Source organism: Globicatella sulfidifaciens DSM 15739, from assembly GCF_900167405.1.
Taxonomy (GTDB): Bacteria; Bacillota; Bacilli; order Lactobacillales; family Aerococcaceae; genus Globicatella; species Globicatella sulfidifaciens.
On sequence record NZ_FUWO01000013.1, the window covers coordinates 1 to 57,671 of the forward strand.

At 36.9% G+C, this 57,671-nt stretch carries 54 protein-coding genes, 3 tRNA genes and 5 pseudogenes (1 of these 62 running past the window's edge); 51 read left to right on the top strand and 11 right to left on the bottom strand.

Going from position 1 to position 57,671, the window contains the following annotated elements:
• Positions 1-48: 48 nt before the first annotated feature.
• The 8 genes and pseudogenes from B5D12_RS07220 (at position 49) to B5D12_RS07255 (ending at position 6,499) form a co-directional block, all read left to right on the top strand.
• Positions 49-120, top strand: a tRNA-Gln gene (locus tag B5D12_RS07220).
• A 39-nt stretch (positions 121-159) separates the two neighbouring features.
• Positions 160-230: transfer RNA gene (locus B5D12_RS07225), tRNA-Cys, on the top strand.
• Between the two features lie 9 nt (positions 231-239).
• Positions 240-323 (top strand) — tRNA-Leu (locus B5D12_RS07230).
• A gap of 465 nt (positions 324-788) precedes the next feature.
• Positions 789-1,448: a hypothetical protein gene (locus B5D12_RS07235; RefSeq protein WP_078756190.1), complete on the top strand. Its 660-nt coding sequence runs from the start codon at positions 789-791 to the stop codon at positions 1,446-1,448.
• Positions 1,449-1,533: 85 nt separating this feature from the next.
• Positions 1,534-3,666, top strand: coding sequence for an anaerobic ribonucleoside-triphosphate reductase (nrdD, locus tag B5D12_RS07240; RefSeq protein ID WP_078756191.1), 2,133 nt, complete (start codon positions 1,534-1,536; stop codon positions 3,664-3,666).
• A complete protein-coding gene (gene nrdG / locus B5D12_RS07245; protein WP_078756192.1) occupies positions 3,666-4,250 on the top strand; it encodes an anaerobic ribonucleoside-triphosphate reductase activating protein in 585 nt (194 codons plus the stop codon). Before nrdD ends, nrdG begins: the two co-directional genes overlap by 1 nt.
• A gap of 442 nt (positions 4,251-4,692) precedes the next feature.
• Positions 4,693-4,953, top strand: a pseudogene (locus B5D12_RS07250) (CopY/TcrY family copper transport repressor); the annotation flags it as partial.
• Positions 4,954-5,119: 166 nt separating this feature from the next.
• On the top strand, positions 5,120-6,499 hold the full coding sequence (locus B5D12_RS07255; RefSeq protein ID WP_078756194.1) for a L,D-transpeptidase family protein: 1,380 nt from the start codon (positions 5,120-5,122) through the stop codon (positions 6,497-6,499).
• A 39-nt stretch (positions 6,500-6,538) separates the two neighbouring features.
• Here the strand turns inward: B5D12_RS07255 and B5D12_RS07260 are convergent.
• Positions 6,539-6,955, bottom strand: a pseudogene (locus tag B5D12_RS07260) (transposase); the annotation flags it as partial.
• Positions 6,956-7,109: 154 nt separating this feature from the next.
• Here B5D12_RS07260 and B5D12_RS07265 point away from each other — a divergent pair.
• The 15 genes and pseudogenes from B5D12_RS07265 to B5D12_RS07325 all read left to right on the top strand — a co-directional run bounded on the left by B5D12_RS07265 (position 7,110) and on the right by B5D12_RS07325 (position 21,633).
• Positions 7,110-7,700 (top strand): YdhK family protein, encoded by a 591-nt coding sequence (locus B5D12_RS07265; RefSeq protein ID WP_078756196.1) that lies wholly within the window; start codon positions 7,110-7,112, stop codon positions 7,698-7,700.
• A 182-nt stretch (positions 7,701-7,882) separates the two neighbouring features.
• A pseudogene (locus B5D12_RS10730) lies at positions 7,883-8,821 on the top strand (DDE-type integrase/transposase/recombinase).
• Between the two features lie 249 nt (positions 8,822-9,070).
• Positions 9,071-9,526, top strand: coding sequence for a CopY/TcrY family copper transport repressor (locus tag B5D12_RS07275; RefSeq protein WP_078756197.1), 456 nt, complete (start codon positions 9,071-9,073; stop codon positions 9,524-9,526).
• A 12-nt stretch (positions 9,527-9,538) separates the two neighbouring features.
• On the top strand, positions 9,539-12,004 hold the full coding sequence (locus tag B5D12_RS07280; protein ID WP_078756198.1) for a heavy metal translocating P-type ATPase: 2,466 nt from the start codon (positions 9,539-9,541) through the stop codon (positions 12,002-12,004).
• Between the two features lie 84 nt (positions 12,005-12,088).
• The gene (tcrZ, locus tag B5D12_RS07285; protein ID WP_078756199.1) at positions 12,089-12,295 is read left to right on the top strand and encodes a copper chaperone TcrZ; all 207 of its coding nucleotides are present in this window, start codon (positions 12,089-12,091) and stop codon (positions 12,293-12,295) included.
• A 138-nt stretch (positions 12,296-12,433) separates the two neighbouring features.
• On the top strand, positions 12,434-14,656 hold the full coding sequence (locus B5D12_RS07290) for a heavy metal translocating P-type ATPase (protein ID WP_078756200.1): 2,223 nt from the start codon (positions 12,434-12,436) through the stop codon (positions 14,654-14,656).
• A gap of 285 nt (positions 14,657-14,941) precedes the next feature.
• Complete coding sequence (locus tag B5D12_RS07295; RefSeq protein ID WP_234982938.1) at positions 14,942-15,406, top strand: adenylate kinase family protein; 465 nt, start codon at positions 14,942-14,944, stop codon at positions 15,404-15,406.
• Between the two features lie 72 nt (positions 15,407-15,478).
• Positions 15,479-16,312: a prolipoprotein diacylglyceryl transferase gene (gene lgt / locus B5D12_RS07300; RefSeq protein WP_078756201.1), complete on the top strand. Its 834-nt coding sequence runs from the start codon at positions 15,479-15,481 to the stop codon at positions 16,310-16,312.
• A gap of 269 nt (positions 16,313-16,581) precedes the next feature.
• Complete coding sequence (tnpB, locus tag B5D12_RS07305; protein WP_078756202.1) at positions 16,582-16,932, top strand: IS66 family insertion sequence element accessory protein TnpB; 351 nt, start codon at positions 16,582-16,584, stop codon at positions 16,930-16,932.
• A 418-nt stretch (positions 16,933-17,350) separates the two neighbouring features.
• Entirely contained in the window at positions 17,351-17,623 is a 273-nt protein-coding gene (locus tag B5D12_RS10445; RefSeq protein WP_143412062.1) for an IS66 family transposase zinc-finger binding domain-containing protein, read from the top strand.
• Positions 17,605-18,381, top strand: a pseudogene (gene tnpC / locus B5D12_RS10450) (IS66 family transposase); the annotation flags it as partial. The gene B5D12_RS10445 and the pseudogene tnpC, both read left to right, overlap by 19 nt.
• 21 nt (positions 18,382-18,402) lie before the next feature.
• Positions 18,403-18,534, top strand: a complete 132-nt coding sequence (locus B5D12_RS10455; protein ID WP_234982942.1) for a hypothetical protein — start codon at positions 18,403-18,405, stop codon at positions 18,532-18,534.
• Between the two features lie 235 nt (positions 18,535-18,769).
• A complete protein-coding gene (locus B5D12_RS07315; protein ID WP_078756203.1) occupies positions 18,770-19,852 on the top strand; it encodes a M42 family metallopeptidase in 1,083 nt (360 codons plus the stop codon).
• A 14-nt stretch (positions 19,853-19,866) separates the two neighbouring features.
• Positions 19,867-20,610 (top strand): MBL fold metallo-hydrolase, encoded by a 744-nt coding sequence (locus tag B5D12_RS07320; RefSeq protein WP_078756204.1) that lies wholly within the window; start codon positions 19,867-19,869, stop codon positions 20,608-20,610.
• A gap of 15 nt (positions 20,611-20,625) precedes the next feature.
• A complete protein-coding gene (locus B5D12_RS07325) occupies positions 20,626-21,633 on the top strand; it encodes a lipoate--protein ligase (protein WP_078756205.1) in 1,008 nt (335 codons plus the stop codon).
• 319 nt (positions 21,634-21,952) lie between these two features.
• Here B5D12_RS07325 and B5D12_RS07330 read toward each other — a convergent pair whose 3' ends face one another.
• The 5 genes from B5D12_RS07330 to B5D12_RS07350 form a co-directional block, all read right to left on the bottom strand.
• A complete protein-coding gene (locus B5D12_RS07330) occupies positions 21,953-22,924 on the bottom strand; it encodes a helix-turn-helix domain-containing protein (protein WP_078756206.1) in 972 nt (323 codons plus the stop codon).
• Positions 22,925-23,342: 418 nt separating this feature from the next.
• The gene (locus B5D12_RS07335) at positions 23,343-23,999 is read right to left on the bottom strand and encodes a type 1 glutamine amidotransferase (protein ID WP_066126531.1); all 657 of its coding nucleotides are present in this window, start codon (positions 23,997-23,999) and stop codon (positions 23,343-23,345) included.
• Between the two features lie 4 nt (positions 24,000-24,003).
• Positions 24,004-25,356: a Mur ligase family protein gene (locus B5D12_RS07340; protein WP_078756207.1), complete on the bottom strand. Its 1,353-nt coding sequence runs from the start codon at positions 25,354-25,356 to the stop codon at positions 24,004-24,006.
• A gap of 126 nt (positions 25,357-25,482) precedes the next feature.
• Positions 25,483-26,250, bottom strand: a complete 768-nt coding sequence (locus B5D12_RS10460; RefSeq protein ID WP_078756208.1) for a thermonuclease family protein — start codon at positions 26,248-26,250, stop codon at positions 25,483-25,485.
• Positions 26,251-26,362: 112 nt separating this feature from the next.
• Complete coding sequence (locus B5D12_RS07350; protein WP_078756209.1) at positions 26,363-27,028, bottom strand: HD domain-containing protein; 666 nt, start codon at positions 27,026-27,028, stop codon at positions 26,363-26,365.
• Between the two features lie 694 nt (positions 27,029-27,722).
• Here B5D12_RS07350 and B5D12_RS07355 point away from each other — a divergent pair.
• The 5 genes from B5D12_RS07355 to rlmD all read left to right on the top strand — a co-directional run bounded on the left by B5D12_RS07355 (position 27,723) and on the right by rlmD (position 34,589).
• Entirely contained in the window at positions 27,723-28,397 is a 675-nt protein-coding gene (locus tag B5D12_RS07355; RefSeq protein WP_078756210.1) for a response regulator transcription factor, read from the top strand.
• Positions 28,398-28,762: 365 nt separating this feature from the next.
• Positions 28,763-30,094, top strand: coding sequence for a sensor histidine kinase (locus B5D12_RS07360; protein WP_078756211.1), 1,332 nt, complete (start codon positions 28,763-28,765; stop codon positions 30,092-30,094).
• A 938-nt stretch (positions 30,095-31,032) separates the two neighbouring features.
• Entirely contained in the window at positions 31,033-31,398 is a 366-nt protein-coding gene (locus B5D12_RS07365) for a TIGR02328 family protein (RefSeq protein ID WP_078756212.1), read from the top strand.
• 519 nt (positions 31,399-31,917) lie between these two features.
• Positions 31,918-32,703 (top strand): tryptophan-rich sensory protein, encoded by a 786-nt coding sequence (locus tag B5D12_RS07370; RefSeq protein ID WP_159443893.1) that lies wholly within the window; start codon positions 31,918-31,920, stop codon positions 32,701-32,703.
• 509 nt (positions 32,704-33,212) lie between these two features.
• On the top strand, positions 33,213-34,589 hold the full coding sequence (gene rlmD, locus B5D12_RS07375) for a 23S rRNA (uracil(1939)-C(5))-methyltransferase RlmD (protein ID WP_078756214.1): 1,377 nt from the start codon (positions 33,213-33,215) through the stop codon (positions 34,587-34,589).
• A gap of 229 nt (positions 34,590-34,818) precedes the next feature.
• On the opposite strand, the gene B5D12_RS07380 is transcribed toward rlmD, so the two are convergent.
• Entirely contained in the window at positions 34,819-35,433 is a 615-nt protein-coding gene (locus B5D12_RS07380; protein ID WP_268762618.1) for a nuclease domain-containing protein, read from the bottom strand.
• Between the two features lie 368 nt (positions 35,434-35,801).
• Here B5D12_RS07380 and B5D12_RS07390 point away from each other — a divergent pair, with 368 nt between their 5' ends.
• The 3 genes from B5D12_RS07390 to B5D12_RS07400 all read left to right on the top strand — a co-directional run bounded on the left by B5D12_RS07390 (position 35,802) and on the right by B5D12_RS07400 (position 37,560).
• Positions 35,802-36,029, top strand: coding sequence for a DUF4314 domain-containing protein (locus B5D12_RS07390; RefSeq protein WP_078756217.1), 228 nt, complete (start codon positions 35,802-35,804; stop codon positions 36,027-36,029).
• A 103-nt stretch (positions 36,030-36,132) separates the two neighbouring features.
• Positions 36,133-37,032, top strand: a complete 900-nt coding sequence (locus B5D12_RS07395) for an amidoligase family protein (RefSeq protein WP_078756218.1) — start codon at positions 36,133-36,135, stop codon at positions 37,030-37,032.
• A gap of 45 nt (positions 37,033-37,077) precedes the next feature.
• Entirely contained in the window at positions 37,078-37,560 is a 483-nt protein-coding gene (locus tag B5D12_RS07400; RefSeq protein ID WP_234982939.1) for a gamma-glutamylcyclotransferase family protein, read from the top strand.
• 115 nt (positions 37,561-37,675) lie between these two features.
• Here B5D12_RS07400 and erm read toward each other — a convergent pair whose 3' ends face one another.
• The 3 genes and pseudogenes from erm to ermCL all read right to left on the bottom strand — a co-directional run bounded on the left by erm (position 37,676) and on the right by ermCL (position 38,779).
• Entirely contained in the window at positions 37,676-38,410 is a 735-nt protein-coding gene (gene erm, locus B5D12_RS07405; protein ID WP_078756220.1) for a 23S ribosomal RNA methyltransferase Erm, read from the bottom strand.
• A 57-nt stretch (positions 38,411-38,467) separates the two neighbouring features.
• A pseudogene (locus tag B5D12_RS07410) lies at positions 38,468-38,659 on the bottom strand (rRNA adenine N-6-methyltransferase family protein); the annotation flags it as partial.
• 60 nt (positions 38,660-38,719) lie between these two features.
• Positions 38,720-38,779 (bottom strand): 23S rRNA methylase leader peptide ErmCL, encoded by a 60-nt coding sequence (gene ermCL, locus B5D12_RS10090; RefSeq protein WP_123317386.1) that lies wholly within the window; start codon positions 38,777-38,779, stop codon positions 38,720-38,722.
• Positions 38,780-39,060: 281 nt separating this feature from the next.
• Here ermCL and B5D12_RS07420 point away from each other — a divergent pair, with 281 nt between their 5' ends.
• From B5D12_RS07420 to B5D12_RS07515, 20 genes are all read left to right on the top strand, one after another.
• On the top strand, positions 39,061-40,659 hold the full coding sequence (locus B5D12_RS07420; RefSeq protein WP_078756245.1) for a terminase large subunit: 1,599 nt from the start codon (positions 39,061-39,063) through the stop codon (positions 40,657-40,659).
• Between the two features lie 21 nt (positions 40,660-40,680).
• Complete coding sequence (locus tag B5D12_RS07425; RefSeq protein WP_078756222.1) at positions 40,681-41,964, top strand: phage portal protein; 1,284 nt, start codon at positions 40,681-40,683, stop codon at positions 41,962-41,964.
• A complete protein-coding gene (locus tag B5D12_RS07430) occupies positions 41,933-42,619 on the top strand; it encodes a head maturation protease, ClpP-related (RefSeq protein ID WP_078756223.1) in 687 nt (228 codons plus the stop codon). The genes B5D12_RS07425 and B5D12_RS07430 overlap by 32 nt, the downstream gene beginning before the upstream one ends.
• Positions 42,620-42,631: 12 nt before the next feature.
• Positions 42,632-43,828 (top strand): phage major capsid protein, encoded by a 1,197-nt coding sequence (locus B5D12_RS07435; protein WP_078756224.1) that lies wholly within the window; start codon positions 42,632-42,634, stop codon positions 43,826-43,828.
• Between the two features lie 18 nt (positions 43,829-43,846).
• A complete protein-coding gene (locus B5D12_RS07440) occupies positions 43,847-44,074 on the top strand; it encodes a hypothetical protein (RefSeq protein ID WP_061114370.1) in 228 nt (75 codons plus the stop codon).
• A gap of 14 nt (positions 44,075-44,088) precedes the next feature.
• Positions 44,089-44,397 carry a head-tail connector protein gene (locus tag B5D12_RS07445; protein WP_061114369.1) on the top strand — a complete coding sequence of 103 codons (309 nt, stop codon included), beginning with the start codon at positions 44,089-44,091 and terminating at the stop codon, positions 44,395-44,397.
• Between the two features lie 3 nt (positions 44,398-44,400).
• Complete coding sequence (locus B5D12_RS07450; RefSeq protein WP_078756225.1) at positions 44,401-44,736, top strand: head-tail adaptor protein; 336 nt, start codon at positions 44,401-44,403, stop codon at positions 44,734-44,736.
• Positions 44,729-45,160: an HK97 gp10 family phage protein gene (locus B5D12_RS07455; RefSeq protein ID WP_078756226.1), complete on the top strand. Its 432-nt coding sequence runs from the start codon at positions 44,729-44,731 to the stop codon at positions 45,158-45,160. Before B5D12_RS07450 ends, B5D12_RS07455 begins: the two co-directional genes overlap by 8 nt.
• Positions 45,157-45,504, top strand: coding sequence for a hypothetical protein (locus B5D12_RS07460; RefSeq protein ID WP_078756227.1), 348 nt, complete (start codon positions 45,157-45,159; stop codon positions 45,502-45,504). The genes B5D12_RS07455 and B5D12_RS07460 overlap by 4 nt, the downstream gene beginning before the upstream one ends.
• A gap of 3 nt (positions 45,505-45,507) precedes the next feature.
• Positions 45,508-46,104, top strand: a complete 597-nt coding sequence (locus B5D12_RS07465; RefSeq protein WP_078756228.1) for a major tail protein — start codon at positions 45,508-45,510, stop codon at positions 46,102-46,104.
• 15 nt (positions 46,105-46,119) lie between these two features.
• Positions 46,120-46,503 carry a hypothetical protein gene (locus B5D12_RS07470; protein ID WP_078756229.1) on the top strand — a complete coding sequence of 128 codons (384 nt, stop codon included), beginning with the start codon at positions 46,120-46,122 and terminating at the stop codon, positions 46,501-46,503.
• Positions 46,504-46,765: 262 nt separating this feature from the next.
• Positions 46,766-47,008, top strand: coding sequence for a hypothetical protein (locus tag B5D12_RS07475; RefSeq protein ID WP_078756230.1), 243 nt, complete (start codon positions 46,766-46,768; stop codon positions 47,006-47,008).
• A gap of 150 nt (positions 47,009-47,158) precedes the next feature.
• Positions 47,159-49,780, top strand: a complete 2,622-nt coding sequence (locus tag B5D12_RS07480; protein WP_159443895.1) for a phage tail tape measure protein — start codon at positions 47,159-47,161, stop codon at positions 49,778-49,780.
• A 15-nt stretch (positions 49,781-49,795) separates the two neighbouring features.
• A complete protein-coding gene (locus B5D12_RS07485; protein WP_078756232.1) occupies positions 49,796-50,569 on the top strand; it encodes a distal tail protein Dit in 774 nt (257 codons plus the stop codon).
• 7 nt (positions 50,570-50,576) lie between these two features.
• Positions 50,577-53,096 carry a phage tail spike protein gene (locus B5D12_RS07490; RefSeq protein WP_078756233.1) on the top strand — a complete coding sequence of 840 codons (2,520 nt, stop codon included), beginning with the start codon at positions 50,577-50,579 and terminating at the stop codon, positions 53,094-53,096.
• Between the two features lie 11 nt (positions 53,097-53,107).
• Positions 53,108-53,302 (top strand): hypothetical protein, encoded by a 195-nt coding sequence (locus B5D12_RS07495; protein WP_078756234.1) that lies wholly within the window; start codon positions 53,108-53,110, stop codon positions 53,300-53,302.
• 9 nt (positions 53,303-53,311) lie between these two features.
• Positions 53,312-53,893, top strand: coding sequence for a hypothetical protein (locus B5D12_RS07500; protein ID WP_200803011.1), 582 nt, complete (start codon positions 53,312-53,314; stop codon positions 53,891-53,893).
• Complete coding sequence (locus B5D12_RS07505) at positions 53,890-56,361, top strand: glycosyl hydrolase family 18 protein (RefSeq protein ID WP_078756235.1); 2,472 nt, start codon at positions 53,890-53,892, stop codon at positions 56,359-56,361. The genes B5D12_RS07500 and B5D12_RS07505 overlap by 4 nt, the downstream gene beginning before the upstream one ends.
• A 76-nt stretch (positions 56,362-56,437) precedes the next feature.
• Positions 56,438-56,848: a phage holin family protein gene (locus tag B5D12_RS07510; protein ID WP_078756236.1), complete on the top strand. Its 411-nt coding sequence runs from the start codon at positions 56,438-56,440 to the stop codon at positions 56,846-56,848.
• Positions 56,845-57,552, top strand: a complete 708-nt coding sequence (locus tag B5D12_RS07515; RefSeq protein WP_078756237.1) for an N-acetylmuramoyl-L-alanine amidase — start codon at positions 56,845-56,847, stop codon at positions 57,550-57,552. Before B5D12_RS07510 ends, B5D12_RS07515 begins: the two co-directional genes overlap by 4 nt.
• A gap of 53 nt (positions 57,553-57,605) precedes the next feature.
• On the opposite strand, the gene B5D12_RS07520 is transcribed toward B5D12_RS07515, so the two are convergent.
• A protein-coding gene (locus B5D12_RS07520; protein WP_078756238.1) for a DUF6602 domain-containing protein crosses the window boundary here: on the bottom strand, positions 57,606-57,671 show its 3' portion. The gene runs 882 nt beyond the window's last position; 66 of the gene's 948 nt are visible here — the last part of the coding sequence; its start codon lies off the right edge, out of view; it ends in the stop codon at positions 57,606-57,608.

Below are 57,671 nucleotides of genomic sequence, written 5' to 3' on the forward strand. Positions count from 1 at the left end.
CACCGACATTCGAGGGTTCGATTCCCTTCAGTCGCCTCTTTATATTATTGGGGTATAGCCAAGCGGTAAGGCAACGGACTTTGACTCCGTCATTCGTTGGTTCGAATCCAGCTACCCCAGTTTTTTTAATTTAAATAGAAGCATAACTATAAAAGATATGGCGGTATAGCCAAGTGGTAAGGCATGGGTCTGCAAAACCTCGATCACCGGTTCAAATCCGGTTACCGCCTTACAATTAGGCCGGTGTGGCGGAATTGGCAGACGCGCTGGACTCAAAATCCTGTGCCTTCACGGGCGTGTCGGTTCGACCCCGACCATCGGCATCTTTTTATAACGACATTAGTTTTTGAAGACCTTAGTTGCTTGGTAGCGCTAAGGTTTTTTCTATATATAAAAATTGGTTGATCAGTTTTTATATAGGCTCTTTGGCACATGATCTTATACATTTACAACTATTAGTCTGGCACCTAGTCTACTCAATAAATTCTTCAAATGATATATGGTAACGATTTTCTGTTATATATCCGTATTTGGTAGCATCGAATTCTGTTATTTTAACAATAGTTTCTAGGTTATCGTATGGGGGTAAAATTTCTACTTTTCATCAAAAACCAAGTAAACAATTCTGAGTTTTTTATAAGACTATGCAGTTATTATTATGGTTTATCCAACTTATTTATATACATTAGTATATTAATATTATTATAAATATAATTTATAAAACAATTGACTTGTAATCGTTTCCATGATAATATATTTTTCAGTATAGTATAATAAGGAGGAAAGTGATGGTTGTCTTTCGTAAGAGTTTTAATTTTTATTTACATTTGCCAATAGCTTATTATTCTAGAGATACAGTTCTCGATAGTCCTTTTATATTAGATTTTTTGTATGATCGTTCAGAAGCTGATCATTATAGTAATTTTCCTTTAATATATTCCTTCGATCAATATTATTCTCATGTTGAATGTGTGATGAGAGGCTTCTTAGTACGTGAAGCATTATATGAATTAGTGGATAGCTGGCATTATATTCAAACGCAAGATAAAATAAATTCTAATAAATTGTGCACTCAATTAATTCGAATGAAGCCATATTTTAGTGGTTTAACTGAATTATTATACGGTAAGAAGGATAGTTTCTTGCATAATGTGCCCTTAGAAACCCTTCATCAATTTTTCGAGCAATATTCATTTGATGAATTTGTGAACCTTATTAAACCTTATTGTGAAATCGTTGATGTTCGTCATTTTACTGAGAAGAAATTTTCGCTTATATCCTATGTTTTTTCAAACGAATATTTAATTAATCGCTCTATTAAAGCGAATTGTATTTATTTAGAAGATTTATTAGAAAATGCAACACTTTGTGAAAGTATTTTGGAACGTCTGAATAAACCGGAATTAGCCTATATACTTAATTATTTTTTATATTTTATTAATAAATAATTTTTATGAAATCACTAGCTAAAATACTATATATATGGTACTATGTTCAATATAAACACTACATATAGTATTTGAGGTGATAAGAATGGTAGTGGGTTTAAATAAAAAACAAATTAATTTTGATAGTTTAATTGTACAAAAACGTGATGGCAGAAAAGAAAAATTCAATTTAAACAAAATGATTTTTAGTTTAAATCGTTCCGGTCAGTTTGATATAGGTGACAAAATTGCTGAAATATCTGACCGTATTTTTCGGGCTAATGAAGATAGTATGATTAAGAGTAGTTCCATAAAAGAGATAATATCATATGTAAATCAAAATGAATCTGAAGATAAATTTGCTAAAAAGATGTCAGAAATTGAAGAAAAGGCTACTAATTTAGAATATCAAGTTAACCAACTACGTTCTCGCAACACACAAATTGTGAACGAAAATGCTAATAAAGATAGTCGTGTCTTTAATACTCAAAGAGATTTAACAGCGGGCGTTCTTTCAAAAGTAGTCGGGTTAGATTTATTGCCTGAATCGGTCAAAAAGGCCCATTTAAAGGGGCAAATTCATTATCATGACTTAGACTATCATCCGTATGCACCAATGACTAACTGTTGTTTAATTGATTTTAAACAAATGTTCGAGAATGGCTTTCAAATTGGAAATGCGCAGGTAGAATCACCAAAATCAATCCAGACAGCGACTGCACAAATGGCGCAAATTATCGCTAATGTGGCTAGCAGTCAATATGGTGGTACTAGTGTTAATCGTATCGATGAATTGTTAGAACAATATGCAGAACTTAATTATAAAAAGCATCTTAAAACTGCTGCCGAGTGGATTGAAGATGCAGAGAAACAAAAAGAGTTTGCGATGAAACAAACCAAAAAAGATATATATGATTCAATGCAAAGTTTAGAGTATGAGATTAATACTTTATATACGTCTCAAGGTCAAACACCTTTTACTACTTTAGGATTTGGACTAGGTACTTCTTGGTACGCTCGTGAAATTCAGAAATCAATTCTTAAGGTTAGAATTTTAGGTTTAGGTAAAGAAAAACGTACAGCTATTTTTCCTAAATTAGTTTTTACTTTAAAGGATGGAGTAAACTTAAATCCTATTGACCCAAACTATGATATTAAGCAATTAGCGTTAGAATGTTCTACTAAGCGGATGTATCCAGATGTGTTAATGTATGACAAAATTGTTGAATTTACAGGAAGTTTTAAAGCACCGATGGGGTGTCGTTCTTTTTTACAAGGATGGCAAGATGAAAATGGTAATGAGGTCAATGAGGGTCGAATGAATTTAGGTGTCGTGACCTTAAATTTACCTCGTATTGCGATTGAATCGATGCAATCGAAAGATCGTTTCTGGGAACTATTAGATGAACGTCTGTCAATTTTAGAAGAGGCCTTAGTATATCGTGTTGAACGTGTAAAAGAAGCATTGCCTGAAAATGCACCAATCTTATATCAACATGGTGCTTTTGGTAAACGTCTAACAAAAAATGATTCAGTAGATGAAGTTTTTAAAAACCGTCGTGCGACCGTATCAATGGGTTATATTGGACTTTATGAAGTAGGGACTGTCTTTTATGGTCCTAACTGGGAAACGAACGCTGAAGCCAAGCAATTTACAGTAGACATCTTAAAATATATGAAAGCATATGCAGATAAATTAGGTAGACAATATGGCTATCATTTTAGTATTTATGGCACACCTTCAGAAAGTTTAACGGATCGTTTTTGTCGGATGGATCAAGAGTTTTATGGTATGATTCCCGATGTAACAGATAAAGATTATTATACTAATTCCTTCCACTATGATGTTCGAAAACAACCAACACCTTTTGAAAAGCTAGATTTTGAATCAGAATATTTACCCTATACTTCAGGTGGATTTATTAATTATTGTGAGTATCCTAATATGCGTCAAAACCCTAAAGCTTTAGAGGCTGTTTGGGATTATGCGTATCAAAAAGTGGGCTATTTAGGTACCAATACACCGATTGATCATTGTTATGAATGTGGATATGATGGTGATTTTAAACCAACCGAAAGAGGGTTTCAATGTCCTCAATGTGGCAATCGTAATCCTGAAACTTGTGACGTCGTAAAGAGAACATGTGGTTATTTAGGAAATCCACAGTTAAGACCAATGGTAAAAGGACGTCATAAAGAAATTTCTGCACGTAAGAAACACATGAAGGGTTCGTTATAATGAAGAATCCACAACCAAAAGAATGGCGTTCAGAAGATTGGTCACAACATAAAATTGCCGATTATAAGCCATACAACTTTGTCGATGGTGAAGGGGTCCGTTGTAGTTTATATGTTAGTGGTTGCTTATTTCAATGTGAGGGCTGCTATAATAAAATCATTCAAAATTTTAATTATGGTACTTATTATACTCAAGAATTAGAAGACCAAATTATTAAAGATTTAGGGGCTTCTTATTGCCAAGGGTTAACCTTGTTAGGAGGAGAACCTTTCTTGAACACTAAGGTATTATTGCGTCTTTGTAAGCGAGTAAGAGAAACGTATGGTGATACTAAAGATATTTGGTCGTGGTCTGGTTATACTTGGGAAGAATTACAGCAAGAAACAGATGATAAATTAGCATTACTTGATTATGTAGATGTCTTAGTTGATGGGCGATTTATTTTGGCGAAATGCGATTTAACTTTACGTTTCCGAGGCAGTTCTAACCAACGTATCATTGATGTAAAAGAAAGTAAAAAGCAAAATAAAGTTGTTTTGTATTATCATGATGACGAGATATCAACAATGGGAACAGAAGAATGAATGTATTGCGATTAAATGATGAAACAAGATTAATGTATATTAAAGAATAAACGTATCGCGATTAAAGACGGAGTTATTTATCAATTAGGGAGTGGCAGCTCAAACCTAATTGATAGATAACTCTTTTTTTGATGGCTGGGCAAAAAGTCTCAACTATACCTAAAAGAGAGACCGAGGTGGGCTCCAAACGTGGATTGATTGCCTTGATGTGCAGATTCGGGGTCAAAACAGCGGGTGCCTTGAATTGGCTACAGCTTACCTTAAAAGCGTGGAATAATCAGTAACCCTATAATTAGTATTGGGTAAAGATAGGAAAACAAAGGCAATAATAGCTGGTTATATTTATTTAAAAAAGACTTGACAAGAATGGTTTACTTGTGTAAACTGTATTTAACATTAATGTTTACGCTCGTAAACGAAAAGAGGAGAGAATACGAGTACTATAGCTATAGACCTTCATATCACAGATGCTGAATGGGAGGTTATGCGTGTAGTCTGGGCGAATGATCGAGTGACTATTAAAGAAGTCATCTCCATATTGAAAGAAAAAATGGACTGGAAACAAGCCACTATCAAAACGCTCTTAGGTCGACTGGTTGAAAAAGGCGTAATAAATACAGAGAAAGAAGGTAGAAAATTTATTTATACTGCCAATATTGAAGAGAAAGAAGCCGTAGGAAATTATACAGACGATATTTTCAACTGAAGGTTTAGATACTGTTTCCGTGGATCTAGAAAGTAAAAGAGCGGTGGTAATTTCTAAAGAAAGATTAAATTTAGATTCATTTTCTTCGGCTTTGTCAGATGCAAACTATAAAGTCGTAGAGTAAAGAAGCAGCAGTTAGGTAAAATTTGAGAAGAGGTGCACAATGAAAAAAATTATTATTACACTTGGTGTAATTTTTCTATTCCTAGGTATAGGTCACACTATCGGGGCTCAACATTTTTCACAAAGATTTTTAATGAACACCAGTTTTGCAAACATAGATATTAGTCATTTAACAAAAGAAGAGGCAAACGCTAAAATTACAAGGGAGTTAGAAAATCATACCCTAACATTAAAAGAGAATAACGAACCAATAGGAAGCGTGACACTTGGAGACCTAGACCCGCAAATTAATTTAACCCCACAACTTGATTCTCTCATTCAAGAACAAAATCAAACAACCTGGTTGAATGGTTTGTTTAATGATAGTAATTATGAAGGGGTTGCTGAGGGAGATTTAGTAATTAATCAGGAGAAATTGAGCACCATGATTGATTCAATAACGCTGTCTGATACTACTCGCCTAAGTCCAACTGATGCAACAATAGAATATTCAGAAGAGATGGGCTACTATATTGAGCCAGAGCAAATAGGAACTGAAATTAATCAGGATAAATTATTGGACTTAGTTTTAGACGGTCTTCAAGAGGGTCAGACAACGGTAGAAGTGAGTGAAGCTTATCTCGAACCTGACATTACATCGACGGATGAAAGCTTACTTTCAGAATTAGACCGGCTTAAAGTTTACAATAATCTTCAAATTACATTAACCATTGCTGGATATGAAGAAGTCATTACACCAGAATTAATTTTAAGTTGGCTTTACATTGATGAATTCAATGAAGTCAACTTTGATGAGGACATGATTTACGAATATTTAGGAACGTTAAATGAGCGTTATGCTACTTATGATGACTATCGCCTCTTTAACAGTACTTTACAAGGAGAAGTTCAGCTTCTCCCCGGAACCTTAGGCTGGTCAATTGATCGTGAAGCAGAAACGCAAGCCATTTTAGCTGATTTACAAGCAGCGGTCCCAGTGGTGCGTGAACCGACTATTGTTGGAATAGGATACAATGGTACTTTAGATGATATAGGTAATAGTTATATTGAAGTGGACATGTTAAACCAGACAATGTTTGTCTACATCGATGGCAATCAGGTCCTTTCTACCCCTGTGGTAACAGGACAGATTGGCACGAATACAATACCAGGTGCTTATGCTATTTGGAATTTGGAAAGTCCTTCAGAATTGAAAGGCTACAACCCTCGAACTGAAAAGGATTACGTACAGCCTGTTGAGTATTGGTTAGCCTTTGATTATACCGGACAAGGTATTCATGATGCTAATTGGCAGCCATACTTTGGTGGAGATGCCTATTTAGTTAACGGGTCACTTGGTTGTATCAATACACCACCTGATATCATGCCAATCGTTTTTGAGTATGCTTATCCAGGAATGCCCGTCATCGTTTTTGAATAATGCGTTCGTACATCAAGATAAAAAGGCACTCTGATATAAAGGAACAATCGCAGCGTCAAACAACTGATGTTCACGAGCAAAACGCACGACAACATCGGGGGACCATTTATCTTGAAGCATCTTTTCGTCTGCCCAGTCAATAAAGGCGTTGGAATCCGCCCATTTAGGTCGCCTACCGCAGTGAAGACGTTGACGGTCATAATTGGCTTGTCCGGCATCGGCATCATATAGTGTGTAGGTATAGTCGTAGGTTTTACCGTTTTGTTTTTGGCGTTTCAGTTGCGTGATGGTGCCTCTTTTCACTTCATTATGAAGGGTTTGAGGTGATTGCCCTAATAACTTAGCAATAGCGCGGTGAGAATAGGCTTCTTTCTTGAGAATCTGAATGTGACAACGTTCTTGATAAGATAAGTGTGTCCCTTTTCGTAAGACTGTGTTAAACTGGTCTTGCGTCATGTGAATTCATCCTTTTCTATTGAGAGTTAGTGGTAACTTCAATATATCATGAAATTCACATCGTTTTATTATGGATTTTTAGAGGTGGCTAACCTCATTATAAAATCCACCACTTTAAATTTAGAGCTTTATTTTTTTAATTCAGGAGGAAAAAATGAAAAAGAATAAAAAATGGATAGGAATTATTTTACTGTCATCTGCCTTATTACTTGGAGCATGTGGCAGTGACGAGATAAATGAATCTACTGGAACAGATACAAATCAAACGACAACCGAAGAAACATCTTCAGAAAGTGGTGATCACGGCGACATGGTGCACGATGAATCTGGTGAAATCCCAGTAGGTTTGGAAAAAGCTGAAAATCCTACCTACAACGTGGGGGAGACGGCAACAATCACAGACGGGCACATGGAAGGCATGGAGGGGGCAGAAGCCACGATTGTGGGCGCTTTTGACACTGTAGCCTACGAGGTATCCTATGATCCTACAAATGGCGGCCCGCGCGAAGAGAATCACAAATGGGTAATTCACGAGGAGATTGCGGATGCAGGAGAGGAACCTTTCGAACCAGGAGACGAGGTAACCTTGGAAGCCGACCACATGGAAGGCATGGAAGGCGCAACGGCTACGATTGACGATGCTAAAAGCACCACAGTATACGTGATTGACTACCAGCCAACCACGGGTGGAGAGAAAGTCAAGAACCATAAATGGGTAACCGACTCGGAGCTTTCTGCTGAGTAAGAAACAGGGATATATCTAAAAAATAATATTGGAAGAGCAGCCGAGAGGAATTCTCAGCTGCTCTTCTTTTTAATTCTCCAAAAAGATGTTAGGATATCATACATATGTGACAAAAGAATAAACAAAAAAGAGAGCTTCTGATACAATAAAGTTAGGACACAACATTGTAAAGGGAGCTCTCTATGAAATCAATTATAACAGAAGAAATGCGATATAGAAAGAACGCCCTGAAATATGCGGTAAAATGCGGAAACTATCCCCAAGCAGCCCGTCGTTATCATACCTCTCGCCAACAAATCTCAAGATGGGTTGCGCGTTATGATGGGAGTTGGGAGAGTCTTCGAGCGAAAAGTAGACGCCCTCTAACTCATCCTAATCAACATACAGCTGAGGACCTTCAGTTAGTCCGAACAAAGCATCAACGATACGGTCACGAAGGCTTGGCTCAAGTGTATGTCGAATGCCTGAAGCAAGGTTATCATCGACATTATACAACGATGTGTAAGATAATCCGCCAACAAGGATGGCATAAAAACACGGAAGAAGCAGTCAAACGGTATCCCAAATCAAAATGGAAACCGATAGAGGTGAGTTATCCCGGGGAGAAAGTACAGATTGATATTAAGTATGTACCAAGAGAATGCTTAAAGTTTGATACATGAGGGATTAGATATTATCAGATAACGGCAATCGATGAGTATTCACGAAAGCGATACTGTAAGATTGTAGACGAGAAAAGTGTGACGCATACAGCGTATTTTTTACTCGAGTTAGGAGCAGGATTGGGGTTCAAGATCGACTGTATTCAAACGGATAATGGGAAAGAATTTACGAATGGTGATGATCCGAGTGCACCCAAGACCATTTTCGAAAGTATTTTAGCATCAAAAGACATTAAGTATCTGAAGACACGTCCGTATAGTCCGTGGCAGAATGGTAAAGTAGAACGAAGTCATCGAATGGATACGGAACGTTTTTATCAAAAGCGGGAATTTAGAAGTGTGGAAGAGTTAGTTAAAGCGCATCAACGTTATTATCGACGTCAGAATAACGTCGTTACGAAAACACCTGGGTTTAAGAGTCCAAACCAAGTGATAGAAGAATATCAGAAAGTCGCTTAATCATAGCGAGCCATTATACCAAGTTCTTTTAGCCTATCAAGGAAAAGGATGTCCTTGACAGGCTAAAAGAACTTGATGGCTATTCGCTATCCTGATTAAGCAACTCTTTATAAGCGATTGTCACAAATGTTTGACTTCTGTACACATCACAAATTATTCATTTACATAAACTCTTGACAATAATCGTTTACTAGTGTAAACTGTATTTAACATTAATGTTTACACGCGTAAACGAAAGAAGGGGAGAATATGAGTACTATAGCTGTAGACCTTCATATTACAGATGCTGAATGGGAGGTTATGCGTGTAGTCTGGGCGAATGGACGAGTGACTAGTAAAGAAGTCATCTCCATATTGAAAGAAAAAATGGACTGGAAACAAGCTACTATCAAAACGCTCTTAGGTCGACTGGTTGAAAAAGGCGTACTAAATACAGAGAAAGAAGGAAGAAAATTTATTTATACTGCCAATATTGAAGAGAAAGAAGCCATAGGAATTTATACAGACGATATTTTCAACCGTATTTGTCGAAAGAATGTCGGGAAGGTAGTAGGGAGTATCATTGAAGATCATGTCTTAAGCTTCGATGATATCCAAAGGCTAGAAGAAATATTAGAAATGAAAAAAGCTTTCGCAGTAGAAGAAGTTGATTGTCAGTGTGCAGAAGGGCAATGCGATTGCCATTTACATCATCATGGAGAATAAGGAGTGAAAAAATTGGAGAATAAATCATTTGCCATAGAAGGTATGACCTGCGCATCTTGTGCACAGACAGTAGAAAAAGCAGCAAAAAAGGTTCGTGGGGTCACACAGGCTTCCGTAAACCTAGCAACAGAAAAGTTAAGTATAGAGTACGATGAATCAACTTTTTCGGTAGAAAATCTACAAAAAGCAGTGGATAATTTAGGGTATGAAATGGTCACCCAGGAAGGAACGACGCAAACCTTTGCAATTGAAGGGATGACCTGTGCATCCTGTGCACAGACAATTGAAAAAGCTGTCGGAAAGTTGTCGGGCGTAGATAAAGTTTCAGTCAATCTAGCGACAGAAAAAATGCAAGTTTCTTATAACCCGTCAGTAATTTCAGTATCTGATGTGACTGGTGCTGTATCCAATAGTGGTTATGCAGCTGTATTAGAGACTACGGATACTCAAGATCATTCACGAGCAGAGAAGCGTGAGAAAAAAGAAAAAAGAATGAAGCAACTTTCAAATCGTTTTGGGGTATCCATTATATTTACAATCCCTTTACTAATTATATCCATGGGTCATATGGTAGGCATGCCACTACCAAATATCATTGACCCAATGACAAATCCATTAAATATGTCTCTTTTACAACTTATTCTGACTTTGCCGATAATGGTAGTGAGCTGGGAATATTTCCAGAAGGGATTCAAAACCTTATTTAAAGGTCACCCGAATATGGATTCCTTGATTGCGCTTGGTACGGCGGCTGCATTTGTTTACAGTCTCGCTGCGACAATCGCAACAGGCCTGGGTTACGGTAATTTTTCAGATTTACTTTATTATGAAGTAACTGGCGTTATTTTGACACTCCATACTTTAGGGCTATTTTTAGAAGAGCGATCAAAGGGTCAAATGTCCTCAGCTATTGAAAAATTAGTTAACTTGGCTCCTAAAACAGCTCGAGTGATACGTAATGGTGTGGAACAAGAGATTACTGTGGACGAAGTCGCTTTAGGAGATGTTATTCGAGTTCGTCCGGGAGAAAGTATGCCTGTAGATGGTGTTGTTGTTGAGGGACGCACTTCAGTCGATGAATCAATGCTGACAGGAGAAAGTATCCCCGTGGAAAAGGAAATTGGAGACGAGGTTATTGGGGCTAGTATCAATAAAAATGGTTCCATTGATTACCGCGCGACTCGAGTGGGAAGTGATACAACTCTATCTCAAATCATAAAATTAGTAGAAGATGCTCAAGGGTCTAAAGCACCCATTGCTCGAATGGCCGATATCATTACCAGATATTTCGTACCGATTGTTATAGCATTAGCCGTTTTAGCAGGGATTGCTTGGTTAATTGCAGGTCAATCTGGAATATTTGTTTTATCCGTTATCATAACAACCCTTGTCATTGCTTGTCCATGTGCCTTAGGTTTGGCGACTCCAACAGGTATTATGGTTGGAACCGGAAAAGGGGCAGAACATGGTGTCTTGATAAAAAGTGGTGAGGCGTTAGAAACCACTCATAATTTAGACACGATTGTATTTGATAAAACAGGGACACTGACAGAAGGTAAACCTATCGTGACGGATATTTTGGTAACTCCTCTTATTACTAAAGAAAATCTTTTATATTATGCAGCTTCTGGTGAAACAGGTTCTGAACACCCATTAGGCGAAGCCATCGTACAAAAATCAAAAGAAGAGAACATGACATTAGCTAAACCAGATCATTTTGAAGCGATTCCTGGACACGGGATTCGAGTTGAAATTGAGGGCAAAGATATGTACATTGGAAACCGTAAACTGATGCTAGAGCAAAAGATTGATTTATCAAGCATGGAAAAAGAATCCAATCGTTTAGCAGACGAAGGAAAAACACCGATGTATCTCTCTGTTGATGGAGAACTAGCTGGAATTATCGCAGTAGCTGACACACTCAAGGAAAATAGTATGAAGGCTGTTAAAGAACTTAGAAGACGCGGTGTTGAAGTAATCATGATTACTGGAGATAACAAACGTACAGCCAAAGCGATTGCTAAGCAAGTGGGTATAGACCGTGTATTAAGTGAAGTATTACCTGAAGATAAAGCAGAGGAAGTCAAAAAACTACAAGAGGCAGGCAAGAAGGTAGCGATGGTTGGAGACGGCATTAACGATGCACCCGCATTAGCTCAAGCAGATATCGGTATTGCAGTTGGATCAGGTACAGACGTGGCGATTGAATCGGCTGATATTGTCCTGATGCGTAATGATTTAACCGCTGTATTGACTGCGATTGATTTAAGTCATGCAACGCTACGAAACATTAAACAAAACTTGTTCTGGGCTTTTGCTTACAACCTTGTAGGTATTCCAGTCGCGATGGGTCTCTTGTATATTTTTGGCGGACCATTGATGAGTCCAATGTTTGCGGCAGTCGCCATGAGTTTCAGCTCCGTATCGGTCTTGCTCAATGCTTTACGGTTAAGACGATTCAAACCAGCAGTTGTTTAGAAAACACGTAGCTTATCTGGGATTTAAACTTCTTCCTATTCTAATAATAGGAGAAGATAAAAAAATAAAAAGGGGAATAGAATAATGAAAAAAGAAGTCTTATTAGATGGCGTAAAATGTGCAGGTTGTGCCAATACAGTGCAAGAAAAATTTTCAGCTATTGAAGGGGTTGAATCTGTAGAGGTTGATTTTGCGACTAAAAAAGCAGTACTTGAAAGTAAAACAGAGATTGATACCGAAACGCTCAATGCTGCTTTAGCAGAAACTAACTATTCAGTATTAAGTGTATAAAGTACGAATACCATTTATTCATAGATAGTAGATAGAAATAAAGTATAGAACCCTTTTCATGAGAATTATATGCAGTGTTAGATGAGAAAGTTCTAAAACTTTAAAATCAGACTCTAATATAATGAGGAGGAATTAAAAATGAGAAATAACAAAAAACATTCGTCACATAGTCATCATAATCACGGCGACATAGATCACTCAAAACACGACCATAATGAAATGGAACATAGTCAGATGGATCACAGCAAGATGAAACATAGTCAGATGGATCACAGCAAGATGAAACATAGTCAGATGGATCACAGCAAGATGAAACATAGTCAGATGGATCACAGCAAGATGAAACATAGTCAGATGGATCACAGCAAGATGAATCATAGTGCGATGGATCACAGTGAAATGGATCATGGCGCAATGGGAGGGCATGCCCACCACCATCACGGTAGCTTTAAGGAGATTTTCTTGAAGTCACTCCCATTAGGAATTGCAATCTTACTCATTACTCCTATGATGGATATTCAGTTGCCTTTCCAAATTATCTTTCCTTATGCAGACGTTGTAGCAGCTATATTGGCAACAATTCTATACATTTATGGCGGAAAACCATTCTACATGGGTGCGAAAGATGAGTTTAATTCAAAAGCTCCAGGCATGATGTCCCTGATTACTTTGGGAATAACGGTTTCTTATGCCTATAGTGTTTACGCAGTGGCCGCTCGATATGTAACTGGAGAACATGTCATGGACTTCTTCTTTGAGTTTGCAACGTTAATTTTAATCATGTTATTAGGACACTGGATTGAAATGAAGGCATTGGGTGAAGCAGGGGACGCACAAAAAGCGTTGGCTGAGTTGGTGCCGAAAGATGCTCATGTTGTTTTAGAAGACGATTCGATTGAGACTCGTCCAGTTGCTGACTTGCAAGTAGGTGATTTGATTCGTGTTCAAGCCGGAGAAAATGTTCCAGCAGATGGAACGATCCAGCGTGGCGAATCACGTGTAAACGAAGCGCTTGTGACTGGGGAATCGAAACCAATTGAAAAAAAACCCGGAGATGAGGTCATCGGTGGATCAACCAATGGTGACGGAGTCCTCTATGTGGAAATAAAGCAGACGGGAGATAAGTCCTTCATTTCTCAGGTTCAAACATTAATCAGTCAAGCTCAAGGCCAATCTTCTCGAGCAGAAAATCTTGCACAAAAAGTTGCAGGATGGCTCTTTTATATTGCGGTTATTGTAGCTCTTATTGCCCTTGTCATATGGATGGTTATAGCTGATGTACCAACGGCAGTTATTTTTACAGTCACCACATTAGTTATTGCTTGTCCGCATGCACTGGGTCTGGCTATTCCATTGGTGACTGCTCGTAGTACTAGCTTAGGGGCCAGTCGGGGATTATTAGTGAAAGACCGGGACGCTTTGGAGTTGACTACAAACGCAGATGTTATGGTTTTAGATAAAACTGGAACTTTAACAACTGGTGAGTTTAAAGTATTAGATGTTGAACTCTTTAATGATAAATATACGAAAGATGAAATCGTTGCCTTATTGTCAGGTATCGAAGGTGGATCTAGTCACCCTATCGCTCAGTCAATTATTAGTTACGCAGAACAGCAAGGGATACGTCCAGTAAGTTTTGATTCGATTGATGTTATTTCTGGCGCTGGTGTAGAAGGTCAAGCTAACGGACATCGTTATCAATTAATCAGTCAAAAAGCATATGGACGTAATCTGGATATGGATATTCCAAAAGGAGCAACCCTCAGTGTCTTAGTAGAAAACGACGAAGCAATCGGTGCTGTAGCTTTAGGGGATGAATTAAAACCGACAAGTAAAGACTTAATACAAGCCCTTAGAAAGAACAAGATTCAGCCGATTATGGCAACGGGTGACAATGAAAAAGCGGCTCAAGGAGTTGCAGAAATTTTAGGTATTGATTATCTAGCTAATCAATCTCCTCAAGACAAATATGAATTAGTTGAAAAACTTAAAGCAGAAGGAAAGAAAGTTATCATGGTCGGTGACGGGGTCAACGATGCACCTTCTCTTGCATTAGCAGACGTTGGTATAGCTGTTGGTGCCGGAACTCAAGTAGCATTGGATTCAGCCGATGTCATCTTGACACAGTCAGATCCTGGTGATATTGAATCCTTTATCGAGTTGGCTCAGAAGACCACACGTAAGATGAAAGAAAATCTTGTTTGGGGAGCAGGGTATAACTTTATCGCAATCCCAATAGCTGCAGGAATACTAGCACCAATTGGCATAACATTAACTCCAGCAGTCGGTGCCATCTTGATGTCACTTTCGACTGTAATTGTTGCCATCAATGCTATGACATTGAAATTAGAGCCAAAATAAACAGTTATTTGGCACATGAAATAATTGAATGACCTTATCGTGTAAAGATATAATAGTTTCACAAGAAAGGAAGAGATAGGATAATTTAAAAGATCATCTCTTCCTTTTTTAGTTTATAAGGAGGAAAAATTATGACGCTGGTCCTTTTAGGGTTACCCGGTGCTGGGAAAGGCACTCAAGATAAAAGAATCGCAGAGGAGTACCACCTGACGGCTATTCAATTGGTGAAATGTTACGAGAAGCAACCAAGAGAAAGATACATTCGGACTCAGAGTGCAAGAATATATGAATAAAGGAGAGCTAGTTCCAGATGAGTGGATAAACTCATTGGTTAAGAGTCACTTACAAGCAAAAGATGTTGAAAATGGCTTTGTTCTGGATGGTTACCCACGTATCCTACAGCAAGCAAAAATGCTCGAAGCTTACCTACAAAGTCAGAATCGGAATTTAGACGCCGTTCACTTTTTAGATGTAAGTCAGGATATGTTAAGGCATCGGTTAGCGAAACGAGGAGCTCTTCGTTTACAAGTAAAACAAGGGAATGCCCAAAACGAACCAAAACGGGGAGAAATTCGATTAGATGACAAACCAGAAGTGATCGAAAATAGGCTACGCTTTAACGAGGGATTAATCGAATCGCTCATTCACTTCTATAAAGAACGAAATTTGCTCCACGTGATCAATGGTGAAGGAACTCCTGACAATGTGTTTGACAATATAAATGAGAGTTTATTGCCTATAAACAAATAACTATATAATTTTAACTAAAAATATATGATATAAAATCAATTAACTAATGTAAGCTATGAAGGGGATTGAAGAATGAATGTTTTATTTAGCGTAATCGATCCAGTTGCGATTTCATTTGGGACGATAGAAATTTATTGGTACGGAATTATTATTGCCTTAGCCATGCTGTTAGGTATTTCATTAGCAACAAAGGAAGCTCAAAAAATGGGACTAGAAGAAGACACTATGACAGATATGGCATTATGGGCCATACCAATTGGTTTTATTGGAGCTCGGCTTTATTATGTTTTATTCAAATGGGAGTATTATCTCCAAAACCCTAATGAAATCATCGCCATCTGGAATGGCGGTATTGCCATTTATGGGGGGCTAATTGCGGGTGGTCTCGCAGTGTACTGGTTTGCAAGAAGAAAGAAAATGCCCCTAACTCTTTTATTAGACATAGTGGCACCTAGTGTTCTCCTAGCTCAATCGATTGGTCGCTGGGGAAATTTCATCAATCAAGAGGCACATGGCGGTCCAGTCACCCGACAATTTTTAGAAAACTTATACTTACCGGAATTCATCATTAACCAAATGAATATCAACGGAACCTATTACCATCCCACTTTTCTTTATGAGTCTTTATGGAGTTTAGTTGGTTTCGCCTTGTTGCTCCTTTTGCGGAACAAGAATCAATTCCTTCGCCAAGGAGAAGTGGCGCTCAGCTATGTCATTTGGTATTCAGCAGGAAGGTTTTTTATTGAAGGCATGCGGACTGACAGCTTATGGATAGGCGATTTCTTACGAGTTTCACAAGGCTTGTCCCTCGTTTTGTTCGTAGCAGCACTGGGTGTTTTGATGTATCGCAGGTACTATACCTATCCGCTAGTACCCTATTATAAGGATGAGCCCAAACTGTTATAAAAGTTAAGATAAGATTACCCAATTTGTTGCACGTAACTTTCCCCAGTTATGAACCACAAATCAGGTAATCTTTTTTGATATAATTGTCTATTTAGGAGGGATAATTATGTCAGAAAAAGCAAGTATAACCATCACTTCACTTCATGATTTATTCATGTTAAGTGAATGGTATCGGAAAGGAGAAATAACGTAAACGCCGAATAACCAGGTACGTATCACAGCCTAACCACCTCCTGTATGATTAAGTTAAAACTTATGGAGGTGGTTGATTGATTATTAATCTCGATGCTGCTAAACGCTATTACATTATGACTGGTCGGACAGACTTACTCAAGGGAGTTGACTCTCTGGCTGCTCTCGTTCAAAATGATTATCAATTAAATCCCTTTGAAAAGAATCGCTTTCTCTTCTGCGGGTCCAGGCTTGACCGCTTTAAAGCTCTTTATTGGGACGGCCAAGGTTTCTGGTTACTGTATAAACGCTATGAATCTGGCCGAATTCATTGGCCTAGACAGAAGGAGTCACTGAAGGAAATTGACCGTCACCAACTCATTCAACTTATGGATGGCTTTTTGATCGCACCATCCGTTCAATCATTGGAAGGATCTTACACAATGTGAAAAAACTTGATTAAATCGCTTACAAGGTTTATAAGCAAAGAAATTTGAACAGAAGGGAGGTCCGGGAATGGGCATCAAATCCATCGAGACGCAGACACCTGAACAACTAATCGATATTTTTGAAACACAAGAACGTGAAATTGAATGGTTGAAAGAACAGCTTCGTTTGATGATGAACCAATAGTTTGGTCGCAAGAAAGAAACGGCGCCTCAACCTGGACAAACCAGTCTGTTCGAGGATTGGCAGGAAGCTCTAGACAGCCTAGAACTAGAAGAAGATATCGTCCAAGAATTGAAGGCTCATAAGCGTAAAGCAAAGAAGAATAAAGGGATCAAGCGGGCGATTTTCGACCAGTTCCCTGCCGAAGAAAAGCTACACGAACTTTCAAACTGCCAGTGTCCAGACTGTGGGGAATCGATGAAACAGATAGGTACTAGTGCTGTTCGTGAAGAGCTTGTCTTCATTCCTGCTCATATGAAACGAATCATTCATAAACAAGCTTCTTATAAATGCGAGGGTTGCACTCAAAAAGAGGGGGCCAATGGCAAAATCGTGAAGGCTCCCGTTCCTAAAGCTCCCCTCAACAATAGCTTGGGATCTGCATCATTGATCGCTCAAACGATTCACCAAAAATTTGGCTTGAAGTTACCCGCTTATCGTCAAGAACAGGAATGGAAAATCTGCCCCTAAGTCGGGATACGATTTGCGGTTGGTACATTCGCACTTATCAATACTATTTCCAGGACCTTTGTGACTTACTTTTAAACAAGCTCCGTCAACAAGAAGTTCTCCACGCAGATGAAACCAGTTAACCGGTATTAGAGAGCCAAAAAGCGAAGAATTATTTTTGGCTTCTCATGAGTGGCAAGGACACACCAGAACAGGGGATTATTTATCAATTTGATGAAGGCAGAGGACGCCAAGTCATTCTTGACCTATTGGGTCCAGATTTTGAAGGCAGCCTTCATGCAGATATGTATGGTGCCTACGTCAACCTATGCAAGGAGAAAGTCAAAGTCAGTGGCTGTTGGGCGCATTTAAGGCGGAAATTCTTTGAAGCCCTGCCAGCTAAAGTGTCTAAGCATCATCCTGCTTATCAGGCGGTTAAATGGTGCGATTTCGTTTTTCAATTCGAAAAGAATTGGAAGGACCTGACAGCTGAGGAACGCTTGACTTGGCGCCAAACTTGCCTTCAAAGACAAGTTGACGAGTTCTTTGATTGGGTCAAGACTTTGAAAGCCTTACCTCAAACCAAGCTGGGAATGGCCATCTCCTATGCTCTCAAACATGAGTCTTTCTTCCGTCAATTTCTTGAAGATGGTCGACTAGAGATGAGCAATAATCGGGCGGAGAGACAAATCAAGCCACTGGTAATTGGGCGCAAGAACTGGTTGTTTAGCCAAAGCATTCTAGGAGCCCAAGCGGCTGGAGGTATCCTCAGTCTCTATGAGAGTGCGAAGCTTAATGGCATCCATCCTCCGTCTTATTTTCAATATTTACTTGAGGAGCTTCCTGAACTTCCGGTGCAAAATTTTGAAGCACTCGAGGCTTATTTGCCTTGGTCTTCGAAGGTCAAGAAAGCCTGCCAGGCCATGAAATAATAAAAAAAACTGAAACCGTCCCCTCAACACCTATTGTAGAGTGTTGAGGGGACGGTTTCTATATACTTGGCTATTGGGCGCTTACATATGACTAAGTTTTATTTTATATCAATATAAACGATAGTAAGATTAATCATCGATATCTTGTCATTTTTCATTAAATTATGATCAAAATGTGTTATGATATTTTTGTATATTAAAAAAATTCTATTAAGTATGATGAGGAGATGGATCAATGACAGTTGATGAAACATTATTGGTAAAACTGACGGAAGCCAATGCGATTGGGGGCAATGAAGGTCAGGTTCGTTCTATTTTTAAAGAAGCAACAAAATCGGTGGCCGAAGACTATTTAGAAGATGGTCTAGGAGGAATTTTTGCTCAACATACAGGAAATGAAAAGGGTCCTCGTGTGATGATTGCTGGCCATATGGATGAAGTTGGCTTTATGGTGAGTCAAATTACCGAAAAAGGTTTCTTAAAGTTTGTGCCCATCGGTGGTTGGTGGAGTCAAGTCGTTTTAGCGCAACAAGTGACCGTTACGACACGTGATGGCAAAACATTCCATGGTGTAACAGGTTCGAAACCACCACATGTTTTAACACCAGAAGCGCGCAAAAAACCGGTTGATATGAAAGATGTTTTCGTGGACTTAGGTGCTAGTTCAAAAGAACAAGTATTAGAATGGGGAATTCGTCCAGGTGACATGATTACACCTTACATTAAGACACAACGTATGAATGGGACGCCATTCTTATTAGGTAAAGCATGGGATAACCGTATCGGTGTAGCAGTGGCGATTGAAGTATTAAAAGAATTAGCAGCCAGTGGCCATGAAACAGTTTTATTCTCGGGTGCTAATGTTCAAGAAGAAGTAGGTTTAAGAGGAGCTAAGGTGGCGACTCATTTATTAAATCCTGATCTTTCAATTGCTTTAGATACGGGAACAGCTGGTGATACACCAGGTATGACTGAAAAAGAAGCAGATAGTGTCCTAGGTAAAGGACCTCAAGTCATTATTTATGATGCATCGATGATTGCTCATAAAGGGTTTAGAGAATTTGTCATCGATGTAGCAGAAGCTGAAGGCATTCCGTTCCAGTATACGTTTATTACTGGTGGAGGAACGGATGCTGGTTCACAACATCAAAGTTTAAATGGTGTACCATCGATTGCGATCACAGTACCCGTTCGCTATTTACACTCTCATACATCGATGATTCACGAAGATGATTTCAAAAATACCGTTCGCCTTGTAGTAGCCATTATTAAAAAATTGAATCAAGATACCCTTAAAACAATTAAAGAAAATGCTTAATTTGAGGTGATAAGATGAAATTATATTGTATTGGCTCAGCGGGGGGTTACCCTTTAGGAGATAATGGCACAACTTCCTATGTGGTAACCTCTTCGGATGGTGCGTATCACTTGTTATTAGATGCTGGCAGTGGTTCAGCTTTAGCAATAGAAGAGTATATCCCCGTCAATGATTTAGACGCCGTATGGTTAAGTCATGACCATCCTGATCACAGTGCGGATATTGGAATTTTTCAACATCTTTTTTTCCTTAAAAAACCGGCTAGCAAAAAAGGACTGATTCCGGTTTATATGAACAAGAATTCGAGTTTATGGCCGATTATGATGACAGATGCCTCAACGGAGCCTCGTCAATATTTAATTGAAGAACCAATGGATATTGGGCCCTTTAAAGCCAGCTTTATTAAAACAACGCATCCAGTAGAGTGTGCTGCGATACGTTTAGAAGAAAAAACAACTCAAAAAGTATTAGTCTTTACAGCTGATTCAGGTTGGCAAGATACCATGGTCAATTTTGCTAAGAACGCGGATGTACTAATTGCGGATACAAATTTTCCAGCAGCTAAAGGGCGTAATACTATTCATATGACCTCAACAGAAGTCGCTACCTTAGCCAATATGGCTGAAGTAAAGCAATTGGTGGTTTCTCATATTCCCCCACAAGCGGATGGGGACCAAATAATGTCTGAAGTCACCATGGCAATTCAACCGACGATTAATATTATAAAAGCAGTACCTAAATTAGAAATTGAATTTTAAAATGGAGGTTTGAAAATGATTTTTGTAGACAATGAAAATAATTACGATGCTAGCGTCAATATTGCTTTAGAAACTTACTTAGTAGAGAACAAATTGGTTGATGAACCGATTTTACTCTTCTATATCAATAAACCATCAATTATTATTGGACGTAACCAAAATACAATCGAAGAAGTAAACCAACCTTATTTAGATGAACATGGTATTCAAGTAGTCCGTCGTATGTCAGGCGGGGGTGCTGTTTATCATGATTTAGGTAATGTATCCTTCTGTTTCATTAAGGATGACGATGGATCATTTCGTGATTTCGCCAGCTTTACTAAGCCGGTCATCGAAGCCTTACATAAATTAGGTGCAACAGGAGCTGAATTACAAGGCCGCAATGATTTATTGATTGATGGTAAGAAATTTTCAGGGAATGCGATGTACGCTAAAGATGGTCGTATGACGGCACATGGGACAATTTTATTTAATTCAGATTTAGAAGAAGTTAATAATGCTTTAAAATCACGTAAGGAAAAAATTGAATCAAAAGGAATTAAATCGATTCGCTCTCGTGTCACTAATATTGCACCTTATGTTAAGGATGAATACAAAGATTTATCGATTGAAGCATTTCGTGATGTTTTATTATTAGAAATTTTCGGTGTCGCTTCAAAAGAAGAAGTACCTCGTTACCAATTGACTGAAGAAGACTGGAAAAAAGTTTATGAAATTCGTGAACAACGTTTTGGTAATTGGGATTGGAATTATGGTCAATCGCCAGCTTTTGATATTGAAAAAAGTAAAAAGTTTGATTTCGGATTGGTGGATTTCCGTTTTAATGTTACGAATGGTAAAGTAAGCTCTGCTAAAATTTATGGTGACTTCTTTGGCTTAGGCGATATTAAAGATGTTGAAGAAAAATTAGTAGGTGTGAAATATACTAAGGAGGATTTCTTAACAGCTTTTGACGCGATCGATGTTAATAAATATTTTGGTCGTGTGACGAAGGAAGAAATTATTGAAATGTTATTTGCTTAATCGGCGATTGTGATCGACTTGAACGTAGAGCTTTTAAAATTGGTTTTGCGATTGAATACAATATTCGTTTTACAAGGTGATTAAATGATATGAACCATTTAATAGGCAATCTTCGTTTCACAATGCGATAGAATGATATAGACCTTTTAACAACAATTATGCGCTTCACGATGAAATTGAATAGATAATAACGAACCTGGTGTGCCAGTTGAACGAGTGGTAAAAAGAGCTACTCAATCACATTAACACACCAGGTTTATTTTTTTGTTATAAAATGCATGGACTAAATTGGCTGCATTAAAGTACTTTTGCATCAATATTAGCTTTGTTGAGTATTGGAAATAATAACATAAAAGATGACATATAAGATACCAGCTGCTGGCCAGATAATCCAAGACGTTGCCCAAGTATCAAAATAAAAACTATAGACAATATAAATAAATAAGGCGGTCATCCAATAAATCGTAATCCAAGGCTCGATCTTTGATTTAACTTTTTTCTTTGACGGTTGATACTCACCTTCTTCTAGTAATATTGCATAAGTATTCCGAGGTATACTAATTTGAATGAGTAAAGCAACACCCATCGCTATCAGAATGAGCAAAATAGCAATTCCAACTATTGAGATAAATTCATTGGCAAATAATAATTCAGCAATGAGGATACTTAAAGGTGATAATATAAGTAAGACGATAGCAAGAATTAATTTACCAATAAAGGCATTGCGTGATTGACGTTGCTTTTCTTGAACTAAAGGGACAATTCCTGGATCGAGAGCAATCGGGTCGGTTTCCATAAATTCATATTCAGATAATTGCATCCCGGCAAAAATTATAATACCAACGCCAATGGCAACGAAAGTTAACACAAAAATGATGCCAATCAAGGAGGCGGTGTTTTCGGTTATATCTAATTTTCCAGATTCTTGTGCTTGCGATAATAGGATTAAAGCAATTGGCGAAGTAATTAAGAGAGCAGCGGCTAATGCGTACCATTTGGCCATTTTTTGACGTAAGTCTATAAAGTTTTTGGCCATTTCCAAGGTGACTCTTTTGGCGGGGGTCGAACCCTTTTGAACTGATAACGATTCTAGCAAATCATCCTTTAAGAGATAATCAGTTGACACGTCAAACAATTGGCTTAATTGGATAATTTTTTCTGAATCAGGGATCGCTTGGTTACTTTCCCATTTTGAAACGGATTGACGCGAGATATCTAATGCCTGTGCTAATTCTTCTTGAGACCAATGACGACTCTTCCTTAATTCGTAAATCTTTTCTGCTAAGTTCATTTTTATCACTCCAATTTTGTTTTATTTTCTACTTTAATAATAGGAAATATGGTGATGGAATGCTATCAACTTGAGTTGACAATGTGTCAACTAGCGGTTGCAACCTTGATATAATCAGCTTTAACAAAGAATATTAAATATTTGAAAGGTTGATAAGTGAAAGTTTTAGATTTTAACACCCATTACGTAAGGTACGGTATTAGATAAATAATATCTGTTGCGAAGGAGCACTTGATGATGATGGATTCAATAAAACGACATTATATTCATAGCGCGAGCTAAATGGCTATTTAAGATTGAAAATAAAAAAAGAGCAAATAAATCATCTTAAATAGATAGAAGTAAAAAAGGATATAAATCCATTCGTTGAGGACCTCTTTTGTCATGCTATTTAAGTAATTTACTTGCTTACAAGCTTTTATTTATTTTTTTGTTCAATTGCTAAATCAACCAAATGACGGGCTAACCATTCGTTTCTAACCAGTAGTGGGCCGTGGAAATAAGATCCAAAGGTGTTTTTATAATGCATCCCTTCGGTTTTATCTTGATTATTATTTCCATACCCCGTAATAACTTTGCCGAGTGGTTCTAAGGCATCGGTTAAGTAAGTGACACCATTATGGTTTTCAAATCCATAATAGGTTTGTTGGTTGATTTCATCATAGATTTCAATATCACCGATAAAACGACTATTGATTTGACGTTCCGTATAATGGGGCAGGACACCTAAACCTTTAATTTGTTCGCCATCGGCTGTCGTATAATATTGACCTAATAATTGGAATCCGCCACAAATTGCTAATAAAACGCCATTTTGTTCGATGTAACGTTTAATCTCAGGGATTAGACGTTGACAATCTTTGGCGATGATTTTTTGTTCAAAATCTTGGCCACCACCAAAGAAAATAATATCAAAATCATCGGCATTGAATGGGTCTTCTAAGCTGACCATGGTTGTTTCAACCTGATAGCCTTTTTCGCGTGCATAGTACTGAATCATGAGTAAATTCCCATTGTCACCATAGGTGTTGAGTAAATTCCCATATAAATGACAGATTCTAATTGTATTGGTCATTTTTTTACGCTCCTTTGTTTGATTGAATATATCCTTTTTGAATAAAGGCTTCGCGTAAATCTAGCATGGCAGTATAAGTTGCTAAAATATGAACATATTCTGTCGGTGCAGCCTTTATCGCTTCGATAATTTGTTCATTGTTTTCCACTTGATTAATCAATTCAGGCTGAATGCCAGCGACCGTTAGACGCTTGGTCATTTCATCAGCTTTCATCCCTGAAGTGACGACTTTTTCAATAGGAAAATCAACGATTTGTTCATAATGTCCGTCCCAAATCCAGCTGACGTCAGTACCATCGGCATAATTATTATTTAAAATACTAATTAAAGTAAATGGATTTTGATCCAAACCAATCAAAGCTAGGACTTGGTTTAAGCCAACGGGATTTTTGACTAAGTTTAATAAAACTTTTTTTCCTTCAATGTTTATCATTTCTTGACGTCCGAATACGCGTTCGGCTTTCATAAAACTTTCACGAATTTTTGCCGGTTCGACATCAAAAAATGAAGCGACACTATAGGCAGCTAAAGCATTGTAAACATTATAAAGCCCCGCTACTGGAATTTCAAAATGGTGGCCGTCAATTCTGAAACTAGAATGAGTTAAGGCCAATTCTTCAACTTCAGTGACTTGATAGGTTAATTCAGGACGTTTAAAATCACAATGTCCACAATAATATTTTCCTAAATTGGCATAAGTTAAAGAATGATATTTTAGAATATGATGACAGTGCGGACATAAGACGCCGTCGGTATTATAATGTGGTTCCACATCGTGATCTGTCTCATGATTGAAGCCAAAATATTGACGTGGATTAGGCAATTCAGTTGAATTGAATAAGGGTGAATCGCCATTTGCAATGACGGTAGCTGTCGGTACTTCTTTAGCTGCATTGGTCATTAGTTCATAGATTGAATAAATTTCTCCATAGCGATCCATTTGGTCACGGAAAACATTGGTATGTAAGAACGCAATAGGATTTAGATGCTTCACCACGTGCTTTAAAGACCCTTCATCCACTTCTAAAACCGCAATCCCTTGCTCCCCTTTAGGAATAGCAGGAGCTGCTAGAAAAGTACTGACGATCCCTTGTGCCATATTGGACCCTGTAGGGTTTGTAACAATGTGATTGAACTTTTCTTTTAAGGCTTGAACCGTTAAGGCGGTGGTTAAAGTTTTACCATTGGTACCGGTAATAATGACGACTTGATAATTTTTCGCTAAATCAGATAAGATATTAGGATCAATTGTTTGGGCTAATTTACCAGGCAAACTACTCCCACCATTAGTAAAATTAGTTAAAACCCAACGACTGGATTTTCCGATTAAGCGAGCAATACTACTTCTAAGACTCATTGAATATGTCTCCTTTATTTGATATTTCATTTCTATATAATAGCAATACTTGACTAAATAATAAAGGTTTAAGAATTAATTTTAATAAAAAAACTCCGTTTCGATAAGAAACAGAGTGGCGAAACATTATAATTCGCAGGCAATTCCGTCTTTATCACGGTCCAACTGAGGGCGATAGCCAGGTTCACCTTGGTATAAAGGAGCAGCTCCAGCAGCTTTAGCTTCGGAACAGTTTTTAAAATAAATATTTTGGCTAGCTGCTTGATTATCTTGACTAGAAAAGCCGACTTGATTATTCTGAGCATTACTTTGGTATTGATCAACGTCAATATTTTCACCAAAGGTTTCGTTAGTTGACCATACATTTAACCCGTTACGTTTAGCATAATCTTCGGAAAAAATAAGCGTTTCTAAATAGGGGCTATTAGCATCGTCTTGACTATAGTAAGCGGTCAATCCTTCTGTCGTCATCACTTCCTGAACTAAGATTTTGTCAGTCCATAAATAAATCAGTGAGCGACCTTGACTGTCTTTTTGCTCATCGGCGAGAAATTCGATTTTAATGTCCTTAGCGGATTGTAATAGTTCATTTAAACGCGCTTTCGACTCATTAGCAAAACTTTGGGGTCCAGTGACGGGATGTTGTAATTTTGGTGCGTAGACATTGGCTAATTTAAAAGTATTGACGTCGCCATTCTCTAATTCAATCTTTAAGGAATCCCCATCAATGACATCAAACTCTACGATGTCCACTAATTTAGCATTATTTTGTGGTTTTGCTAAAATTTTATACCCTAAAGTAGCTTCGTTGACCTCGGCTTTAACAGTTAAACTAGGAAACAATATCATGAAACATAGTGCCATTAACATAAAAAAATGAACTAATTTTTGCAATCGAAACACTCCTTAATAGATTACTTATAACTATATCATACCATAAATATTTGTATAAAAAACACTTAATAAGAAAACGACTGATAATGATTCACCTAGTAAGGTTCTTCCATTATTCAATTAAGAAGCGGTCTGAAATGTCTACACCCGACTCGGCTAATTCGCTAAAGAAATCCTCAACAAATTGCACCATTCGTTGATGACGTTTGTTAGCTAGTTTTTGGCCTTTATCGGTCACAATTAAATCCTTGAGTTTTAATAATTTTTCATCAAAATGAGCAATAGCGTTACGTTTTTTTTGACGATAATCAGCATAGTTATTTAATTCAACCTTTGCTAAAGCAGGATCATAAAAGGGAGCGTGTTTTACTTGGCCATTATATTGAAAGGTGCGCGCAATCCCAATGGCGCCCATGGCATCTAATAAATCAGCATCGCTGACAATCATTGCTGCTCGAGTCCGGTCAACTTGATGGAATCCACCTTTGTAACCAATCGATTGTATATCTTTGATTAAACGTGAGTATAATGTTGGCTCAATGTGATGGTCAGCTAGAATATTTTTTAACTGTTGTAATGCATCATCAGGATTGAGTTTATCATCTAACTCTTCATGGAGTAGAGCTAATAATTTAATGTACTCGCAATCATCTTGCGGTTGTGCCAGATTTAAAGCTAAATAAGTAACACGGTAAATATGAAACCAATCGTGTCCACTGGCTTCATTTTGATACTTGGTTTTAATATACTGTTCAAGTTGTTCGATGTTATTAATCATAATAGCGCTCCTTGTATTATATCATTAAAAATCTCTTTGACTGAGGGGGAATCATTTAAAGCCGAATCATCATCCTATCACGGGGCTTGGTGTCCTAACCTTGAGCGATACCTCTTGGAAAGAATGATAACATAACCAACACACTTATGCCTTATCGCTTACCTCCTTTAAAGACGATGATTGACCATCCTCGCAAATGCCGACTTAATTTTCTAAGCTAATGATTATCATTATAGCGTGTTTTTGATACAATGAATACAATTAGATGACATGGAGTGTCATGAACGATGGAAACGATTGGGAGTAGACCAGAAGTTGAAAATTGAATAAATTTTGCTTCGTCTTCCTACCCCCCCGCACAGTTTGAGGCCACTCAACCCTTGCGCTTTTAATGAATAAGCACTAATTTGACTGAATTTTTTCAAATTTATGTTCAATATCATTAAGACGCAGTTTGAAACCACTCAACCCTTGCGCTTTTAATTATCGAGCAAACTTATCTATTTTAAGTCAATTGAGTGAAAGAAAAACATTACCTTAACGTCAAAAGAAGCCTATTTCCGGCATAAAAGTAGGAAATAAATCAACAGGAGTGCCATGATAGTAATCCGTTTTAATTAAATTTTAGGTATTTATTTTACAATCGAAATGTTAATATGCCTATCTGAGAATAGTAGAGAGAAGAGGGATTAAGATGAAACTGTTATTAGCAGAAGATGAAAAAGATCTTGCTAAAGGATTGAAAGCAATTCTTGAACATAATAAATATATAGTGGATGTGGTTCATGATGGCGAAGATGCTTTATACTATGCTCAAACGGAACATTATGATTGTCTGATTTTAGACGTGATGATGCCGAAAAAATCTGGTTTTGAAGTGCTTTTTCAATTAAGAAAAGAAGGCTATCAAACCCCAATCTTATTATTAACGGCCAAAAACCAATTAGAAGATAAAGTAACCGGACTCGATTTAGGAGCTGATGATTACTTGACGAAACCTTTTGACACACCAGAGTTATTAGCTCGAATTCGTTCGGTTTTACGGCGCCCAAATAATTTTGTTTCCGAGATTTTGACGGTTGGAGACTGTATTTTAGATCGCAGTAATTATCAACTCCAAGCCAATGGCAAACAAGTGACGTTAAATAACAAAGAATTCCAATTGATTGAGATGTTCTTTTTAAATAACAATCAAGTTTTATCCAAAGAATTAATTATGGATCGTATTTGGGGGTTGGAATCAGAAGCCGAAATCAATGTTGTTTGGGTGAATATTTCTTCATTACGTAAAAAATTACAACAATTAAATTCAAAAGTAAAAATTTCCGCACAACGAGGATTAGGCTATACTTTAGAAGTGGAAGATTAATCGAACGATTGAAAAAAGTGAGTGGGTAAGAAGTAGAAATGCGATTAAATTTCGCTTTGTCTATTTAAGCGCGCACCGGTGAGTAGATATCAAATAAGTACTTAAGACACCATTCGATGCCGTTGGCTAATGTGTCATAAAAACATCAGAAGGAATCAAAAGTCATTGTTAAAGTTATTGGCTATCTTCAAGAAGATTAGACGAAACAGATAAAAAATGGAAAATGTTCGCTTCGCCTATTCTTTAGTTAGTGATAATATTGGTGAAATACTATCTCAATTTATAATTACACGATACAATGACGATAAATGTTCTGCAATAAAAATAATATTAGGGAGTTTGAATGCGAATGAAGGTGAAGCGAATTGATTAATGAGATGAAACGCCGCTTTATGATTGTGTCAATGGGATCTTTTACCGTCGTAATGCTCATTTTGTTTTTAGTCTTAAATGGTTTCAATTATGCGCAAGTTATTAGTCGACAAGAGCAACAGACACTCGACTTCGTTGAAATGCAATTAGGTATCAACCAACGTGAGATTACTTTAAATAATGGCGCCACCGTCCTGATCGAACCCACGCCCAAAATTCGTAATAATACCTTTAATTTTGAGAACTTCTTTGGTTTAATTAAAGAGGAACGTGAAACCCGCGATATGATTGACTTTTTCTATGTTGTATTTGATAGTGAAGGGAAAATCAAACAAACAACCATCGGTATCGGGGAGAATATTACTGAAGCAGCTGCTCAAGAAGCTGCCATCGAAATCTATGGACAAGAGCTTACACATGGTTGGTCGGGTTATTATCGCTTTATGAAGAAAGTGTTGTTAGATGGACGAACGCTGGTGATGTATGTTGATTCGTTTGCCGAGATTGAAATGATTGTTCGTTTTTTTAGTTTATCAGCTGGGATTTTCGCAATATTATTAATTGTCGTTTATTTATTATTGGCTTATTTCTCTAAAAAAGCCATCATGCCATTAGTAAAAAATATTGAACGCCAAAAAAAATTTATCAGCAATGCCAGTCATGAAATCAAAACACCTTTGGCTGTTTTATCGACGAATAATGATGTGATGGAAATGATTGGATATAAAAATGAATGGACTGAAAGTAATCGTAATCAAATTAAACGGTTGAATATGTTGATTGAGCAAATGTTGCTGTTAGCTCGTTTTGATGAAGGAAAAAATACCATTGAATTGACGAAGGTCAACTTGACCGATTTAATAAAAAATGAAATTAATGAGTTGAGTACTTTAATTAAAGAGAATGACAAAACGATTTTGCTGGAATTACCGGATAATTTAGTCGAAACAACAGATGAAGCAAGTATGCGTCAATTAACCACTATTTTATTAGAAAATGCCGTCAAATATCATGTAGGAAGCGAACCGATTATCATTAAATGGCAACCAGCCAAACGCGAATTATGGTTTGAAAATGAATGTGACCCGATGACTGAAGAAGAACGTAAACAATTATTTGAAAGGTTTTATCGACGTGATACAGCTCGCAACCGCGAACAAGGTGGTAGCGGAATGGGCTTGTCAATTGCAGCAGCAGTTGCAAAAGCAGCGGGGTTAAAACTGACAACCGAGTTAATCAATCCATCACGTATCGCATTTAAAATTGGTTTTAATGGGCACAACAAAGATAGTTGGCAAATTAAACAACGCTTGTTTAAAAAATAATCAAGACCGAGAGGCTAGGATGAAACGAAAGTTTTTTCTTGGCCTCTTATTTTATTTAATGGGAAGCATGAGAAGTTATGTAAGGATTTATTAATAATAATGTCAGAGAAAAGCAATTCGCTATCTATAGAGCCAAGTACTCTTTATTCGACTATCATCGTAAAGTTGCTGTGATAATCCTCCATAAAGGTGTTTCTTATAAATGTTATGAGAATTGTCCCGAAAAGGTTAATAAAGGAGCGTTCGCCAATCGGGTTCCCAGACTCATAGTTTAACTGATATTATCAATTAGGTTAAAGACTTAAAAATGAAGGTTTCTCTAAAAACTAGAATTGCTATAATATAAGAGAAGTTAAAAATATTCCTAGATTCACGAGTAAAAACTTGATAGATAAATCATAATTTTAGTATTTAGACAGTTTTATCGTGTATACTTAAGGAAACATTTATCTATCTCACTATTAAAAAATAATTTAACAATCAAAATTGAAAGCAATGTCTAAAGATTTTAATTTAGGACTAAAAACTATCAAGATACATATCGTTTTCCTATCAACATCAATGTATTTAAATTAAAGAATTAGTTGATTGTTTAAACGGAGAACAACCAATTTAAAATGATATGTTAGAACTAATGAAACAGATACAAGAGCAAAAGATAATAAAAATGCTGTGCTTTTTATTTAAAACCAAATAATAAGAATGGATAGTGGACAAGAGTAGAAAATGAGAAAATTACCGCTTCAAATTCTTCCTACGACACCGTTGATCCGTTACCAAATAAGACTTTAAAACACTGTTTGGTTCAACTTAATCACTGTAAGTATAATTAACCAGCACGCACTTGACTGCATTTATTAAGTTTATGCGCAGTCAAATTTTAAAAGAAAATCGCAGTTGAGTTAGTTGACAATTAAAATATTTTGGGGGCAAGGATAATGAGATTATGGCACGAAAAGATAATACCACTGCTTCCAAGGAATCAATTACTCGGCCAACATCGAGAATGTTGTGCTTTAAGAGGAAATGGATGGGGGAAGAAACATGAGACGGTTGATTACGTATTTTTATATACACCTTACCACTTGTACCAATACCATTTATTAGTAATGAATGAAATGGAGCAAAGAGGTTACAATGTATCTCAAGAATGGAAAGATAAAAATTATAGAGGGAAAAATGCAAAAGAGTATCAGAATCTTAAAGAGGAATCTATTAATAATCCAATTTATAAAGAGCATAATGACTCTTATTTATCTGAATGTCTGAAAAATTTAGAAGCAAAAGGAATACAAAACTTGTAAAGAAATGAAATATTTTATCAAGTGCCAGAAAATATTTGTGCTTTATAACAAGAAAAAGTATTACCAATGGATATAAATTTATAAAATGAAAGAAGCAAATTGAATCCCATGATTAAAAGCGACGATTAAATTAAGAGCTTCAGAGACACTTTTGATTCATTAACCAAATAAAGTTATTTCTATGTTTAGATAAGTCAAAGAGTTTGCAATGAAAATGCGAAGCTATGAAATTTTTATACAAAGTATTCATCCAATAAAAAGTCTCGAGTTTTTCTGTGAAAAAATTCGTACGAATGTAATTCCTATTTTCAACTGGGATATATAGAAGTAAGTCATGTTTCTCGTGATTACTAATTAGTCTGCACACTATCGTACTGTTGATCCGTTATTACAGAAGCCCTTAAATCTTAGTTTGATAGTATTCAATCACAGAGGTTACAATTATCAAACACGCTTATGATTGATTTTATTATCTTTATGCCTAGTCACTATACAATATTTTTAACAAGGAGAAGCAATATGGAAAATTTAAATACACAAACAAAAGCATGGATTAACTTGATGGCCTTTTTAATAAGTTTAGGTGTCAATGCTTTAGGTGCCTTAGGCCAATTCAATGGTATGAGCCAAAAAGCAATTTCTGATAAGTACCATACACTGATTACACCAGCACCCATTACTTTTTCAATTTGGAGTATCATCTATCTATTGCTTTTAATCACTCTGATTGTGATGATTATAAAAGCGAAAGATAAAGCATATAAAAAAATGATAGATATTTTATCTCCAATTTTTCTTATAAGTTGTATCTTTAATATGTTGTGGATTGTAAGTTTTTCTTACGAAAAAATAGGCATTTCAACACTATTAATATTCGGCTTACTTTTCAGTTTGACAACAATTAACAAAAAATTACTTCAACATAAACGAGAAATTCCCTATCGACTTGTCAGCATCACCTTCGGCCTATATGCGGGTTGGGTAACGATTGCTACAGTTGTCAATATTGCTAGCTACTTAGTCAGCATCAGTTGGAATGGTTTAGGGATAGATCCAATCATTTGGGCACCGATGACCTTGATTATTTCTTTAGTGATTGTTACTACTATAAAGATGAATTTAAAAAATGCGCTGTATTCATTACCAGTAGCATGGGCATTTTTTGGAATATTAATGGAAATTGACCGATTAGCAGACCCACTAAATTATGGACCTTATATGAAACCCGTTATTATGGTGGGGATCTTCTTTTTATTGTATCTTTCAATTAAACAGTTTAAACAAAATAATTATGATGCAATTTAGTTAGGAGAACAAATAGTGGTAATAAAGTTATTTCATGATACTTGACTTTTATTGTGGACACTATTAGACAAATAAAAGACATTATCTGATAAAGATTCCTTGAGATTTTAATGAGAGGAATCTTTTTTTGGTGGAAAACTTGTTGGCCTGTCATAAAGATGTTATACCTGGAAGCAATTCAACTAGCTAAACCTTTTAATTGCTGAATTGTTCAACCCATCTCAGCAAATAGCTTTGGAAAGTTTCATCTTAACTATTAGGATTACTTTAAAAGAATCCACTTTGCTAATGCAGTCCGATGTTTATCGTTTGATTGAATTTTTATGTTGAAAGATAATAGAAGTGAAATTACTGACTCACGATATAAGAAAGCAGTATTGTTTTAAAGAAGCGTTTAAAGTATTGTCAAAAGATACTGTTGTAGCAATCGTAAGCACGAAGGGGATTGCACATTGAATTTAACTTAAAAGTAAGGTATTCTAAAGAAAATGAAAGAGGAGTGAAATCGCGTGTCAAAAAATAAAAACTTTAAGAAAAACCAAGAGGTAGTGGGACTCGTTGAAGATTTAACTTCAGAAGGGTTAGGCGTGATTCGGGTGGACGGTTTTCCATTATTCGTTGAAGGCGCGATACCTGGCGAAATTGTTCATGCCAAAATCATGAAAGCGACCAAAAACTTCGGTTTCGCTCGCTTAGTTGAAATAGAAAATCCGGCTTATGATCGTCGAGAAATTATCGACCCGATCGGTCGTCAAATCGGTACGATGACCTTGCAACATATGAGCTATGATTTACAACTCGCTTTTAAACAAGAAACAGTGCGCAATGCCTTTCGTAAATTAGGCGGTTTTAAGAACATTGAAGTGCGCATGACCTTAGGGATGAGTCATCCATGGGAATATCGTAATAAGGCACAAATTCCAACGAGAATGGTAAATGGAGAGTTAGAGACTGGCTTCTTTAGAAAGAATTCGCATGATTTAGTTCCAGTCGAAAATTTTTATATTCAACATCCTGAGATTGACCGCGCGGTTGCGGTGGTTAAAAATATTTTACGTCAGTTTAAAGTAGAAGCTTATAATGAAGAAGGTCATTCAGGGATGATGCGGCATATTATTGTTAAACGCGGACATTATTCCGGTGAAATGATGGTTATCCTGGTCATTAATCAAAAAGCAATGCCCCAAGAAGAGGCGATTGCCCAAGAAATTATGGTGCAATTACCGGAAGTCGTATCGGTCATTTTGAATGTCCAAGATAAAAAGACCAATGTCATTATGGGACCAGAATCTCGAGTATTAGCAGGTGAAGGTGAGTATCGTGATCAAATGTTAGGCAAACAATTCTTTATCTCCGCCCACTCATTTTATCAAGTGAATACCCCACAAGCGGAAGTGCTTTACCAAGAAGCGATTAAAGCTGCGGCGATTAAAGACACCGATACCGTCTTAGATGCTTATTGTGGAATTGGCACCATTTCCTTAGCACTGGCCGATCATGCGAAACAAGTGTATGCGATGGAAATCGTTCCACAAGCCATTGAAATGGCTAAGAAAAATGCTGAGTATAATTATGTGGACAATGTGATTTTCGAAGCCGGAAAAGCCGAAGAAGTCCTACCAAAATGGAATCAAGAAGGCGTTCAATTTGATGTGGTAGTCGTTGACCCACCTAGAAAAGGATTAGACCCTGCCTTTGTCGAAAGTGTCATCGAACAAGCGCCCGAACGCATCGCCTACGTCAGCTGTAACCCTGCCACCTGTGCCAGAGATTGCCGACTGTTCGCGGATGCCGGCTATCAGGTGAAATACGTACAACCAGTGGACTTATTCCCACAGACCGTGCATGTGGAGTGCGTGGTATTGATGTCTAGGGTGGATGAATAAGAAGAGTTGAAGTGTTGATAGAATAAGGTTTTCCAGTGGTTTTGGAGAATGTCCAAGCTGGGAAATCTTATTTTTATTTGAGGAGAAATGAAGCGTGGCTTTCGGTAAAAGTAGGGTTGAGTAGACAGAATGGATTTTGGTAGGGGAGTTGATAAGTTAGATGAATTTTAAAATATATAAAAGGAAGATAGAAGATAAAGAAAAATCTATCTTCCTTAAATCAATAATTTTAGTTTGCGTAATAAGTTATAATCTGTGATAGAGCATTCTTTAAAAAGTCATCATTATCAGAGTTAAAGTTTAATGGGAATGCTCCTATGCATTCATATGGTAGCTTATCGGATATTTGATGAGTTTCAGGATGGTCTCCAGGGAAGAGGACAAATGCTCCAATCGTATTTTTAATACCGTCCCTATACCCATGCATTTTTACTAAATCTTCATTCTTGCTAGTAGAATCGTTGGATACTCTAAATTTTGCATCAAAATGATAATTATAAATAATATCATCGTGAAAAATTTGTAATGTGAAATCAGGCTCGAAATTAACTGAATATGATGAGTTGTTTCGTTTAGTAAAGGAATGCTGAAATAATAATTTAGCTTGCGGTAATGATTCTTTAGCAGGGAAACTAAAAGTAACCCCATTGTTTGTTTCAGATAAAGAGATTGTATATATTTTGTCGGTCGTAAATGTAACATGTGCAGTTGCATCTTCATCATAGATATCTTGAATAATATCCACAAGTCTAAACAAACAAGTATATTCATATAATTTATCTATTGATCGATTTTGAAATAATTCAATTAAAGATTCATCATCAAAACAGCTTTCGATGAGCAAACAATAGAGAATTTAGAAAAACTGATTCAGAGTAAAAACACATTAATTAAACTGGCACTAGCTATTGAAACAACTAAAATTGCACTAGAAGACGACCGTATCATATTCCCTTGGTTTGAAAGAGAATTGACACCAGAGGAACTAGAAACATACACAAAGTTTATTGTCGCATTATGCGAAACAGCTCTAAAGCAAAAACGAGTGACGGCAGTTGAAAAACAAGTCGAAAACGAAAAATATGCATTTCGATGTTTCCTGTTAAAGCTAAATTTTATAGGCGATGAATATAAATCCGACAGAAAGCTCTTGATGTCAAAACTGTCAGGTGATTCTTCATTTAAAAGAACGAAAAAAATGGTGGAAGCTTCATGAACAATATAACGAAAGAATCGCTGACCAAGTTAAAAAAACAATATCAGCCTGGAACAAGAGTACGTTTGATTGAAATGGATGATCCATATTCAAATCTTATCCCAGGTGATGAAGGAACTGTTTCTTATGTCGATGATATAGGAACAATACACATAAAATGGGATAAAGGAAGTTCACTCGGAATTGTATTTGGAGTTGATAAGTGTCTAATCATCGAACAATAAAAATACATTCAAATAAGTGTAGATAACACTTGATATATAAGGCTTTTAGAGTGATATATGTATGTAACAAAAACACACATACACTCTAAAAGGGGATGATGAAATGTTAAACGCAAAGTTTGGAATTGAAATTGAATTCACAGGAATCACAAGAGAAAAAGCAGCGAAGGTAGCAGCAAAGTTTCTTGAGGGGAAATACATCGAAGGTGGAACATACTACGATGTAAAGAAAGTGAAAGTTCCAGACGGACGGATATGGGAATTTGTTTATGATGGAAGTATTCGGACGCAAGTTAGTCGAAACGGTAGAAGGGTTAATGCAAACAGAGATTATAGCGTTGAGATTGTAAGCCCAATTCTAACCTACCGAAAAGACATTGACACTTTACAGGAGCTTGTTCGAAGGATACGGAAAGCGGGAGCCTTTACCAATTCATCTTGTGGAGTTCACATTCACTTAGATGGGAGCCCACATACACCAAGGAGCATACGAAACTTTGTAAACATCATCGCAAGTAGGAACGATTTGTTTTACAAGGCACTAGAAATCAAGAATGAGAGAATGCGTTATTGCAAACGGATGGATGACATTTTAGTAGAAAAGATGAATCGGAAAAAGCCAAAGACAATGCGGGAAATTGAAGACATTTGGTATGAAGGATACAGCGAAAGCAGAAGTAGACACTATCATAATAGCCGATACCATTTCTTAAATCTACATAGCTTTTTTAGAAGAAACCGAACGGTTGAGTTACGAGGCTTTAACAGTGTCCTTCACGCAGGGAAAATAAGAAGCTTCATAGTTTTATCCCTAGCAATCAACAATCAAGCATTAACACAGAAAAGCGCTTCATCGAAAAAACCGCAAGTTGAAAATGAAAAATTTGCCATGCGAACATACCTCAATCGAATCGGATTGATTGGAGAAGAGTTCGCAAACTGTAGGGCACACTTAACCAAGCCTTTGTCAGGCTCAGCAGCGTGGAGGTTCCGGGTTGGATAAGCTACCCGGAATCATTCAAAAATAAATTGTGAAAGGATTGACATGATGGGTAAATTATATATTGCTTACGGATCAAATTTAAATCTAGAACAAATGGCAAATAGATGTCCGACTGCAAAAGTAGTAGGACCAAGTGAAATAAAGGGGCACAAACTCGTTTTTAGGGGGCCACACGCGCATGCAGTTGCAACGGTTGAACCATGCAAGGGAGAAAGCGTTCCGGTCCTTGTGTGGCAGATTACCTCTAGTGACGAAAAGGCACTTGATCGTTATGAAGGATGGCCACATCTGTATAGAAAAGAAATGATGAAAGTTAAAGTAGATAAAAAGACAGTAAATGCGATGGTCTATATTATGAATGAAGGCAGACCACTTGAGCAGCCGAGTTGTTACTATTACTCAACCATATTAGAAGGTTATCAAAGCGCAGGATTTGATGTCGAATATTTACGTAGAGCAGTTGAGAATTCATATAAAAAAGACGGTGTTACTTTAGAAAACGAATCTAATGGAGGGAAATTAGTGTAGTCCGAATAATATGATAATATACAAGCAAAGTTGAACACACTAGGTGAATGGAAAATACCAAAAAAGGACTGCCTAGATGGCAATCCTTTTTATTAAATGCTAAGGAATTTGTCACTTAGTTATTAAACAATTTATAGCTATTAAATACTGATAAAAATTGTTCGAAGTTAATGTTCCTTAAATCCTTTATTTTTGCATAACTTAAGGCTTTATTAAACTGGTTTTTAGTAAATAGTTCTCTGTATTCTTGGTTAACCCATTTCATAACAAAATTTTCATATTGTTTTCTATCTTTGAGTGATATTTTTGAAGGGTGTCTTTTTAATACAATTAACGAGCTATTAACTCTAGGTTTTGGATGAAAGTATTCTTTAGGGATTTTACTTAATATGGATATATCAACTTCTGTCATTAAAAATAGTGCTAGTGAACGATTTGTATTTAGCAACCTTTTAGCAAATCCATATTCCACTATTAAATAACTTTCTGTAGCTGTGCTTTCAAAAACAATTTTTCGAATTATATCTGTACTTATATTGTAGGGTATATTTCCATATATCTTATATGACTTATTTTTAGGAAACTTAAATTGTAAAATATCTTTATTGATAACCTGGAAGTTCTCATATTCAATAAGTTTGTTTTTAGTTATCCTACATAATTTAGGATCTATTTCAATGGCGGTTACATAATTACACCTTTTAGCTAATTCAAACGTGAAATGACCTTTCCCTGAACCAATCTCAATAATATTATCATTTGTATTTAAATGTACATTTCTCAAAATTTCATTTATATGATGCTTTGAAGTAATAAAGTTTTGACTATCTTTTATATTTTTTTTGTTCATTATAACCCACTCCTATGAGGTTATAATGAATGTTTATATTAACAATTCATTATAACCAATATTTGAATCTATCTCGATAGCTGTTACATAATTACATTTTTGAACCAGTTCTAGTGTGAAATGGCCTTTTCCTGAACCAATTTCAAAAACATTATCATTTCTATTTAATTCTAAATTACTCATAATTTTATTTATATGTCGTTTCGAGGTAATAAAGTTTTGACTAAATTTTATCTCTTTTTTGTTCATTATAACCCACTCCAATGTGGTTATAATGAATTTTCTATATTAACAATTCATTATAACCAATTATTTTTCATTTGGTTGATAATGAACTGTATTTATTACAAAAATGCTAAAAATACCCAAGTGCTAATTCTCCTTCCGTTTTAAGTGTTAAAACTTAGACGAAAATGGAGAAGTCAATTACAAATAATGAACAATTACCCATTTAAATTCCTCCTTGTTAAACCTAAAGTTATTTTAACACATAAATTGTGAATTAAACAGTGAATATTGTTCTGCAAAAGGGTAAAGATTGTGGAACAATTAAATAGATGTCTTAAGCTCAGATAGCAATCTGGGCTTTTTTGTCGTGCAAAACTTTATAAATTCATTTAGTTTTTTTATTTGCTAAGGGGGTGGTTATAATTAGAAAGCTAGAAATTTATAAACCAACAATCTTTAAAGCTGAACAATCTTACTACGATAAGGATGCTGCTGATATGGCAGTAAACTTTATAAGTTATTTAAAACATACAAAAGGTGAATGGTTTGGAAAAAACTTTGACTTGATAGATTGGCAGGAGCAGATTATTCGAGATGTATTTGGGACGATGAAGCCTAATGGCTATCGACAGTTTAATACTGCCTATATTGAGATAGCTAAGAAACAAGGAAAGTCAGAACTTGCCGCTGCGGTTGCCTTACTTTTAACATGTGGTGACTTTGAACATGGTGGAGAAGTATATGGATGTGCTGCGGATAGGCAACAAGCATCGATTGTATTTGACGTTGCAGTTGATATGGTGGAACAATCACCCGCACTTAAAGCACGATTTAAACCAGTCCTTTCACAAAAACGATTGATTTATAAACCTTTGGGGAGTTTCTATCAAGTGTTATCTGCGGAAGCTTATACAAAACATGGATTGAACGTCCATGGGGTAGTTTTTGATGAGTTACATGCACAACCGAACCGAAGGCTATACGATGTTATGACTCATGGTTCAGGGGACGCAAGGAAACAACCATTGTATTTCTTAATCACAACTGCAGGAAATGACCAACACTCGATTTGTTATGAAGTACATCAAAAAGCCAAAGATGTACTTGAGGGCAGAAAAGTAGATCCAACTTTTTATCCTGTCATATATGGTGCAGAGGAAGATGATGATTGGACGGATCCTGAAGTTTGGAAGAAGGCAAATCCATCACTAGGAATTACAGTAGATATTGAAAAGGTCGAACAAGCATGTGAAAGTGCCAAACAAAACCCAGCTGAGGAGAACTTGTTTAGGCAGTTACGATTGAATCAGTGGGTAAAACAATCTGTTAGATGGATGCCAATGGAAAAGTGGGACAGATGTGGTTTGCCAGTTGACCCTGAAAGTTTAATTGGTAGAGAGTGCTATGCGGGACTCGATTTATCATCGACAACAGATATAACCGCATTTGTCTTAATATTTCCACCAGAATATGAAGACGATAAATATGTGATTTTGCCTTACTTTTGGATGCCAGAAGAAAACATTAGACAACGTGTGGATAGGGACAGAGTACCTTATGATGTGTGGGAACAACAAGGGCATATGCAAACAACGGAAGGGAATGTTGTTCACTATGCTTATATTGAAAAGTTCATCGAAGAATTAGGAAAGAAATACAATATAAAGGAAATAGCATTTGACCGCTGGGGTGCTGTTCAGATGACGCAAAACCTCGAAGGATTAGGCTTTACGGTAGTTCCTTTTGGACAAGGTTTTAAAGATATGAGCCCATCATCAAAGGAATTAATGAAATTAACATTAGAAGAAAAACTTGCTCATGGTGGACACCCAGTTTTACGTTGGATGATGGATAACATTCATGTTCGAACGGATCCAGCTGGAAACATTAAACCTGACAAGGAAAAATCAACGGAAAAGATTGATGGTGCGGTGGCAACAATTATGGCACTCGACCGAGCGATAAGAAGAAGCGGAACAAGTGATTCCGTTTATGATGATAGAGGATTGATTGTGTTCTAACGTTGAGGAGGTGATGTTCATATGCGGTGGTTTACAAATTTATTTAAAGCAAGAGATAAACCACAAAACTATTCATTTGGGAGCAATTATAGTTTCTTCTTTGGAAATTCTAGTAGTGGAAAATCCGTTAATGAATTTACAGCAATGCAAATGACTGCAGTATATTCGTGTGTACGCATATTAGCTGAAGCGGTAGCTGGTTTACCACTGCACTTATATAAGTACACAGATACAGGTGGGAAGGAAAAAGCAATATCCCATACCTTATATTTTTTACTTCATGACGAACCAAATCCAGAGATGAGTTCATTTGTGTTTAGGGAAACATTAATGACTCATCTTTTATTATGGGGAAATGCGTATGCTCAGATCATTCGCAATGGAAAAGGGGAGGTTATTGCACTTTATCCACTTATGCCAAATAAAATGTCAGTCGAAAGAGATGCGAGAGGTAATCTGTATTATTTATACACAAAAACATTTGAGGAAATGAATGGGTCAGAGAAGACAACTGTTGCATTAAAAGCTGAAGACGTACTTCATATACCCGGACTTGGCTTTGATGGTTTAGTTGGATATTCACCAATTGCGATGGCTAAAAATGCAGTAGGTTTGGCAATGGCCACCGAAGAATATGGTGCAAAGTTTTTTGCTAATGGAGCGGCACCAGGTGGTGTCTTAGAACATCCAGGAACTATCAAGGACCCCCAAAGAGTAAAGGATAGTTGGAATAAAGCTTATCAAGGTTCAAGTAATGCCCATCGAGTTGCTGTATTAGAAGAAGGGATGAAGTATCAACAAATCGCAATTGCACCCGATCAAGCACAATTTCTAGAAACAAGAAAATTTCAGATTAACGAGATTGCTCGAATTTTCCGAGTGCCACCTCACATGGTAGGTGACTTGGAAAAGTCGAGCTTTTCTAATATAGAGCAACAATCGTTAGAATTCGTTAAATACACACTTGATCCATGGGTTATTCGATGGGAACAAGCAATTAGTCGTTCATTGTTTACTAAAAGTGAAAAGAAAGCGTACTTTGTGAAATTTAATGTGGATGGATTGCTTAGAGGTGATTATGCTTCACGAATGAGTGGCTATGCAACAGCGAGGCAAAATGGCTGGATGAGTGCTAATGACATTCGTGAACTTGAGAATTTAGACCGAATACCGGATGAACTTGGAGGAGATTTATATTTAATTAATGGGAATATGACAAAACTCCAAGACGCAGGTGTGTTTGCAAAGAAATATGAAAAGGAGGAAACCGAAGATGAAGAAGTTTTGGAACTGGACAAAGAATAATGAGACTGACAAACGAACCCTTCATTTATATGGGGCAATAGCAGAGGAGAGTTGGTTTGATGATGAAGTCACACCATCTGCCTTTAGGGATGAACTCGTGCAAGGCAAAGGTGATATCGAAGTTTGGATTAATTCTCCGGGGGGTGACTGTATTGCAGCTGCACAAATTTACAACATGTTAATGGAGTATCCAGGTGATGTCACTGTCAAAATTGACGGCATTGCCGCATCGGCAGCATCTGTGATTGCGATGGCAGGCACTGAAATTCAAATGTCACCAACGTCCCTAATGATGATTCATAATCCATTTACTGTTGCAATTGGTGATAGTGAAGAAATGAAAAAGACGGTGCATATGCTTGGTGAAGTAAAAGAAAGCATTATTAACGCTTATGAAATTAAAACAAGTTTATCAAGAAATAAACTATCGGAATTAATGGATGCTGAAACGTGGCTTAATGCACATAAAGCAATTGAACTAGGATTTGCGGATGCCATTATGTTCACAAATGGTAAAGATGAAAACCAACCTGAAAATAGTTTCGTTTTTAGTAGGCGAGCAGTTACAAATTCACTGTTAAACAAAATACAAAAACCACAAGTAAAACAATCAGTTGAGCCGCTTTATGAGCGGCTTAATTTATTGAAATATTAGGAGGAAATCAATATGAATAAAATTTTAGAATTACGAGAGAAGAGAGCAAAAGCATGGGAGGCAGCTAAGGCATTTTTAGATACAAAACGAGGAAGTGATGGTTTAGTATCAGCTGAAGATGCGCAGATGTACGATCGTATGGAAGAAGATATTATGAATCTAGGTAAAGAAATCCAACGATTAGAAAGGCAAGAAGCATTAGATGCAGAATTAAATCGTCCAATAAATACACCTATCATTGGAAATCCATCTGTTCCAGGAGTGGAAACAAAGAGTGGACGAGCTTCTGAAGGTTATACAAAGGCGTTCTGGAATGCGATGAGAAGTAAAAATCCAACACAAGAAATTATGGACTCACTATCAGTGGGAACAGATTCAGAAGGAGGATTTTTAGTTCCCGATGAATTTGAGCGTACACTTGTTCAAACGTTAGAAGAAGAAAATGTATTCCGTCAATTAGCAAAAGTAGTTAAGACATCGAGTGGTGACCGTAAGATTCCAGTTGTAACAACGAAAGGGTCTGCTGCATGGCTTGATGAGGGAGAAGAATTTGAAGAAAGTGACTCAGCATTTGGACAAACATCCATCGGAGCGTACAAGCTTGGTACAATGTTAAAGGTTTCAGATGAATTGTTAAATGATAGTGTGTTTAATTTAGAGAACTATATTTCAACTGAGTTTGCTCGAAGAATTGGTGCTAAAGAGGAAGAGGCATTTCTTGTAGGTAATGGCGAAGGAAAACCAACGGGAATCTTTAATGATACTGGCGGTGCTGAACTTGGAGTAACAGCAGCATCTACCACAGCTATTACTGCAGATGAGATTATTGATTTAGTGTTTTCTTTGAAGGCGCCTTATCGTAAAAATGCAGTATTCATTATGAATGATGCAACAGTAAAAGCAATTAGAAAATTAAAGGATGGCCAAGGACAATATTTATGGCAACCATCATTAACAGCGGGTACGCCAGATACTTTATTGAATCGTCCAATCTATACATCAGCTTATGCACCTACAATAGCGAGTGGAGTGAAGTCGATTGCTTTCGGTGATTTTGGTTACTACTGGATTGCGGATCGTCAAGGTCGTTCATTCAAACGATTAAACGAATTATTTGCAACGACAGGTCAAGTTGGTTTCTTAGCCAGTCAACGTGTCGATGGAAAGTTGATCTTGCCAGAAGCAATTAAAGTCTTACAACAAAAATAAATAAAGGAGTAGAATGCGATGGGGTATAACGCTAAGAATTATACGGAACAAGGCGGAGAAAAAACGGTTATTGGCGGGGAACTTGTTATTGAAGAAGGGGCGAAGGTCACTGGCCTTCCTTCTTCTTCAAATGAAAAAATGGCAAATCAATCTGATAGTACAGCAGAAACAATAGAAGACTTAGTTGCGGATTTTAATGCATTACTATCGAAATTAAAAACATCTGGTTATATGTCAGAAGAATAAAGGTGGCGAAAGTGATGACATTACTAGAAAAAGTAAAGGCTAATTTAATACTCCAACATGATAAAGATGATGCTTTAATAGAAATGTACATCACTGCCGCCATTTCTTATGCAGAGAGTTATCAACATATTAAAGAAGGCACATATTTAGATGAGAATATGCCCGCGACAACGGAACAAGCGGTTATCATGTTGGCATCACACTTTTACGAAAGTCGAGATGGCAGTACAGGTGGATTTTTCGCAGATAGCGCACTTGCTGGAGAGCAAGTTTGGAAAACAGTAAACTTATTACTACGGTTAGATAGAGATTGGAAGGTGTAGTGTATGAGTTTTGGTAAAATGCGTACATTTATCGATATCGTAACACGTGAAATTGTAAAAGATGAAGAGTCTTTCAGTGAAGAAACCGATAGAATCCTAGCATCTGTGACAGCTTATAAAGAAGAACGCTTCGGTAGTAAGACTTGGGCAAATAGGGCAGCCTTTTCTGAAGCGAATGCGTTATTTCGTTTTAGAAACATTCCCGATTTAACCATTAAACCGAAAATGTTTATTGTATGTGATGACGGACGGTATGAAGTAGTAAGTGTTGATAATGTAAAAAACAGAAATATGTATATCGAGGTTTTAGCAAAAAAGGTGGTGGCAGCAGATGGCTAAAGTTAATATTAAAATGCCAGAAGAATTCTTGATGAAGATATCTAGATTGGGAAGTAAGACAGATGAAATCGTTCCGAGGGTTCTAGAAGCAGGGGGAGAAGTGGTATTAGGTAAAATGAAGTCCAATTTAAGTTCGGTAATTGGAAAAGATACAAAACTGCCAAGTAGATCAACAGGTGAATTAGTATCTTCATTAGGAGTATCACCCGCCTTAGTTGACCGCAGGGGAAACCACAATGTTAAAGTAGGGTTTAATGAACCGCGTAAAGACGGGGTGAGCAATGCTAAATTAGGAAACATCATTGAATATGGGAAATCTGGACAACCTGCGAAGCCATTTTTAAAACCTGCAAGAAGAACATCAAGACAGCCATGTATGGATGCCATGATTAAAAAATTGGAAGAAGAAGTGGAAAGTATATGAGTGTACTAGCTGAAGTGACTCAAATTGCAGAACAATGTGGTATTCCAGTTGAAACGGGTATCTTTTCGGATACTGCTCCTGATTTATATATTGTCATTACACCAATTGTTGAGATGTTTGAATTACATGCGGACAATTTCCCGAAGTACGATGTTCAAGAAGTTAGAGTTTCATTGTTTTCAAAAAAGAATTATACATCAATAAAAAACACCTTAGTCCGTACTCTTTTGGGTGCGGACTTTGTTATTACGGATAGGCGATATATTGGTCACGAAGATGATACTGGATATCATCATTTAGCTATTGATGTAGCAAAATATTATGAATTTGAAATGGAGGAATGAAGTATGGCTACTATAGGTCTTGATCGGCTTTATTATGCAACAATAACAGAAGGAGAAAACGGTGATGAAACCTATGAAACTCCTACTCCTTTAGCAAAGGCGATTAGTGCTGAATTATCTGTTGAGTTAGCTGAAGCAACTTTATATGCAGATGACGGTGCGGCTGAAGTGATTAAAGAATTTCAAAGTGGAACATTATCGCTTGGTATTGATGATATCGGTGTGGCCGCAGCTAGTGATTTAACTGGGGCAACAATTGACGATAACCATGTACTGATATCCACAAGTGAGGATGGTGGAGATCCAGTTGCGATTGGTTTTAGGGCGAAAAAGGCAAATGGAAATTACCGATATTTTTGGTTGTACCGAGTGAAATTTGGTATTCCTGCAACAAACCTTGCGACAAAAGGGGATAGTATTACCTTCTCTACACCAACAATTGAAGGTACGGTTTTACGGAGAAACAAGCTTGATGGTCAAGGAAAACATCCATGGAAAGCGGAAGTTAGTGAAGGTGACGATGGTGTGAATCAAGAAATAATTACTGGTTGGTATAGTGAAGTGTATGAACCTGTTTTTGCTGCGGGGACTGAAGGATAAAAGGAGCGATCAATTATGACGAATGAAAGAAGTGCTAAGATTACGATTGGTGGTTTGGACTATGAATTAATCTTAACAACAAAAGCGACAAAAGAAATTGCTAAACGATATGGTGGTTTAGAAGATTTAGGTGAAAAGTTAATGAAGGCTGAGAACTTTGAAATGGCCTTAGATGAAATTGTCTGGCTCATCACCCTGCTCGCAAATCAAAGTATCCATATTCATAATCGATTAAATGAAGAAAAGAAGGAATTGTTAACAGAGGATGATGTGGAACTGTTAACATCACCTGTTGAAATGGCAACCTTTAAAGATGCTATTATGGAAGCAATGTTTAAAGGAACAAAACGACATATCGAATCGGAGGAAACCGATACAAAAAACGAAGTGGTCGAGTAAACGATGAAGAAATGTTTGCTCGACTTATTTATTATGGCGTGACACAGCTGAAAAGGACTGAAGAAGAAGTTTGGTTGATGCCTATCGGTCATTTACTTGATCAATGGGAGATCCACAAACAATTCACAGGTCTCACAAATCCTAAAAGAAATGTATCTATTGACGATGTTATCCCCACCGGAATATAAATTAAAAGAATACTGTGATATAATTCAGAATTAATAGGCTAACTGAAAAATAAGGTTTGTGAGGTGGGATACATTTGTTTGGTAAAGGGTTAAAGTATAGCAAAAGATGGTTTGAAAATGTCTCAGATGAGGAATTTTACAGTGAACGAGAACCAATACGTCAAGCATTTTGTCGTGGAGATGAAAGAGCAGAGAAGTTGTTGGATTTATTTAATAATGAAGAAATTCGTCGAATGAATGAAAAATATGAAAAGGAGAACCCTAACGCAAAACCAAGACATCGAGAGCATGGCTGGTACTTGTCTAATGATGACTAATCTTAATTTAATAAAGATGATATTGTTGAGAGATAAAGCATTTTTCTATAAAGTTTAAATTTAAAATTATATATAACAAGATGTTTAATGATTAAGGAGCAATCAATAGATTGTTCTTTTTTTATGTCTATTTTAGGAGGAGGTGGCAGTATGGCAGACAATTTTGGGCTTAAAATTGGTGTTGAAGGAGAACGTGAATTTAAGAAGTCGTTACGTGAGATAAATCAAAGCTTCAGAGTGTTAGGCTCAGAAATGAAATTAGTGACATCAGAATTCGATAGAAATGATAAATCTATTAAAGCAATAACCGCAAGAAATACAGTATTGAATAAAGAAATTGATACACAAAAGGAAAAAATATCAACGCTAGAAAAGGCCCTTGCCAATGCTGCTGAATCCTTTGGAGAAAATGATAGAAGAACACTGTCTTGGCAAACCCAGTTAAATAATGCGAATGCTGAATTAAATAATTTAGAACGTGAACTGAAGGACTCACAAGAAGAAGTAAAGAATCTTAATCGGGAAAAAGTAGAAAAACTAGTGAATGGTTTAAAAACAGCGGGTGAGATTGCGGGTAAAGTATTGGTAGCAGGTTTGAAAGCAGCGGCTGCGGCAATGGCTGCAATCGGAACAGGAGCAGTTGCATCAGGTAAGTTTATAAAGGACTCTTTAAATGTTTATGGCGAATATGAAGATGCCATGAAGCAAGTTCAGGCAACGATGGGACTAGCCGGTGAAGAAGGGGAAGAAGCCTTCAATAAATTATCTCAAGCAGCAAAAGATGCGGGAGCAAGTACACGTTTCTCAGCATCAGAATCAGCTGAGGCATTAAATTATCTTGCTTTAGCGGGATATGATACAGAACAGGCGATAGGAGCACTTCCAGGTGTGCTTACACTTGCTGCCGCGGGTGATATGGATTTAGCGAGAGCATCTGATTTAGTGACAGACTCGATGGCAGCTTTAGGCCTTGAAATTGCTGATATGGACATGTACATGGATAAAATGGCAAAGACATCACAAAAGTCCAACACAGATGTACAGCAATTAGGTGAAGGAATACTTGTTGCGGGAGCGACAATGAAAAATGCTGGGCAAGATTTAGATACTTTGAATGTGATGTTGGGAGTCCTAGCGAACCGCGGGATAAAAGGCGCAGAAGGCGGGACGAAGCTAAGAAACATCATTATGTCTTTAACTTCTCCCACATCGGCTGCTGCAAAAGAATTAGAAGGTCTGGGCATAAGCGTTACCGATTCATCTGGAAATATTCGTGATATGAACGATATATTTACAGATTTAAATAAAGAACTTGATGGATTGTCAGAAGCAGATAAAATGAACGCATTAAGTAATATTTTCAATAAACAAGACCTAGCGGGTGTGAATGCTTTATTATCTGGAACTGGCGATGAGATGAATAATCTATATAAGGAACTTGAAAATGCTGATGGTGCCGCACAGCAAATGTCAGACACGATGGAAAGTGGACTAGCGGGTTCTGTACGAAGTTTAAAATCAGCCTATGAAGGACTACAAATCGTTATCGGAGAACAGTTTGCAGAAATGGCCCAAGGGGCAGTTGGTGATGTGACAGAATTAGTTCGAGATATAACTGAAATATTAAATGATGGATTTCAAGAAGGTGATATTACCGCTATAGGCGAGAGAATATCATCTTTTTTAATTCAAGGAATTAATCGAATTACAGAGTATATCCCGGGTGCCATTGATATGATAGCCACAATGCTAACAGAGCTGGTGAATGTATTGGTAGAACTTTTGCCTACTTTACTGCCACCTTTATTAGAAGGTGCGATTGCTTTATTAACAGGAATTATTGAGGCGATTGTAGGGAATATCGAGCCGTTAGTTGAAATGGTCGTATATTTAGTAACAACTGTTGCGGAATTTATTATTGAAAATTTACCTATTTTAATTGAAGCGGCCATCCAAATTGTTATCGCATTAGCGAATGGGATAGCAGGTGCCTTGCCACAGCTAATTCCAGCGGTTATAGATGCAATCATTTTAATTGTAGATACGTTAATCAATAATTTAGGACAAATATTAAATGCGGCTCTTCGAATTATTATGGCTTTAGCTGAAGGTATTGTTGCAGCTTTACCTAGATTGATAGCTGCCTTACCACAAATAATAAATTCAATTATTAACTTTATTACCTCAAACTTACCGATGATTATCGATATGGGGATCCGTATCATTTTGCAATTAGTAGTAGGCATAATTAAAGCTATCCCTTCCCTGGTCGCTGCTTTACCACAAATTGTGATGGCATTAATTACGGGAATAGGAAAAGCAGCAATTGCAATTGTCGAAATCGGTCGAAATATTGTACGTGGTCTTTGGGATGGAATTGCCTCCATGGTTACTTGGATCAAAGATAAAATCAGTAATTTTGTAGGTGGAATTGTAAGTGGAGTAAAAGGTTTACTTGGTATTAAATCTCCATCAACTGTATTTGCTGGTATTGGTGATGATATGGCTCAAGGTTTAGGGGTTGGTTTTGATAAGGCAATGAGTCAAGTATCTGAAGATATTCAAGATGCAGTTCCGACAGACTTCGACATTCAATCAAACGTGAATGTTGGGGCAAATGGTATCGCAACGAGTCAAGATGGCTATGGTTCCTTAATTACAATCCAACAAATGATTGTCAGAAGTGAAGATGATATTAGAAAAGTTTCACAAGAATTATATAACTTAATTCAAACAGGGTCTCGAGCACAAGGAAGGTTCGTGCCAAGTTAGAAAGGAGTGGGATAATTGGGGTTTACATTTGATGGAGTTCATTCAAAAAACATGAAAATCACCGCAAGAATTGTTAGTTGGCAAGTTTCTCCCGCTCCAAGAAATGCATTTGAAGTTATACCTGGTCGAATGGGAATTGCCGATCTAGGTTCAGATACATCAGAAAAATATATCAAAGTGATTTGTAATATTTTTCCTCAGCATTCATTTACCGAAGTAATTCATCTATTGGATGATGTAGCTGAATGGTTAAACCCTAATTTAGGATTAAAACAATTAGTGCTAGACGATATTCCAAACAGATATTTTTTAGCACGTTTAGTAGAAGAAGTTGATTGTGAGCGAATTTTAAGAAGTGCAGGTTCATTTGAACTGACATTTGTATGTCCAGATCCTTATGGATATGCGATTACAGATGAGCAATTTACCATTAATTCTACTGGTAGCCATGTAGTTGATAGGGAGTTAGGCAATATAGAATCTTTCCCGATATATCGAATGAAAGGAAATATCAGTAGTTCAAGTTCAACATTTTTAACGGTTACCACAAATGGTGAAAGTTTAAAAGTTAATGGACCATTATCATCAAATGAAATATTAATCGTTGATAGTGGATTACTAACTGCAAAAATAACAGATACAAGTGGAAATACGGTTCGGAATGGTTTATCTGTTTTAGATGAGTTAAATTTTCCAGTTTTATATCCTGGTAGTAATGAAATAAAAGTAAATGGTACAGGAGCAGCATTTACGGAACTTCACATATTAAGTCAAAGTAGATGGAGGTGATTCTATTATGGCGATTAAATCGGTTGTAACAACTCAAACAGATTTTACTGGTGAGTTTCCGATTCATGATGAAACAGTTGCATTATGGCGTTTTAATGAATCACAACCAAATGAAAGTCAGCTGATAGATAGTGGCACAAATAATCATCATTTTACTATATCAAATTGGTCTGGAACATCTGCCAGTTTAGTGGCAGGGAAGTTTGGGCGATTTTTCAGACAGAATATTGTCAATCCAACAAGTGAAAAGACGTATCTCACCGCTACCAATGATGGTAGCTTTTTTACTGATTTAGGGGAGAAAATTGTTGTCGGTGGCTGGATAAATCCAACAACCTATTCAATCGGTCAAACATTTATTCCTATATTTAGTACAAGAAATGGACCAGGACAACCAATTTTCTATATATCTTTATATCAAGGTAGACTACGATTAATGCTTTATAACAACGCGGGGACATTAATTTATGATACATCCGAGACACCAAGTATTAGCTTTGTAAATAATGGTTGGTATTTTATCACAACAATCATAAATAGGACTGATAAAACAATTCAAAACTTTATCGGTGATAGGTCGAATGGGGCGACTTGGCAATCACTTGTAAGAAATTATACAGGTGTATTGAATGAAGAATGTACCGCTGACATTGTCATGGGTATGTTACAAGATACGTATTACTATGCTGGTGGTTTTGATGATTGGTTTTTTGAGAAAGATTCAAAGTTAACAATGGAAGATATACACTTACATTTTAAATCTTCTATTCAAGCAAATGGTGCAGATAGTGCATCCCAAGTAGATGCATTAACGGAACCTGGTGCTGTTATTTTAAAGCAAGAAGATAACAAGTATCCAAGTAGTGGTGTACTCTATACAGTGCCTAAAAAGTGTAGTTTAGGTGGCAACGGTAGAGTTTCAGTAACTAGTGAATATATTGTTGGAACAACTGCGATTAGTTTAGTAGAAACATCCACATCAGATGACCTAGAGGATTGGACTTCGTGGCAAACAATTGGACCAACAGGTGAATTAATTTCACCTAATAGAGCTTATATCCGCTATCGCATTACTTTAACGACAGAAGATGAAACGAAAACACCGAAACTAATAGAAGTTATATTGCATGATATACCAAAACCCGCCTATGAAAAGCTTGGATTTGCTAGGCCTGTCGTTTTGGATAGTAATGGGGCCTGGGATGCAGTTTTAGAAAATGCGTTTGATGTCATTGTTACAAGTGAAATTAATGGTGCTGACATCTTAGAGTTTAAGATTCCTTTTCATGATTTAAAAAGGGAAAGTATTGAAAACGAAAAACAAATTCAAATCGTAGACGATGTGTATCGCATACGAACGATAACGGATGAAAAAAGTCAAGAAGGTAATATCATCACTCACGTATATGCAGAAGCAGATTTTTATGACTTAGCTTTTAGTACGGACAAACAGCCTATTGAATTTAATGCAGATATTGCTGATGTCCCGATGAAATATGCGTTAGAAGGAACGGAGTGGTCTGTTGGAAATGTGAATGTAACTACAAAGCGGACGTGGGAATCAGAGGAGAAAAATGCATTATCTATATTACGAGAAGTGCAAAATATCCATGGTGGAGATTTAATTTTTGATAGTGCGAATCGTTTAGTTCATTTACTGACATTTGGCGGTAAAGATAGTGGTGCGTTATTTAGCTATAGAAAGAATATGAAAAGTATTCAAAGAACAGTGGATACAAGAAGTTTAGTGACAAGATTATACGCATACGGTAAAGATGGCATGACATTTTCATCTATCAATAATAACAAAGCATATGTAGAAGATTATAGTTTTACATCGGAAGTTCGAATTGCAACACTTGATGCCTCATCATTTAGCAATCCTTATCAAATGTTAGAGTTTGCAAATATGAGGTTAGGTCAATACGCAAAGCCAAGAGTGTCTTATGTTTTAACTGCTATGGACTTATCCGTACTAACAGGTTATGAACATGAAGAGTGGGATCTAGGAGATATTGTTACGGTAAACGATAAAGAATTAAAATTACAAGTAAAAACTCGTATTGTGCGTAGACAATATAATTTACAAGAACCATGGAAAACAGTGATTGAATTATCGACAAAATTAAAAGAATTAGGTGATTCATCAGCTCAGTGGGATAAAGCTGCGGACATGCTACACGATACTGATGTGCTTGATAGGCAGGAAATAAAAGACTTAGTACCGTTTAACCATTTAAGAAACTCCAGAGCAGATGATGGATTTACGTATTGGGTGAATTCTGGTTTTACAGTTGACCCTAACAATGGTGCAAGCGGAGATGCATCCTTTAAAGCAGAAGGTATTTTGGGAATGACGAAATCTATGTATCAAACTGTATATCCAGCAAATCGAAAGAATTATACTATATCCGCACAAATTGGTTCTGAAAATTTAGAGAAAGGACCAAATGGGCAAGTAGGGATTGAAGTGGAAATTGAATACGAAGATGGCTCGATTGAAAAGCGAATCATTGATCTATATTAGAGGTGTTGGCAATGGTGTTTTTAACTCAAACTGCACATGGAATAAATCCTAAAGGTTCAGAAAAAATTAGAAGAATCACAATCCGTTTATTTGTAAGAGATTGTACTGGAGCTGTATATTTTACGGATCTTCTATTACAAGGTGGCTCAATCGCTACTGGGTGGGTTGGGCATGTATCAGAAATAAAGTGGACACTTGATGGTTAGGTGATTTGAATGGCGATACAGTTTACTCGATTTAGTGAAACAATACGTGTGAAAGAAGATAAAAGAGTTGTGAATATAACTGTAAAATTGTTCGTTACAGACTGTACGGGGACGATTTATTATACAGATATACAACTTCAAGAAGGCGATAAGCTAACAGGATATGTCTTAAACACAGAAACTTCACTTGAAAAATATAGAGAAGAAAACGGGGGTGTCCCAGTTCGTTTTTATAATGGAGTGGTTAGAAGTAAAGAAACGGTTGTGATATTTAATCTAGGTACAACTGCAACTGGACTAGATTGTCATATTACACCACTACAGGCTATGAAAGCGGGAAGTATCAAACTTTCACAAGGGTATGGATCGCACCGTATGAAATTTAAAGCTGCCGCAAATTCGGATGATACATTTTCATTATTGGCTTCCACTAGACAAGTATTGCGAAATCAAAGTAAAACAGAGAAAGAAGGGTTCTATCAATATACTGCAGCGTCTGATAGTAAACATATTGTAGAACTTGAGAAAGGAAAAGCAGCACGAGTTTTATTTGAATTCCAGGAGATGCAAGAAGGGAGTGGTAAACAATGAGTCAATATCTAGAAGGCAAAAAGACAATGGTGTGGAGTTTCATGGGGAATGCCAGAATGTATGAAGCATTAAATAAATATGGTGATAGGCTTGATACGGTTGGTATATTTACATTTGAGGTAGATATTACAGGTACTATTAAAGAAACAGGGACAAGTATATCGAGCATGATGCCGTATATAAATAAATGGCCTCATATAAAGTGGCTGCTAACAATCATGAATCATGGAACGGCATCTATATTTACAGCAATCAGAAATAACACAAATGGTGCAAAGGATAAGTTTTTATCTGAAATCGTTCGAATCATGAATAAGTATCCATGGTGTGATGGTGTTGATATTGATTTGGAACGTGGTGGTGGTTATGAAAATAAAGATGCTGCGAACCTCCTGTTTAAAGATATCTATCAAACTGTCAAACAACATGACTCATCAAAACTAGTCAATATCTGCTTACCTGGAATGACAGGGGTTCAAGGTTCTGTTGGTGGAGAAAACTGGTGTGTTTATGAAGACTTAGATCCTTATTGTGATACGGCTGCGATTATGAGTTATGGGATGGCTTGGGCGGGTTCCGCTCCTGGTCCTGTTTCCCCGCGAGATTGGTTGGAAGGTATTTATAATTATGCAACAAGCGTCATGTCTCCAAAGAAGATATTCTTAGGTCTTCCAGGTTACGGTTGGAACTGGCGAATTGATGATACTCCTCAGAATTTAAATAGGGTTTATCGTGGTACGTCCAACACCTATTATGCTGCACAACTTTGGATGACAGGTGGTTATAACTTTACAAATGATGCACCACCGCAACCGATGATTCCTATCATTGCTTATTGGGATGATTACGATAAAGTCCCATGGGCATTGCCACATGTCTATGATTACATGGAAGGTCCAGATGCAGTTACGAGAACCAATCCATTAATTGCAGAAGATTATAACCGAAGAAGTTTTTTAACAGCGTATAGTAAACAACAAAAGACGGAGTTTGGAAATATATTTATTGATCGTCTAGGAAGTAACTATGATAGTCATGCGGGAATTGTATCTGATTCTTCTCAGATGGTTACTCTTGGGGAAAACGGTGAAACAACATACAATTTCACTTTGCAATTTAGTGGAACTTATGACATTGCAGTAAGGATTGGTTTTCCTTTTTGGGATAAAAATACGATTAAAATATCAATTGATAATGATGAAACAACCTTTAAGGAAAGTAGACTATGGTGGCCTTATTGGAGAACGACTTGCTGGTTAACATTAAAGAAGAATATATCCTTATCAGCAGGTACACATACCATTAAAGTTAAAGCAGGAATTCCTGGTGTTCAGTTTTATGGTTTTAGGGTCTGCTCTGACTTCAGGCAATCATCTAGCGCGGGTAAAGCGGAATTTTTACTTGCCCCGCGAAAATTTAAAGGGGTAAATGGTCAAATGGTAGAACCTGACCGGGCATTTAAATTAACGACCGAAGTATTGAGAAGAAAACCAGACTCAGCCCTTATTTGGTACGAAGACTTCAGGGATGAAAATCCGCTACCTAGCAATTATTGGACAACCCTAAGCGGTGAATGGGAAGTATGGAAAAAAGATGATTTTAACAATCCACGTCCTTATGCACAGCTTGATGGAAAAGGTGAATTGACATGGAGATATTCAGATTTTAAAGATATACACATTAGAGCAAGAATTGGATTCCCACAAAACGGAAGTGGGAGAGCAGGAGTTTTTTGTGGAGATTTGTTTTGCTGTTTAAATTATACTTCTCAACGTCTAGAGTTGTATAAAAGTAATTCATTACTGGGTAGTTATAATGTTCAAATTGAACGAACATCAAACGCTAATTTACGAACTGCTCCTAATCTGTACACGATTGAAATGCGAATTCGTAATAATTCTGTCAGGGTGTATTCCGGGGCAGCAAACACATTCAGATTTAAAGTGGATATAAATGATTTCAGTGGAGGCTATGCAGGAATTCGTTCAGATAACCGCATGATATCTGACTTACTCCGTTTAGGAGATGCATGGACATACGAACCATATGAAAGTGTAGATATAACTTTTCCAAATGGAAACACAGTAGAATTTGGAAGAATACCAAGAACAGGAGTTACCTGGGATAATGAGTTCCAAGTCTTTAAAGTAAATAATGATGTAGAAGAAATAAGCACAAGAAATGATGATATATCAATGGATTATGATTTCTTCCACTCACAAGAATTACCACTAATTGCGGGAAATGATTATACCGTCAAAATAAAACCAAAGGATATTAATCTTTGGATATCACGATTATTTCTAGGAGATGCCGATGGTTTTTCGATTCTTTATTATCAAGATGTCGATAGTCTGGTTTATTGGGCAAATGAAGCGGCTTACCGATGGAAATTACGAGGGATTGCCATTTGGTCATTAGGGCAGGAAGATATGCGAGTGTGGGAAGCATTACCCAAACAAATATGAATAATTCAAGGGTGTCTACAAAATGTGGACACCCTTTTTATATAGATGTTTTTAAAATTGAAGGGGGAAATATTCAATGAAGGACGTATGGAACTGGATACAAATCATCGTTACAGCACTAGGTGGATTTATTGGTTGGTTTTTAGGAGGGCTAGATGGCTTTTTGTATGCCTTGATCATATTGGTTGTTGCTGATTATATCACTGGAATTATGTGTGCAATTGTTGATAAGGAACTATCAAGTGAGATTGGTTACCGAGGGATATTTAAGAAGGTATTAATTTTTATACTGGTAGGTGTCGGGCATATGATTGACACACATTTAATAGGAGATGGCAGTGTTCTTAGAACAGCAGTCATCTTTTTTTATTGTTCAAATGAAGGAATTTCTATGCTAGAAAATGCTTCACGCTTGGGTTTACCAATACCTGAGAAGTTGAAAAATGCACTTGCTCAGTTACACAATAAAGGAGGAAATGAATCATGAATTTAAAGAAGTTGTATTTAACGAAGAATGAATGTTACAAAGCTGGAAGGAAAATCACACCGAAGGGAATTATGGTTCATAGCACAGGGGCAAACAATCCGAATTTAAAACGTTACGTTGGCCCAGATGATGGTTTGTTAGGAAAGAATCAATACAACAATCATTGGAATCAGCCACGACCAGATGGCAGACAAGTATGTGTTCATGCTTTTATCGGAAAGTTAAAAGATGGATCGATTGCCACTTACCAAACGTTACCCTGGAATCACCGCGGATGGCATGCGGGAGGTGATGCAAACAACACACATATTGGTTTTGAAATCTGTGAAGATAATTTAACAGATAGAACTTACTTTAATAAGGTTTATAAAGAAGCGGTTGAACTTGCTGCTTATCTTTGTAAACAATACAAGTTAACCGAGAAAAATATTATCGGTCATTATGAAGGCTATCAAAAGAAAATTGCGAGTAACCATGGGGATCCACGTCATTGGTTTTCAAAGCATGGTAAGTCAATGGATACGTTTCGGGCAGATGTGAAGAAGGAATTAGCGAAAGGTACGTCAACGTCTAAGCCATCAACTGGCGGTAAGAAATTATATCGTGTTCAGATTGGTGCGTATAGTGTTAAAAAGAATGCAGATAAGCAGTTAGAAAAAGCAAAGAAAGCAGGCTTTAAAGATGCATTTGTGAAGTATGAATAAATTAGCAACTCCTCTAATTAATTAAGTAATTAGAGGAGCGTTTATTTTATGATTTAGGGAAATGTTAGAGACCATTCGTCCCATATATGATTACTGAATCCTCGTTGTGAAATTTGACC

Excerpts from the sequence above, each read along its gene's own strand:
- B5D12_RS07450 (WP_078756225.1), top strand. The coding sequence starts at position 44,401 with ATGAGTTTTGGTAAAATGCGTACATTTATCGATATCGTAACACGTGAA.
- lgt (WP_078756201.1), top strand. The coding sequence starts at position 15,479 with ATGAATGTTTTATTTAGCGTAATCGATCCAGTTGCGATTTCATTTGGG.
- B5D12_RS07335 (WP_066126531.1), bottom strand. The coding sequence starts at position 23,999 with ATGACCAATACAATTAGAATCTGTCATTTATATGGGAATTTACTCAAC.
- B5D12_RS07325 (WP_078756205.1), top strand. The coding sequence starts at position 20,626 with ATGATTTTTGTAGACAATGAAAATAATTACGATGCTAGCGTCAATATT.
- B5D12_RS07505 (WP_078756235.1), top strand. The coding sequence starts at position 53,890 with ATGAGTCAATATCTAGAAGGCAAAAAGACAATGGTGTGGAGTTTCATG.
- B5D12_RS07435 (WP_078756224.1), top strand. The coding sequence starts at position 42,632 with ATGAATAAAATTTTAGAATTACGAGAGAAGAGAGCAAAAGCATGGGAG.
- B5D12_RS07400 (WP_234982939.1), top strand. The coding sequence starts at position 37,078 with ATGGGTAAATTATATATTGCTTACGGATCAAATTTAAATCTAGAACAA.
- nrdD (WP_078756191.1), top strand. The coding sequence starts at position 1,534 with ATGGTAGTGGGTTTAAATAAAAAACAAATTAATTTTGATAGTTTAATT.
- B5D12_RS10445 (WP_143412062.1), top strand. The coding sequence starts at position 17,351 with ATGAAACAGATAGGTACTAGTGCTGTTCGTGAAGAGCTTGTCTTCATT.
- B5D12_RS07510 (WP_078756236.1), top strand. The coding sequence starts at position 56,438 with ATGAAGGACGTATGGAACTGGATACAAATCATCGTTACAGCACTAGGT.
- B5D12_RS07290 (WP_078756200.1), top strand. The coding sequence starts at position 12,434 with ATGAGAAATAACAAAAAACATTCGTCACATAGTCATCATAATCACGGC.
- B5D12_RS07275 (WP_078756197.1), top strand. The coding sequence starts at position 9,071 with ATGAGTACTATAGCTGTAGACCTTCATATTACAGATGCTGAATGGGAG.
- B5D12_RS07390 (WP_078756217.1), top strand. The coding sequence starts at position 35,802 with ATGAACAATATAACGAAAGAATCGCTGACCAAGTTAAAAAAACAATAT.
- B5D12_RS07425 (WP_078756222.1), top strand. The coding sequence starts at position 40,681 with ATGCGGTGGTTTACAAATTTATTTAAAGCAAGAGATAAACCACAAAAC.
- B5D12_RS07515 (WP_078756237.1), top strand. The coding sequence starts at position 56,845 with ATGAATTTAAAGAAGTTGTATTTAACGAAGAATGAATGTTACAAAGCT.
- B5D12_RS07440 (WP_061114370.1), top strand. The coding sequence starts at position 43,847 with ATGGGGTATAACGCTAAGAATTATACGGAACAAGGCGGAGAAAAAACG.
- B5D12_RS07265 (WP_078756196.1), top strand. The coding sequence starts at position 7,110 with ATGAAAAAGAATAAAAAATGGATAGGAATTATTTTACTGTCATCTGCC.
- erm (WP_078756220.1), bottom strand. The coding sequence starts at position 38,410 with ATGAACAAAAAAAATATAAAAGATAGTCAAAACTTTATTACTTCAAAG.
- B5D12_RS07430 (WP_078756223.1), top strand. The coding sequence starts at position 41,933 with ATGAAGAAGTTTTGGAACTGGACAAAGAATAATGAGACTGACAAACGA.
- B5D12_RS07370 (WP_159443893.1), top strand. The coding sequence starts at position 31,918 with ATGGAAAATTTAAATACACAAACAAAAGCATGGATTAACTTGATGGCC.
- B5D12_RS07495 (WP_078756234.1), top strand. The coding sequence starts at position 53,108 with ATGGTGTTTTTAACTCAAACTGCACATGGAATAAATCCTAAAGGTTCA.
- B5D12_RS07320 (WP_078756204.1), top strand. The coding sequence starts at position 19,867 with ATGAAATTATATTGTATTGGCTCAGCGGGGGGTTACCCTTTAGGAGAT.
- nrdG (WP_078756192.1), top strand. The coding sequence starts at position 3,666 with ATGAAGAATCCACAACCAAAAGAATGGCGTTCAGAAGATTGGTCACAA.
- B5D12_RS07255 (WP_078756194.1), top strand. The coding sequence starts at position 5,120 with ATGAAAAAAATTATTATTACACTTGGTGTAATTTTTCTATTCCTAGGT.
- B5D12_RS07470 (WP_078756229.1), top strand. The coding sequence starts at position 46,120 with ATGACGAATGAAAGAAGTGCTAAGATTACGATTGGTGGTTTGGACTAT.
- B5D12_RS07500 (WP_200803011.1), top strand. The coding sequence starts at position 53,312 with ATGGCGATACAGTTTACTCGATTTAGTGAAACAATACGTGTGAAAGAA.
- B5D12_RS07295 (WP_234982938.1), top strand. The coding sequence starts at position 14,942 with ATGAATAAAGGAGAGCTAGTTCCAGATGAGTGGATAAACTCATTGGTT.
- B5D12_RS07235 (WP_078756190.1), top strand. The coding sequence starts at position 789 with ATGGTTGTCTTTCGTAAGAGTTTTAATTTTTATTTACATTTGCCAATA.
- B5D12_RS07445 (WP_061114369.1), top strand. The coding sequence starts at position 44,089 with ATGACATTACTAGAAAAAGTAAAGGCTAATTTAATACTCCAACATGAT.
- B5D12_RS07340 (WP_078756207.1), bottom strand. The coding sequence starts at position 25,356 with ATGAGTCTTAGAAGTAGTATTGCTCGCTTAATCGGAAAATCCAGTCGT.
- B5D12_RS07490 (WP_078756233.1), top strand. The coding sequence starts at position 50,577 with ATGGCGATTAAATCGGTTGTAACAACTCAAACAGATTTTACTGGTGAG.
- B5D12_RS07465 (WP_078756228.1), top strand. The coding sequence starts at position 45,508 with ATGGCTACTATAGGTCTTGATCGGCTTTATTATGCAACAATAACAGAA.
- B5D12_RS07395 (WP_078756218.1), top strand. The coding sequence starts at position 36,133 with ATGTTAAACGCAAAGTTTGGAATTGAAATTGAATTCACAGGAATCACA.
- tcrZ (WP_078756199.1), top strand. The coding sequence starts at position 12,089 with ATGAAAAAAGAAGTCTTATTAGATGGCGTAAAATGTGCAGGTTGTGCC.
- B5D12_RS07350 (WP_078756209.1), bottom strand. The coding sequence starts at position 27,028 with ATGATTAATAACATCGAACAACTTGAACAGTATATTAAAACCAAGTAT.
- B5D12_RS07330 (WP_078756206.1), bottom strand. The coding sequence starts at position 22,924 with ATGAACTTAGCAGAAAAGATTTACGAATTAAGGAAGAGTCGTCATTGG.
- B5D12_RS07315 (WP_078756203.1), top strand. The coding sequence starts at position 18,770 with ATGACAGTTGATGAAACATTATTGGTAAAACTGACGGAAGCCAATGCG.
- B5D12_RS07355 (WP_078756210.1), top strand. The coding sequence starts at position 27,723 with ATGAAACTGTTATTAGCAGAAGATGAAAAAGATCTTGCTAAAGGATTG.
- B5D12_RS07480 (WP_159443895.1), top strand. The coding sequence starts at position 47,159 with ATGGCAGACAATTTTGGGCTTAAAATTGGTGTTGAAGGAGAACGTGAA.
- B5D12_RS07365 (WP_078756212.1), top strand. The coding sequence starts at position 31,033 with ATGAGATTATGGCACGAAAAGATAATACCACTGCTTCCAAGGAATCAA.
- B5D12_RS07455 (WP_078756226.1), top strand. The coding sequence starts at position 44,729 with ATGGCTAAAGTTAATATTAAAATGCCAGAAGAATTCTTGATGAAGATA.
- B5D12_RS07460 (WP_078756227.1), top strand. The coding sequence starts at position 45,157 with ATGAGTGTACTAGCTGAAGTGACTCAAATTGCAGAACAATGTGGTATT.